Source organism: Rhodanobacteraceae bacterium (assembly GCA_024234055.1).
Taxonomy (GTDB): domain Bacteria; phylum Pseudomonadota; class Gammaproteobacteria; order Xanthomonadales; family SZUA-5; genus JADKFD01.
Genome location: JACKOW010000004.1, coordinates 288,358 through 330,938, shown reverse-complemented (window position 1 = coordinate 330,938; position 42,581 = coordinate 288,358). Strand labels below are relative to the sequence as shown.

Here is a 42,581-nt window from a genome sequence, read left to right as displayed (position 1 = left end):
GAGGGCCGCAAAGCGGGCAGATGCAGCCAAACAATCTGTGACTGGCACGTGCCTCGGAATCGCCTTGTACCACAAGGTAATTGGGGGCATCTGCTCGCGCAGGTGTGAGAAATGCGGGCTAGTTGCTGATCTGCTGTTGCACCCAGTTGGCGACCGCCTTGATCACCGCCGCATCGACGTGGCTGGCCTGCGCGTAGTCGGCTGGGCCCGGCGCCTGCCCCGCAGGCATGAACAGATGGCTGAGTCCCGGAAAACTCTGGCTGCGGAAGTGGGGGTTGCCCTTGAAAGCATCTACCCAGCGACGGTAGTCGTCGGTCATCGTCACTTGATAGTCACTTTCGCCCTGGAGCAGCAGGATCGGCAGCTGGCGTTCCTGCGCAGCAGTGATGGGCTGATAGCCCTCCAGGTCCAGCCAATAGGCGGCCGGCGCTCCGATCAGCAGCTTGGGATCGTCACGATCCCCGGCAGTCAGTGCATCGATTTGGTCGAGCGTGGATTGCATCTGCGCCATCGACGCTTCTTCCTCGGCACTGACGTTGCCATCCAGTTGGGCGATGTACTTCATCTGCTGGGGAATGATCTCGGTCAGCCCGCGCGCTGGCGCGGCCAGCAGGATCATCCCCGCCACCGGCGTGACAGCGGCGATGCGTGGTGCCAGCATTGCGCCGAGGCTGTGGCCGAGCACGAACAGCGGGCGCTCGGACAGTTCGGGCTGCGCCGCCAGCAGCGCCAACGCCGCGACCGCGTCGTCGATGACTTCTTCTTTCACGGTGAAGGGCTTGCCGGCAAAGCTGGCGGCATTGACCTGGCTGCGCTTGTCGTAGCGCAGCACGGCAATCCCTTGCTTGGCCAGGCCGTGTGCCAGATCGCGGAAGGGCTTGTTGGGACCGATGGTCTCGTCGCGATCATGACTGCCGGAACCGTGCACCAGGACCACGCCGGCGATTGGCTGTGCCTTCCTCGGCAAGGTCAGTAGCCCGGGGAGCTGGATGTTGCCGGTGGTCACGGTGATTGCGCGTTCTGTCCAGTGCTCCGATGGCTCGATGGCTGCGGCGGCGGGCGCAGTTCCCGGTCGTATCCACAGTCCGCTGAGCTGGCCCTCGGGGTTGCAGCTGACCGACAGATCCAGCCAGGCCTTGGCGTGTTGCAGTGGCAGCACGACATTCGTGCCCTGAGTTCCGGCACTGATCCGGGCGGGGCCTGTGCTCAGGCGCTCGCCGACCTGTCTGGGCAGGGTTTGCCAGATCTCACCCAGTTGCTCGGCGCTCAGGGCATCGCGCATCTTCGGGTTGAAGTCGGCCCGGGCCTGTTCAAACTCGCCGGCGTCCAGTGCCGCGAGCACAGCCTCGGCACGTCCCAGGCAAGCGTCGTCCTCGGCGCGGACGGACAGTGAACTCAGCAACAGGCCGCAGCCACAGGCTGCGCCGGCCAAGGCGAAGGAGGTATTCATGTGATGCTCCCGGCTGAGCCGGCGACTGCCGGCCTTGATGGATCAGCTTGGTTCGGTGTCAGGGTCGACAGCGGGCGACTTCAGTCGCCCGCTGCGACGCAGCGCATCTCGCAGCACATACTCGATCTGAGCATTCAGGCTGCGCAGCTCGTCATCCGCCCAGCGCTGCGCCGCCTCGAGGATCTCGGCATTGATGCGCAGCGGGTAGGCTTTGCGTTCGGCCATCATCAATCAGCCGTAGAGGCTGCCCGCATTCACCACCGGTTGGGCGTCGTTGTCGCTGCACAGCACCACCAGCAGATTGCTGACCATCGAGGCCTTGCGCTCTTCATCCAGATCGATGACGCCGCGCTTGCTCAGCTGTTCAAGCGCCATCTCGACCATGCTGACCGCGCCCTCGACGATCCGGGTACGGGCCGCGATGACCGCGTCGGCCTGCTGGCGGCGGAGCATGGCGTTGGCGATCTCCGGCGCATAAGCCAGGTGACTGATGCGCGCTTCGATGACCTTGACGCCAGCCTGCGCCAGCCGCTCCTGAATCTCGCCCAGCAGATTCTCGGAGACCTCCTTGGAATGGCTGCGCAGGGCGATCTTGCTCTCGTCATGGGCATCGTAGGGGTAGCTGGTCGCCATCTGCCGCAAGGCCGACTCGGACTGCACGTGCACAAAGTTCTCGAAATCATCGACCAGGAACAGGGCTTCGGCCGAATCCACCACCTGCCAGACCACCACGGCGGCGATCTCGATCGGTGAACCTTCCAGTTCATTGACCTTGAGCTTGCTCGATTCGAAGTTGCGCACCCGCAACGAGACCGCACGCTTGGAATAGAAGGGATTGGCCCAGCGCAAGCCCTCATCACGCACGGTGCCCACATAGCGGCCGAAGAGCTGCAGCACCACGGCATTGTTGGGCTGCACCATGAACAGGCCAAACAGCAGGAAGAACTCGACGAATCCCAGCAGGGCCAGCACTGCGGCCAGCGCAACCGATTGCGCGGCGAGCGAGCTGATGAAGCCGGCGACGGTGGCGATCAGGGTGGCCAGCAGAATCAGCAGCACCGGAATGCCGGCCCAGGTCGATTTGCGGATTTCTTTGGTCATGAGTGTCTCTCCGGGTTGGTGAGTGAAAGATATCATTGTGATATCAGTCTGCAATAGGCCGGATGGCAGGGTGCGTAGGCAAGCCCAGTCGCTGAGGCAGGTCGCGGCCAGAAGCTGAATGCAGGAAAAGCAGAGCAAACACGAAGGAGAGCGCCCAGATCGTTGGGATGCTCTGAATCGCCTGTCATGTGTCTGCCGGGCGCGGCCCGCGAACCTCTCAGTGGCGTCATTGCGAGCCGCGTGTGTCGGCGCGTGCAGACGAGCGATGAACTCCAGCGTCATTGCGAGCCACCTGTGTCGGCCCGACACTGCCCACGGGCCATGAACCCGCCGTCGTAGGTCATGTTGTCCGCGTCAGCGGACTACGTGATATCGAGTTGCGTCACGTAGCTCGCTGCGCGAGCAACGTGACCTACAACAGCAAATCAACAATTTACGATATGGGTTCATGGAGAGCGCAGCGAAGCAATCCAGAAGCGCACCCTCAGAAGCACTGGATTGCTTCGTCACTCCGTTCCTCGCAATGACGCCTCAATAACCTGGGCTACGGCAATCAGCCGGCGAAGCCGCCGGCGGCCAGGAAGGCCTTCTCTTCTGCAGTGGCGACTCGTCCCAAGACCGGATTGCGGTGCGGAAAGCGCCCGAAGCGCTCGATGATCTCGCAGTGCTCGCGGGCATAGCTCAGTGCCGATCCACCCAGTACCTCAAACAGCGCGACACAGCGACGCTGCAGGGCAAGGTCCTCGGCATGCATCAGGCTCATGTAGCAGAAAGGTCGCAGCTCCGGGTCCACCTGCTGATCCATGCCAGCGTCGATGGCGGCCAGTGCGAAGTGGCGCGCCAGGGGATCGGTGGCGTAGGCATGGGCATTGCCGCGATAGACATTGCGCGGTAGTTGATCGAGCAGAATCTGCAAGGCCAGCGCGCCCTCGGCGTTGTCGTTCCAGCGGTCGAGCTGGCGCTCGGCAGCCTGCAGATGGGCCGAGTGGAAGCGTGCGGTCAGAGCGCGATCGAAATTGTTGTCCTTCTTGAACCAACGCGATGGTCCGGCTTCGCGCCAGAACAGCACGATGGCCGCGGCGGTGGGCCCGGCGGTGTTGGCGGTGTACTTGCTCATCGGTGATCCGGATCAGGGGCGGGAATGCAGAGGCCGCATCTTAGCCTTTGCACGACTGTGGCGAGTCGCGGTCGCGGCTGCTGGGGCGTTTGGTCGTGCATCGAACGGGGCGGCAGGGGGGCGGGGGGGCAGCCTCGCGGCAAGGTCAGGCCGTGCGTCGTGATTGTTGCTGTAATCCTGGCAGGGTCCGTGCAAGCTGGCGTAGGCCGGGTCCTCGCGTCGGCATCGCCCGCCCTGGCCTCAGGCTACATACGCGAGGCGCCCGGCGCATTGCGACAGACAGAGCCGCGGCCGCCGGCGCGAATACCCACCTGGTACTCGCCCAAGTCCACGCGCGCCGGAGCCGCGCTACGGCGAGGTGCCTTCGCCCGGGTGCCCGTGTGACCCCGACCTACTCGCCGATATCCTCGTTCCACAATTCCGGCTTGTCGCGCATGAAGCCGCGCATCAGTTCCACGCAGCGGGGATCGTCCACGACCGTGAGCTGCACGCCGCGGCTGGCGAGGTGGGCTTCCTCGCCCATGAAACTGCGATTCTCGCCGATGATCACTCGCGGAATGCCGTACAGGAGGATGGCACCCGAACACATCGGACAGGGCGAGAGCGTGGTGTAGAGGGTGCATTCGCGGTAGATCTTCGCCGGCAATCGACCAGCGTTTTCGAGTGCATCCATTTCGCCGTGGAGCACGGTGCTGCCTTTCTGCACCCGACGGTTGTGGCCGCGACCGATGATGCGGCCCTCATGGACGATCACCGAACCGATCGGAATGCCGCCCTCGGCGAGACCCGCTTCAGCTTCGTCGATGGCGGCTTGCAGAAAGGGATCCATGTGCGGCTCCTGCTCAGCCCTGACGCGAACGGGTGGCGACGGCTGCGCCGATGCCGAGCATCGCCAGCGCCAGCAGCAGCAGGCTGAGACCGCCCGGTCCGGGCACGCCGGTGGGCCGGGTTCCGGCCGACAGCACGCTGGTCTGAGACTGCGCCACGGTGATTTCGATAGGGCCGCCGCTGGTGGTCTCGGTCCAGCCCTTGGTCACTGCCAGGGCGCGCCAGGCGCGCCGATAAAGCAGGCGCGCTTCGACGGTGATCTCGGTGCCCACCGGCAGATCGGCCGGGATGGCGAAGGCATAGTTGCTGAGGTCGGTCGCGCCCGAGGGAATGATGGTGTTCTCGGCCACCGCCTCGGCGTCGATGAACAGCACCGGTCGCACCACCGGGCCCTGATCGTTGATCCGGCCTTCGAGCACCTTGGCGAAACCCTTGCCCGGCTGGCCGGCCAGATCGCCCGGCTGCACGCCCGGAACATTGTCGTCCGCATACCAGGGCACCACTGGTCCACCGGTCTGCGTCAGGGGCAGGCCATTGGCGCGTACGTCCAGCACCAGCAGGGCGTTGCGCACCGACACGCCGGCCGGGAAGCTGTGGCCTGCACCGCGGTTCTCGACTTCGGCGTTGACCAGCAACTGGCCCGCACTTTCGCTGACGCTGGTGCGCAGCAGGATGGCCTGTGACAAGGTGGTCGGCGTGGAACCGATGAAGTCGTGGCGGTGGCGCTGGCTGGCGGGACGATCGAAACCGGCAGTGATGGCGATCGGGCCGGCGTCGGCCTCGTTCGGCATATGGCAGTCCTGACAGCTCTTGAAGTTGGGGCCGGCCACGGCATAGGGCGACGACAGCCATTCCAGATAGGTGTTCTGGCCCGGGGCGCCGTTGTCGGGCCGCACATACTGGTGACAGCCGGCGCAGATCAGCGATTGCCCGAACTGGGTCTGCAGGCTGTTGCGCATGGTGCCGGCTTCAACATCAGGCAGGTTGCCGTAGACGTACAGGCCGGTAACGTAATCCGGATCATCCGGGAAGCGATAGATCACCTTGCCGTTGACGTGGGCGATTCCATTGATGAAAGCGTCGTCCACATGAGATTGCTGGTGGCAACCCAGACAGCTGACACCATCCAGGCCCGGCCCGGTCGAAATCGCGTCATAGGCCAACTGGCCCGGCGTGAACACATCCTCCATCGGCGCATGGCAGGAGGCGCAGAAACCGGATTCACCAGGATCGTGCAGATTCTTGAACACATAACCGGCGCTGCCGCCGGGCGTGCCGGTGCCCGCATACAGATCGAGCACCCAGGTATTGCGGGCGGCGCCGGCATGTCTGGAGGTCGACCACTGCTCATGCTGTTCGGTATGGCAGGCGGCGCAGACGCTGGCGTTGAGCGGCACATAACTGGCATTGCTGGCGCTGGGAATCCGCGCCAGTCGCACTTCGACATTGGTCAGTCCGTCCACCGCAAAGGCGACATTGGTGACGTAATTGACCGGCGCATTGTGCTGATAGGCCACAGCGGCGCCGATATTGACCGGACCCGCGGGCGAGACGTTGAGCGTGAACTCGCCGTTGGCATTGCTGGTGGTGGTCGGCGCGTCGGTAGCCTGCACCCGCACCAGAGCGCCGGCGATCGGCAGACCGGTCGAATCATCGACAACACGGCCGCTGATGGCCGCCAGGCATTGCCCCGAAACGGCGATGAGCAATAGGGCGCCAATGGCAGCGCTGTGCCTACTTCGAATCATGCGTGAGCTATCCGGGTTCGTTTGCCTGGCTGCGGATGTTAGCAAGAGCGGGCATGAAGGTCGCCCGCGGAGCTGTGATCCGCGACGCTCTCTCGTGCCCTCGTGCCCTCGTGCCCTCGTGCCCTCCGGCCTCAGGACGCCACCAGCTTCAAGAAGTCCGGGCTGACCGCGAGCCGGATCGCGTCCAGGCGCACGCGCGCCTGCGGCAGCGCCGCGCGCAAGGCGGTAAGCCGCATCGCCAAGGCTTCGATTTCGGCATCGCGGACGCTGGGATTGACCCGTTTCAGCGCGGTCAGGCGCTCGAACTCGCCGCCGAGTTCGCGTTCCAGGGTCTCGGTGGCAGCGGCGATCAATCCCTGCGCCTCGGCGCTGGCGCGCTCCTCGGCGGCCTTTTTCATCGGCGGTACCAGCGCGCTCAGAATCGGCCTGAACTTGGCCAGGTCGACGGGCTTGTCGTCGGAGCGGGTCATCGCCTGTGGCGCCGGTGCGTAGTCGCGCGGGATCAGCTTGGAGTCGACCGTGACCGTGATCGGCTGTGGTGGCAGATAGCGCTCGACATCGAGTGCGCGATCGGCCACGCATTCGAGCAGGAACACGCCGGTGATCCAGGCCGAGCGCGGTGGCAGGCTGGGATCGACCAGGAAGGCGGCGTTGCCGGTCTCGCTGCTGATCAGCAGTTCGATGGTGGCGCTGACCAGCGGGTGATCCATGCGCAGCAGCGGCAGATCTTCGCGGGAGAGCGCGGTCTCGCGGTCAAACGTCACCGTCATCGGCCCTTCGGCCGGCCACGGGAAGTCTTCGCTCGACAGGTATTCGGGGTCGAGGCGGTGATTGCGACCGCCCATCTCTTCGGTCTCGATGCCGTACTGCTCGAACAGCCGCAGCACGAAATCGTCCTCGTCGCGGCGGGTGTCGCCGGCGGCCAGAGCCATCCGCAGCATCGCACCGCGATCGCCAAAGCGGGTCGCCAGTTCCAGCAGGCGATCGCGGCCCTCGGCAATGGTGCGACTCAGCGTCTCGTGGGCGCTGCGGGTCTCGGCGATCAGCTGACTCAGCGGCGCGCCAGCGGTGTCTTCGCCATCGGCATGGGCCAGCGCCAGTTCGATCACGCGGGCACCGAAGCGTTGGTACAGTTCGCGGCCATCGGCCGGGCTGGTGCGCAGCGCGTCCAGCGCTTCGGCATACCAGCGCGCCAGCGCTTCCTGCGCGGTACCCGGCAGCACCGCGTGGTGCAGTTCCACATCAGCGGTCTGGCCGATGCGGTCGAGGCGACCGATGCGCTGCTCCAGCAGGTCCGGATCGGCCGGGATGTCCCAGAGCACCAGATGATGGGCGAACTGGAAATTACGGCCTTCGGAGCCGATTTCCGAGCACAGCAGCACTCGAGCGCCGTCTTCCTGGGCAAAGTAGGCGGCGTTGCGATCGCGCTGGGCCAGACTCAGGCCTTCGTGGAAGCGGGCGACGCGGGCGCCACTCTTCAGGCGCAGTGCGGCTTCCAGCAGTTCGACCTTGGCCCGGGTACGGCAGATCAGCAGCAGCTTGGCGGGCGCCAGACGCTCGATCAGCTCGGTCAGCCAGTGCAGCCGTGGATCGCGAGTCAGCGCCAGAACTGCCGGCTGAACGGCATCGGCGGCATCACCCTCGGCGGCAGGCTGCAGGGTCAGCGGCACCGGCGGCGCGCGCAGGCCGACGTCGGTTTCGAATTCCTGGCGCAGGCTGGCCAGGTATTCCTCCTGGTCCTCATGCGGCAGATGCAGGGTGTGCAGATGGGCCACGCGATTGGGAAAGCCGCCGACGCTGGCGCGGCGATTGCGATACATCACCCGGCCGGTGCCGTGGCGATCAATCAAGGCGCCGAGCAGTCGCTGCCGGGTCTTGCCATCGGCGTCGGCTTTGACCATGTCGAGCAGGGCTTCCTCGTCGCTGAGCACGCTGCGCAGGTTCTTCAGGGTCTTGGCATCGAGCTTGTCGTCACTGAGCAGGGCCTCGCCCAGTCTGGAGATGGCGTGGTAGCTCTGCGCTTCCTTCTCGAAATGCGCCAGATCGTTGTAACGCGCCGGATCGAGCAGCCGCAGCCGCGCAAAATGGCCGCTGCGGCCCAGTTGCTCCGGCGTAGCGGTCAACAGCACCACGCTGGGACATTGCAGGGCGAGCTGTTCGGCCAGGGCGTACTCGGGCGAGGTGTCTTCCGGCGACCAGGCCAGATGATGGGCTTCGTCAACCACCATCAGATCCCAGCCGGCTTCGACGATCTGCCGTGCGCGCTTGCTGCTGCCGGTCAGGAAGCCGAGATCCGTCAGGATGAACTGGTCATCCTGGAAGGGATTCTTGCTGTCGTCGGACTGCTCGATGGAATCGGCGCGCTCGGCATCGAAGATCGAAAAACGCAGATTGAAACGCCGCAGCAGTTCCACAAACCACTGGTACATCAGCGCTTCAGGCACCAGCACCAGCACCCGCTGGGCGCGGCCGCTGGCGATCATCTTCGACAGGATCAGACCGGCCTCGATGGTCTTGCCCAGGCCCACTTCATCGGCCAGCAGCACCCGCGGTTGCGGTTGAGCAATCGCCGCTTCGACGACCGCCAGCTGATGTGGCAGCAGGGAAATGCGGGCGCTGTTGATGCCCCAGCTCGGTGCCGAGCGTGCCTGCGCGCGTCGCGCCAGGGCTTCACAGCGAATGGCGAAGCGCACGCTGGTGTCGGTGCGGCCGGCGGTCAGGCGCTCATCGGCAGCGCTGGCGGCCTGCACGTCATCCAGCTGAGGCTCCGATATCCAGGATTCGCCGCAGCGATAGAACATCAGTCCCTCGCGGTCCTGGGTGTCCTCCACATCCAGCATCTCGCCTTCGACACTGATCTGGTCGCCGACGCGGAACTCGGCTCGCGACAGGGGTGCCGAGGTCAGGGCATAGCGACGCAACATGCCGGCCTTGGTAAACAACAGCTCCAAAGCGCGGTTGTCGACCTTCTTGATGGTGCCCAACCCGAGTTCGGGTTCGGCGGTGGAATACCAGCGTTGGCCGGGGACTAAGCGAAAGGTCATGGTTTGACTAGCGATATCCAGATGGGCGAGGGGCGTTGCGTTTCAGCGGAACGGGCCTGCGTGATGGGATGACAGCTCGGCCCGGTGCTGAACCTGCGGGGAGCGGGCAAATGAGAGACGCGGGATCATCAGCGGCACCGGCAGTGGGTGGGTTCCTTGCCCTTGCGTGCAGCGAACGGGGCAAGTGCGCACGGAGTGCTCATTATCCCCCTCATTGCGAGCCTGTGGCATCCGCGGCGGCATCTTCCACCCGATCGACCCGCACGATGATGCCGAGTGCCGGATGATCGATGTAATGCAGTTCGCCGTAATTGACAATGCGTTTGCTGTTCAGGCGGAAACGCTGCTCTCCGGTGGCGCGGCCGCCCTTGCGCGACTCCACCCGCAGCAAGGCATCCACATGGACTTCGACACCGCGCCCGAATCGCAGCCTGAGATCGCCATCCAGTTCCGGATTGGCCGTGGCCAGAACACCACGTTCGGGATCGCTGCTACGCACCTCCGCGCGGCCGCGCAGGCGCACAGGCCGGGTGCTGCCGGCATCCTGCTGCCAGCCCACGTGCAGCAGCGCGCGGGTGCGCGCATTTCGGGCCAGGGCGTCATAGGCTCCGCCGAGCTTGAGTGCTTCGCGCGGCAGGGCCGAATACACCGCTCCACCTTCACCCAGCAGCATGCCACTGTAGACCGGATCGGGATCGGCCGGACTCAGCGCCGACCCGCTGTCGGGGTTGTTGTAGGCGAACGCCAGCACTTCGATCTGAATGCGATTGGATTGGGCGCAGGCACTGCCGGCGGCGAACAGCGCCAGTACGAGAAGGAGCAACGAGGGCACGAGGGCAAGAGGGCGCGAGGGCTTGGACGAGGGCACGAAAAAGCGGGCTAGATTGGCGAGGATCGCTTTCAGACGGGCAAATCCCGAATGGCCTTCGCGCCGACGCTCTTGCGTGCCCTCGTGCCCTCGTGCCCTCGCGCCCTCGTGGCCGTGCCCTCGCGCCCTCGTGCCCTCGTGGCCGCACCCTCGCACGCTCGTGCCCTCGTCATAACATCCGTTCATCCCTGTCCTCCCAGCATGCCGATCAGCTCATGTGCGATTTTCAGTCGCTCCGCGCCAGTATCCATCGCCCGCTTCAACTTTAACTTGTCCTGGCCCTCAAAGGCGTACCGCTTGGGCTCGCGTTGCACCAGACGGATCAGATTGGTCGGATCGACCCGGGTCTTGGCGGCAAACAGCACGCGACCACCATTGGGGCCGAGTTCCAGCTTGCGGATGCCCAGCGCCTGGGCGCGCTGCTTCAGTTTGGTGATGATGAACAGGTGGCGCGCCGGCTCGGGCAACATGCCGAAGCGATCGATCATTTCCACCTGCAGTTCGTCGAGATCGGCCTCGTCACGGGCACTGCTGATGCGCTTGTACAGCACCAGTCGCGCGTGCACATCGGGTAGATAGTCGTCCGGAATCAGCGCCGAGATGCCCAGCTGGATCTCCACGCCGCGGTCGATGGCGGCGTCTGGATCATCCGGAATCCGACCTTCCCTGACCGCGCGGACAGCGCGTTCCAGCATTTCGGTGTACAGCGTGAAACCCACCGCCTCGATCTCTCCTGACTGGCCCTCGCCCAGCAATTCGCCGGCGCCGCGGATCTCCAGATCGTGGGTGGACAGGGTAAAGCCGGCGCCCAGCTCCTCCAGCGAGGCGATCGCATCCAGGCGCTTCTGGGCGTCGCCGGTGATCGATTTCTTGTGCGGCACCACCAGATAGGCAAAGGCGCGGTGGTGTGAGCGCCCGACTCGACCGCGCAACTGGTGCAACTGCGACAGGCCGAAACGGTCGGCACGATTGATGATGATGGTATTGGCGGTGGGAACGTCGATGCCGCTCTCGATGATCGTGGTGCATACCAGCACATTGAAACGCTGCCGGTAGAAATCGAGCATGGCCTGTTCCAGCTCGCGCTCGGGCATCTGTCCATGGGCGACGCGGATGCGCGCCTGCGGGATCAGTGCCTCGACCTCGCGCGCGGTCTTCTCGATGCTCTCGACTTCGTTGTGCAGGAAATACACCTGGCCGCCGCGACCGAGCTCGCGCTCGAAAGCCTCGCGCAGCAGTTGCGGATCCCACTGGGCGATGAAGGTCTTCACCGCCAGCCGATGCTGTGGCGGCGTGGCAATGATGCTGAGATCGCGTAGCCCGGTCAGCGCCATGTTCAGCGTGCGCGGAATCGGGGTGGCAGTGAGCGTCAGCAGATCGACCTCGGCCCGCAACTTCTTCAGTTGCTCCTTCTGACGGACGCCGAAGCGCTGTTCCTCATCGACGATGACCAGACCGAGCTGCTTGAACTTCACATCATCCTGAATCAATCGATGGGTGCCGACCATGACGTCGACCTTGCCCTCGGCCAGCTCATTCAAGGCCTGCTTGATTTCCTTGGCGCTCTTGAAGCGCGACAGCACTTCCACCCGGATCGGCCAGTCGGCGAAGCGATCGGCAAAATTGCGATAGTGCTGTTCGGCCAGCAGCGTGGTTGGTACCAGCACGGCAACCTGACGGCCGGCCTGGGCGGCGACAAAAGCTGCGCGCAGCGCCACCTCGGTCTTGCCAAAGCCGACGTCGCCGCAGACCACCCGATCCATGGGCTGCGGCCTGACCAGATCAGCCAGTACCGCCTCGATGGCGGCGGCCTGATCCGGCGTTTCCTCGAAGGGAAAGCCGGCCGCGAACTGCTCGTAAAGCCCGCGTTCGATGACCATGGCCTCGCCCTTGCGGGCGCGGCGCTTGGCGTAGAGTTCCAGCAGTTCGGCGGCCACATCGCGCACCTTTTCGGCGGCGCGTTTCTTGGCCTTGTCCCAGGCATCGCTGCCCAGCGAATGCAGCGGCGCATGTTCGGGGGCGCCGCCGGTGTAGCGACTGATCAGATCCAGTCCCGAGACCGGCACATAGAGCTTGTCGCCGCCGGCGTATTCGATGGTGACGAATTCGCCCGGCAGCCCGCCCACATCCAGCGTGATCAGTCCCACATAGCGGCCGACACCGTGATCGTGGTGCACCACCGGCGCACCCTCGGTAAGTTCGCTCAGATCGCGGATGATCGATTCCGGATCGCGCTCGGATTTGCGGCGGCGACGCTCCTGGCGCGCCCGTTCGCCGTACAGCTGACGTTCGGTCAGAACCGTCAGTGCCGGATCGCTGAGCGCGAAGCCGTCGGACAGGTTGGCGACTGCGATGGCCCAGCGACTGTCACCGGCGCGGAAGGCTTCCCAGCTATCGAGCGTCTGCGGTCGCAGATCACTGGCCGAGAGCAGATCGATCAGTGCTTCACGGCGGCCGGGCGAATCAGCGGCCAGCAGCACCCGGCCGCTGTAGGCTTGCAGGAAGGCCTTGAGTTCACTGGCCGGCTCCTCACCCTTGCGCAACACCGGCAGGCTGGGCGCTGGCTGCGAGCCGGTATCGGCGGCGTTCTCGAAGCCGCCGATCAGCACGCGCTCGCGTTGGTTGAGGCGTTCGCGCAGCTCGTCGGGCGGAAGATAGAGTTCGCCCGGCGGCAGGATCGGCCGTTCCAGATCGTGCCGGCGTTGCTGGTAGCGCTCGCCGGTGGCGGCGAAGAACTGATCGGCGGCGGCCAGTGCGCTGTCTTCCAGCACCAGCAGGCTGTCTTGGGGCAGATAGTCGAACAGCGTCGCGGTCTGCTCGAAAAACAGCGGCAGGTAGTACTCGATGCCCGAGGGCGCGCTGCCGTTCTTCAGATCCTGATACAGCGCCGAGCGCCGCACATCCAGGTCGAAACGCTCGCGAATCGCTTCGCGCACGCGCCTCTGATCGGGCTCGTCGAAGGGGAACTCGCGCGCGGGCAGCAACTGGATGCGATCGACAGCTCCCGCCGAGCGCTGGGTTTCCGGATCGAAGGCGCGCAGGGTGTCGATTTCGTCATCGAGCAACTCGATGCGATAGGGCACGGCCGAGCCCGCTGGATACAGATCGAGCAGGCTGCCGCGAATGGCAAAGTCGCCCGGCTCGATGACCTGTCCCACGCGGCGATAGCCGGCCTGTTCCAGACGGGCCGCCTCGCGCTCCAGATCCAGCCGATCGCCCTGTTTCAACATCAGCACCCGATCGCCGATGTAGCGCGTTGGTGGCAAGCGCTGCATCAGTGTCGAAATGGGCACCACCAGCACGCCGCGAGTGACGCTGGGCAGCCGATACAGCGTGGCGATGCGCTGGGAAACGATGTCGGGGTGCGGCGCGAACAGATCGTAGGGCAGGGTTTCCCAATCCGGGAAATGCAAGACCGGCACGCCGGGCTCGATCAGCGCCGCCAGATCCGCTTCCAGCGCATGGGCGCTGGCGGAGTCGCGAGTGGCGGCCACGATCACCCGTCCGGAAACGCGTGCGGTTTCGGTCAGGGCCAGCGCATGCGCGGCGCCATGCAGCGGGCGCCAGCGTTTCCACAGCATCGGCGCGCGTGGCAGGGGCAGAGACAGCAGGTTCGACATCGACAGCGGCGGCAAAGACATCAGGGCGCGCGAGGATAGCAGGCACGGGGCAGGGGGCACGGGGCACGGGGCGCACGGAGGCGTCGGGGCAGAAGGGTTGAAAGGCAGAAAGGCAGAAAGGCGCGAGGGCAAGAGGGCAAGAGGGCGCGAAAAGCCGGCGTCATTGCGAGCGTAGCGAAGCAATCCAGGGACGTGCGGCGCTACCCTGGATTGCTTCGTCGCTGCGCTCCTCGCAATGACGCCGTTCCCTCGCTCTTGTGGGTCCAGACTTGTCTGGACGCTCTTGGTGCATGGCTGCAGAAGCGTCCAGACAAGTCTGGACCCACAAGAGCCCGAAGCCCTTAGCCTTTTCCTGTGCCCTGTGCCCTGTGCCCTGTGCCCTGTGCCCTGTGCCCTGTGCCCTGTGCCCTGTACCCTGTGCCCTGTGCCCTGTGCCCCGTGCCCCGTGCCCTCGTGCCCCGTGCCCTCGTGCCCCGTGCCCCGTGCCCCGTGCCTAGTCCAGAAACTCACTCAGTGGCGCTGGTCGGCCCACGAAGAAGCCCTGGGCATAGTCAAAGCCGATTTCGCGCACGTGTTCCAGGGTTTCGGCGTCTTCCACGTGCTCGGCCACCGTACGCTTGCCGAGCAGATGGGCGATTTCATTGATCGAGCGGGCCATGGCCCGATCCTCGGCCGAATGGGCGATGTCCTTGATGAAGGCGCCGTCGACCTTGACCACGTCAAAGGGCAGGCGCCGCAGATACTGATACGACGACCAGCCAGAACCGAAATCGTCCAGAACCATGGACAGCCCGCTGTCGGCCAGTCGCTGCATGCCCACGGTGGCTTCGGCCAGTTGCGCGATCGCAGCGGTCTCGGTCAGTTCTATGCACAGCTGCGACATGGGCATCGGTTGCTGTTGCAGCGTTTCCAGAATCTCGTCGATGAAATCGGGGTCCACGATATTGCGAGCGGAGACGTTGAAGGCGATGCGAAAGCCTTGTCGACCCTTGGCATCGCGCAGGCTGCGGGTGAGTTCCTGCAGCACAAAGCGGTCCAGGGTCATGATCTGGCCGTAGCGCTCGGCGGCAACGATGAAATCTCCGGGCAGGGCGACGCCATTCTCGGTGCGCATGCGCAGCAGGATTTCGAGGTAATCCGGATCGGCCTTGGCGCGTTCGCTGAGTGAAACGGCCCGCTGGCCGTAGAGCATCAGCGACTGGGTTTTCAGCGAGCTTTCGACCCTTCCAACCCAGTCCAGACTCTCGCGCATCTGGCTGAGGAGGGTGTCGTCGGCCTGATGCAGATAGAGACGGCCGCGGCCAGAGTCCTTCGCCGCCCTGCAGGCGCGTTCGGCATCGGCGAGTAGGCGTTCGGGCGAGGTGCAGCTGTCCTCGGCCACGACCAGACCCATGCTGACAGTCATGCGGATGCTGGTGCCTTCCAGGCTGAGGTCGAGCGCATTCAACTGATCGAGCAGCGCCTGAGCGTTGCGTCTGGATGCCGTTGGCCCCACACCCTCGAGAACGACTGCAAACTCGTCGCCGGCGATACGGGCGCAGTAGCTCTGTCCGGATAGGGCGCGATCGGAATAGCGTTGCAGGGTATCGGCGACCGCGCGCAGTGCCAGGTCTCCGGCGGCCATGCCGTGCGACTGATTGATCACGCGCAAATGGTCCACGCCCAGCCAGAGGATGGTCAGTGGCGGTCGCTCCGGGGCTGTGGTCCAGGCGATCAGGCGACGATCCAGCTCCTTGCGGTTCAACAGGCCGGTCAGCGCGTCATGAGTCGACTGCTCTGCAAGCTGGTTGTGCATTTCCTCCATCATGCTGCGCCAGGCGCGCTCGATGACGCTGGCATCGCCCTGATCGACCACTCGGGCGCGACCGCCACGCAGGGCGTTAGCCAACTCGTCATGGCGCAGATCTTCGGCGCGGTGTCCCAGTTGGTTGACGAAAACGAAGCGGCTGCGGTCCGGTGCCATCCACGCCAGCTTGAGCAATCGGGCGTTGCTTGGGTCGGCACCGAAGGCCAGCCAGTCTCCCGATTGCAGGCCAGCCAGTTGCTTGTGCGTCGCACCTTGCTCTGCATCTGCCGCGGCTGAAGGACTGCCGTCTGTCAGATTGCCCATCACCGGACTGTGGTAGGGAACCCAGCGGACCGCCTCGCCTCGCAATGAATCTGCGAGTGCAGTCATCTGCCCAGGGAGTGCCGAGGCATCGGCGCCTTCGGCCAGCTGAGACTCGGTCAGCCATGCCAGGTGGGGCGCGGCATCCGCGACAGGTGCGCCTTCGGCCGCCAACCGCAGGGCATGATCCAGCCCCTCGATACGCTTTCTGAGTGACTCCCATTCCTCACTGTCGGCGCCATGGCGGAGCACCGTCAGCAACATCGTCGCAGCCAGTCGTTGTTCGATCACGTCGGCAAGCGCTTCGGGAATCTCGCGCCCGCCGAATCGCACCGCCAGTTCTCGCTGCACCAGCCGTCGGGCCTCCACCAATTTCTGCTGGCCGACGCAGGAATCGACCACACGTTCTTCTATGGCGTGGCCAGCCCGGCGATGTCGTCGCAGCAGTGTCTCCAACTGTTCGCAGGCAGCCCTGAGTTGCTCGGGCGTCAGTCGTTCCGATTGCTGCAGCTGTTCCAGCAATCGGGTGATGCTTTCGCCGATCTGGCGGATGGCCGGATCATTGCGTTCAGTGCAGAGGACGCTGCCGAATTCGAGCAGCGCGAACAGCTCGCGCAGATTCTCGCCGGACTCGGCGAGCCCGTCTGGATGAAGCTGGGTGGCCAGTATTGGCGCCAGCAGCGGACGGCACCAGTTGCGAAAGGTCTGTGGCAGCAGCGGATCTCGCTCGATCGCCTGTTGCAGGCGCGCCATCAGGTCTACCGCTTCCAGCTGCCGCTCGTCGGCACGGGCATCGCCATGCCCGGAGAGCATCGCCGCCTGCTCCTGGAGCTGAACGCTGAAATCAATCGCATTGGCTCCCGACAGGCCTCTGGCGATCATTTCCCGCAAGGCTTCCAGCAATGCCGCATCCGGTAGAGGAGGAGCGGGTGGCAAATCCGGATCTGGCCCGGCTGCATTTTGACCCAGAGACCAGATGGCTCGTGCGGTCGATATGGCGCTGGCCGGCGTCGGCGCAGGCATGGTCGACCGCTGTCGCGGCGCGCGCAGCGGCAAGCTCTGCGCGGCTGCAGCCGGGGCCGCAGGCGAGTTCGTCGTCCCCGGTTGGCTGCGAGTAAGGTTGCTGCTGCCGGTGCCATGGGGCATGGGTCGGCCGGGTGCGGTCGCCTCTGCCGGTGCGCGGACACCGGCGCGCTCCAGTTGCAGCTGCAGGTTCTGGTAAAAGCCGCCGAGATCAAGGACCTCCGGATGGCCGGCCAGACGCAGCAGAAACTGTTGCATGCCCGGCTCAAGTCCTCCGTCACGCGCTGCTGTCGTCAAGGCGTCCAGAATGGATTCCACGCCCAGTGCATCTGCTTCCAACTGACCCGAGGTGGCCGTCACTGCCTGCAACAGCCCTCGTAGCTGGTGCCAAGCACTCTGGGTGACGCGTTCGAGCTTGCGTGCGGATTCACTGCGCTTGAGGAAAGTCTGGGTGGTATCGTCGTCCAGCAGTTGCAGCGAGGCGATGCTGCGGTCGCGCGGTGGCAGCGCCCCGGCCCCGATCTCCCAGCGGCGCAGTAACAGCCCCAGGAACTGATTGGCGACCTCGCTCCGGGCGGCGTGCAGTTGCTCCAGCGCCATCCGTGCCGGGATTCCGGCGATTTCGACCATGGTTCCCAGGGCAATCTGATCCAGGCCGGTCTCGGCTTGCACCAGCAATCGGCGAATTCGAGGGCCTAGCCCCAGGCGAATCTGTTCGCGGATGAGTTCCAGTTGACGGCCGAGCTTTTCACTCGTCTGCAGATCTGCAGGGGCTCCGGCCGTGGCGGTCTGCTCGGCGCGCTTGATCAGGGCCTGAATCTGGGGCACCGCGGCAACGGAGTCGTCATCCAGATGCAGGCGAGTGCCCTGTTCGTCGCTGTCGCGAACGGTGCCGAGCACTTGCAGCACCAGTTGATCCTGACCATCGGTCCAGCGCAGATGCAACCGTTCTCCGGTGTCGAAAACAGGTGCCGACAGGCCCAGTCTCTGCATGTACAGGCCTTGCCCGCCAGCGCCCTTGACCACCCAGTCCGGATAATGATCAGGTCCTCGATGGACTGTCAGCTGCAGCTCCCGGGTGGGGTTCCAGGTTTGGGCAGCCGCCGATGATGGGTCTGGCAAAGTCAATGCGCTTCTCGGGCCATGCAGCGGTGCTCAGGAACAAGGGGCCGGCTGGGTCGGAGACCTGGCGGGTTCAAGGCTGCAAAGATACTGCCGATCACGAACACACGACACCTGCGCGTTGGGCTTCGGGGTCCGATCATGCCAATTTCGGCGCTGACCCACGACTGTTCGATCGTCAGTCTGAGTCCATGCCGCCCCTGACGGTGCGCTTGTTCGCGCATCAAACAGGGGCAGGGGGCGGGGGCAGGGGCCCCATGTCGCGGCACGCTCAGATCATGCGTCGAGCTTGGACCCCTGCCCCCTGCCCCTTGCCCCTTCTTTTTAAGGCTTATGAATCAGTTTGTTAGCGTATGTTTGGTGAGATTCGTGTCCGGCGGTCCTGTACAGGATCGCAGAATGGCCGATTGTCGTTTGGGGCACGGTTGTTCGCCAGGATTCGGCGCCTTGCTCGAAATTTGACCCAACCCGGATTCCGCGTCGCCCTATCATTGGGGATCATCCCGCCTTCGTCTGCGGGCCAGTCATTGTCTTGCTGCGAATGGAATCACATGAACCACGCCTATCGCCAGAATCTTGCCGGAACCGAGCTTAAGTACTTCGATGCCCGCGCTGCGGTGGATGCCATCAAGCCTGGTGCCTATGCCAGCCTGCCGTACACCAGTCGCGTTCTGGCCGAAAATCTGGTGCGCCGTTGTGATCCATCCCTGCTCAACGATGCCCTGACGCAGTTGATCGAGAACCGCCGCGACATGGATTTTCCCTGGTTCCCGGCCCGCGTGATCCTGCAGGACATTCTCGGCGCCACCGCCTTGGTCGACATGGCCGGATTGCGCGATGCGATCGCCGAAAACGGCGGTGATCCCACCCAGATCAATCCGGTGGTGCCCTCGCAGCTGGTGGTCGACCACTCGCTCGCCGTCGAACATGCCGGCTTCGATCCCGAGGCTTTTGCCAAGAATCGAGCCATCGAAGAGCGCCGCAACGCCGACCGCTTCCACTTCATCCAGTGGGCCAAGCAGGCCTTCAGCAATGTCGAGGTGGTGCCGCAGGGCAATGGCATCCTGCACCAGATCAATCTGGAGCGGATGTCGCCGGTGGTGCAGGTCAGCGAGGGCTTCGCATTCCCCGACACTCTGGTCGGCACCGACAGCCACACACCGATGATCGACGCGCTGGGCGTGATTGGCGTCGGTGTCGGCGGTCTGGAGGCCGAGAGCGTGATGCTCGGTCGTGCCGTGTGGATGCGCCTGCCGGAAATCGTCGGCGTGGAACTGCTCGGTCGTCCGGGTCCGGGTATCACCGCAACCGACGTGGTCCTGGCCCTGACCGAGTTCCTGCGTCGCGAGAAAGTGGTCGGCACCTACATCGAGTTCTTCGGTGAGGGCCTGAAGCATCTGACACTGGGCGATCGCGCCACGATCTCCAACATGACCCCGGAATTCGGTGCCAGCGCGGCGCTGTTCCCGATCGACGAGCGCACCATCGACTACCTCAAGCTCACCGATCGCGAACACACGGTGGTCGAGACCTATGCCAGGGCTGCCGGCCTGTGGGCCGATGAGCTGGCCCAGGCACAATACCCGCGACGCTTGAGCTTTGACCTGTCCAGCGTTGCCCGCACCATCGCCGGCCCGGCCAATCCACATCAGAAGATCCTGACTTCGACCCTGAGCGAGCGGGGTCTGGCCAAGGAAAACCAGAGCCGGCCGGGGCAGATGCCCGATGGCGCGGTGATCATTGCCGCGATCACCAGCTGCACCAACACCTCCAATCCGCGCAACATGATCGCGGCGGGTCTGATCGCCCGGAACGCCGCCAGACGCGGCCTGACGCGCAAACCCTGGGTCAAGTCCTCACTGGCGCCGGGCTCCAAGGTGGTCGAACTGTACCTGCGCGAAGCAGGGCTGCTCGACGATCTGGAGAAGCTTGGCTTCGGCGTGGTCGCCTTTGCCTGCACCTCCTGCAACGGCATGTCGGGTGCGCTCGATCCGGTGATCGAGAAGGAAGTGCTGGAGCGCAAGCTCTACACCACGGCCGTGCTCAGCGGCAATCGCAATTTCGAAGGGCGCATCCACCCGCATGCGCGCGAGGCCTATCTGGCCTCGCCGCCGCTGGTGGTCGCCTATGCCATCGCCGGCAGCATCCGCGTCGACATCGAACGCGACGCCCTGGGCATCGATGATCAGGGTGAGCCGATCATGCTCAAGGACATCTGGCCGGACGATGCCGAGATCGATGCGCTGGTGGCGGCGCACGTCAAACCCTCGCAGTTCGACGCTGTCTACCGGCCCATGTTCGCCGCCAGCGCACTGCGCGGGCCCAAGGCCCAGCCGCGTTATGACTGGCGCCCGATGAGCACCTACATTCGCCGCCCGCCCTATTGGGACGCCGATTTCCAGATGGAACGCACCATGAAGGGCATGCGCCCGCTGGCTGTGCTCGGTGACAACATCACGACCGACCATCTGTCGCCTTCGAACGCCATCCTGCCCACCAGTGCCGCCGGCGAATACCTGACCAAGATGGGTCTGACCCAGGAAGACTTCAATTCCTACGCCACTCACCGCGGTGATCACCTGACTGCCCAGCGCGCCACTTTTGCCAATCCGCGGCTGAAGAACGAGATGGTGCGCGATGCGGAAGGCAAGGTCCGCGAAGGCTCGCTGGCACGGCTGGAGCCGGAGGGCGAGGTCATGCGCATGTGGGAGGTGATCCAGACCTACCTGACGCGCAAGCAGCCGCTGATCATCATCGGCGGCGCCGACTATGGTCAGGGCTCCTCCCGCGACTGGGCCGCCAAGGGCGTGCGCCTGGCCGGGGTCGAGGCCATCGTGGCCGAGAGTTTCGAGCGCATCCACCGTACCAACCTGGTCGGCATGGGCGTGCTGCCGCTGCAGTTCCAGCCCGGTACCACGCGCCTGACTCTGGGCCTGGACGGTACCGAGACCTATGACGTCAGCGGCGAACGCACGCCAGGCGCCACGCTGACGCTGAGCGTCCATCGTCGCAGCGGCGAGACCGTCGATGTGCCGGTGATCTGCCGCCTCGACACCGCCGAGGAAGTCTCGATCTACGAAGCCGGCGGCGTACTGCAGCGCTTCGCCCAGGATTTCCTGGCCAGCGCCGCCTGAGACTGGGATCGCCGACTTGCAGTCGGCGCTGTTGCTCTGCGCCGTCGCCATTCCAGACGCCCGGTTCGATGTTTGACCGGGTGCTCATCCGAAGTTCACTGATCCGGAACCCGGTGTTGACTGGTCTGCTGTCAGGCTTCGCAGCCTCTGCTGCTACGGATCCGCCTACATGGTCAATCTCGCCATTTTTCACTCGTCACTGCCCGAATACCTGAAAGCCACCGCCCACGAGGGCGATCAGCGGAACATGCAGATCGTGCTGGCCACTGATCAGCACTCGGCCCTGCTGGCTGCCGCGGGCAAGGTGCAGGTCAATGCGCTGGTGGCGGATCTGGCATTGCTCGGAGATTCACCGGAAAGCGCGATCCTCGAGCTTGAAAGAGCCCTCAAGCCGGAATTGACGGTCATTGTCTACGCCTTCGCCAAATGGGACGTCATCGAGCGTCTTCGTGGCCCGCAAAGGCAGCTGATGCGCGCACCGGTCAGCGCCAGAGCGCTGCGGTCGAACATGCTCGGGTTGATCGTCAAGCATCTGACACAGGCGCCGGCAGCGGCTGCCGCGGCCGTACCCGCGGAGAGCGGCTTGTTGCGGATCGAGCAGCCGGCGCCCATGCGTCGCTTCGATGACATGCAACTGGCCGCCTTGCAGGACATCGTCAGCGCGGTCGATTGCGAGTGTCCCAATCAGGTCGCCGATCTGGTGCTGGCACTGAACGCCTTCGAGACTTACTCCGCCCAGTGCCAGAACAAGAACGAGAAGGATGCCAAGATGCACCGCCTGCTGGCCCGCGTCACTGGCCATGCACGTGCGGTGATGGAGTACGGCCTGAAAGAGCTGTGCGCCTTTGAGGGCATCGACCCCGCGCAATTGGTCAACCGCAACCGACGCGCCGTCGGCTGAGCCGGCATCGGTGCGGCGATCGCCGACTTGCCGTCGGCGCTGTTGCTCTGCGCTCATCCGGGGCCAGAAGCGGCCGAGTACAACTCGGCGATCCCAGCGGCGATCCCGGCGGCGATTCGGGCATGGTCGCGGACTTTTCGGTGGCTGTTGCTGAACAGCCATGTCGGCAGGCTTGCAGCCGTGCCGTGCTTTGCGCAGGCTTGCGCATTACCAAGATCGATTCCGGTGCCTTTCCCTCATGTCAGCTCCTGCCCAGATTCGCATCCCCGCCACATACATGCGCGGCGGTACCAGCAAGGGGGTGTTCTTCCGCCTCGAAGACCTCCCGCCCGCGGCCCAGGTGCCGGGGCCTGCGCGGGATGCGCTGTTGCTGCGCGTGATCGGCAGCCCGGATCCTTATGGCAAGCACACCGATGGCATGGGCGGCGCTACCTCCAGTACCAGCAAGTGCGTGATCATCAGCCGCTCATCGGAACCCGATCACGACATTGACTACCTTTACGGTCAGGTCTCCATCGATCAGCCCTTTGTCGATTGGTCCGGCAATTGCGGCAATCTGAGTTCGGCCGCCGGGCCCTTTGCCATTGCTGCAGGTCTGGTGGATCCGTCGCGCATTCCCGACAACGGCGTCGCCGTACTGCGCATCTGGCAGGCCAATATCGGCAAGACCATCATCGCCCATGTGCCGATCAGCAATGGTCAGGTGCAGGAAACCGGCGATTTCGAACTGGACGGCGTGACCTTTCCGGCCGCCGAGATCGTGTTGGAGTTCATGGATCCGGCCGATGATGACGATGGCGGCGCGCTGTTTCCCAGCGGACATCTGATCGATACGCTGGAGGTGCCCGGCGTGGGCAGTTTTCAGGCCACGATGATCACCGCCGGTATCCCGACCATCTTCCTGCGCGCTGCCGATCTGGGCCTGAAAGGCACCGAGCTGCAGAATGACATCAACAGCGATGCTGCCTTGCTGGCGCGCCTGGAAACCATCCGTGCACACGGCGCCTTGAAGATGGGGCTGATCAAGGATCTGGCCGAAGCGCAGACCCGCCAGCACACACCGAAGCTTGCCTTCGTGGCGCCGCCGGCTGAATACCTGGCTTCCAGCGGCAAGACCATCGCCGCGGCCGATACCGATGTGCTGGTGCGGGCGCTGTCAATGGGCAAGCTGCACCACGCCATGATGGCGACCTGCGCGGTGGCGATCGCCGTTGCCGCCTCGGTGCCGGGCACACTGGTCAATCTGGCTGCCGGTGGTGGCGAGCGCCAGGCCGTGCGCTTCGGGCATCCCTCCGGTACCCTGCGCGTGGGTGCGCAGGCCACCCAGGTCAACGGGCAATGGGCCGTGACCAAGGCCGTGATGAGCCGCAGCGCACGTATCCTCATGGAAGGCTGGGTACGCGTACCAGGCCAATAGACCTTATCCGGAATGTAGGTCACGTTGAGCGCGCAGCGATCTACGTGACAGGGGAGCCCAACCGGGCGTCTTGTTTCGCAGCTGCGCCTGGACCCAGCTACATTGGCTACGGAGACACGCGATGATCAGTTCGACGACTCGTTTCATGTTCGGAATGGCGGTGCTGACGTTGGGCACTCAAGTCCTGGCCGAAGACTCGGCGAAGACGCTCAGCGCCAAACTGCCCGACGGCTGCACGATTGAAGTGGACGTACGCCGCGATGAAACACCGGCCTGCTGGCGTCTGCAGTGCGCCGATGCCGAGCCGCGGAAGCTCGGCTGTGACGTCACCGAACTGCATCAAGTCGCCGAGATCAAGGCCTCGCCCGATGGCCGCTGGCTGGCCCTGATCTCGGTCGGTGAGGGTCACCCCATCCTGGAGATCGCCGACCTGCGCGAGTGGCGCAAACTCGATCGCTACCAGTCGCCCTGCAGCGTCAATCCCTATCCCGGGACCATCAGCATGGGTGACTGGCAGGCCGGCCAGTTAGGCATCGAAAGCGACCTCGATCTCACCGTGACCCAGGACGAACGCAGTCCCGACAGCATCGGCGACACCCGCCGCTACGGGCTGTGGCCGGAAGGCTGTGAGCTGGTGGATTGACACCAGGCAGTCGGCCACCGCACTGGTGCAGCTGTGGAGCGTCCCTACATCCTGGTTTGTGCTCAGATTGCGGCGGCGTTGCCGGCACCTCGGGCCTCTGCAAGGGCCGGTTTACGCACCAGCTCGAGGCTGCGGAATACGCCCTCGATCAATAGCAGAGGCAGCGCCCAGCTCAACAACAGCAGCGTGGCGATCAGGGTCGGCGCGGGGACAAGGCCGATGGCGATGCTTGCCGGCAGCAGCATCCGGAAGCTGATGGGTGAGAGGGTGACCAGGTAGTGACGGCTCATCCAGCGTCGGTGTACGGTGACCTGACCGCGGTAGATTGCCACCAGTGCGATCAGCGCTGTGCTCAGCCATGCCAGTTGCGTCGCAGCGAAGGCCGTGCGGATCTCCATGGGCGCTGGCGAGGTGGCGATCAAGCCGGTGGCGCCGGTCGCCGCAATCAACATGCCGAGCAGGTACACCCGGCCAGCCCAGCGGTGCAAACGCGGGTAGACCCGCGGCCAGCGACTCAGAAATTGCAGTGGCCCCAGAACGATGGTGATCGTTCCGCCCGCCAGATGCGTCCACAGCCAGCCACGGCGTGACAGGAACATGTCGTAGGTTTCCGCCGCCGTCTCGTGGTACTTGGCGTACACCTCCAGCAGGAACTGCACGCTGAGCAGGCCCAGCGCCATCCACGCCACCGTCCAGACGATGCGACGGGCAAGGCGCCCCATGGATGAGCGTTGCACGGTTTGCATGGACTCACCTCAACAACTGAGAGCGCCGTCGCTGGCGCGGTGTGGGGTAGCGAAGACCGAAGCGGGCTAGGGAATGCGCGAGAAATAGTTCTTGCGCGAGACCGGCTGACCGTCCGGGCCGAAGTAAGCCACGGTCTCGATCATCGACTGACCATCCGCAGCCACCGCATAGATGCGCGTTGAGGCCGGTTCGCCGTTCTTGGCCAGTTGCATGATCAGCACATCTGGCGTGGGCATGGTGGTGGCGGATATGTCCGCCTCGAAATTCGACTTGACCGGCGTGGGTGTCCCATCCAGCGGGGTGAGACCCTCTGCCAACAGCGCCGTGCCCGTGGGATCAATGACTTCCACCTGGGTCATCAGGCGCCCCGATTCCTCCTGCGCAAAGCTGATCGTCACGCGCTGGGGCCTGGCCTCGGGTGGCATCGGCAATCGCGCCGTATCCACCGCCCACCTGCCGAACAAGGGTGAATTCTGGGGTGTCTCGGCGAAGCCCCTGCCGTGGAAACAAACGGCAGCCAGAAGAATCAGGAAGATCCCCTTCATGAAATCTCCTCTAGACGTTTGTTGTGAAGATCTTGTCGCCAAGACTGACTCAGTCTCTGGCGCCTTCGCAAGTCAGCGCCGAATGCGTCAATCCTGCAAGTCAGGGCTGCCTAACAAAATCAAGATGCCCATCCAGCGAAGTGAGCGCAGCTCAATGACCCAGCGCCCTGGTTCCAGCCCGGACACCAGGATGCCCGGCGCGCCGTCATGGTAAGCGCGGCGCATCTCGAGTTGAAGGGCTTCTCTGGGGGAGAGGTTCATGGGTAATCTCGAGAGTTTGCCCACGGGTGATCCGCAGCCATGGCTGTTGGGGTGCGCTGGTCCAGCCAGTCGCGGATCTGATTCATCGCCGCCGGGGCGAAGGTCTCTTCGATGGCGGCGTATTCCTCGACGCCTCCGGTAATGCAGGTCTGGAACAGGTGGTTCAAGGCTTTCAGCTCGATGGTCTGGAAGTCTGGATGCTGGCGCTGCGCCAGCAGCGCGTTCATCACGCCCAGGCTGCTTTGGCTGGGTACCTGGGTGTCTTGGCTGCCGCCGAGAGCCAGGAAGGGGCACTGAATGCGGGTCAGGAAATCGGCAGGATCCTGCGCAAGCGCTGATCTGAACCACGGCAGGTTGAAGCGGGCAATCCAGTCCGCCTGCCGCTGAACGGTGGCGGTGCGCTGCGCGCCGGTATGCTGGGCCAGCAACTCGATCTGCGCCGCGGTAATGGGCTCGTCGAACGCCAGGTTCTGCAGATGCGCGTACAGTGCCAGCGTGAAGGCACGGTGCCGGTCGATGACGTCCGGGTTGATACCTGTGGCGCTCAGCGCCTGGCATTCACGCTCCGCAAAGACCGGGCCCAGTGGCTGGGCCGGGCCGGCCAAGGAGATGATGAAAGCCAGATCTGTTCTCCTGGCGGCCAGGCGCATGGCGGTGAGCGCGCCCATGCTGTGGCCGATCAGGCCCAGGGGCAGGCTGGCCAGATCTGCGCGACCGCGCAGATGGTCCAGTGCAATGGACATATCGGCCAATTCATCGTCCATGGTCAGCGCGGAACGATCGCCAGTGGAAGCGCCGACGCCGCGATCGTCAAGGCGCAGCACAGCGTAGCCGGCGCGGCTGAGAAAATCGGCCAACACCCAGAAGGGCTTGTGCTCGAACACGGTCTGATCGCGGTCCATGGCGCCGCTGCCGGTGATCAGCAGGATCACGGCGCGGATCGTGCCAGAGTCTGGCAAGGACAGGGTGCCGGCCAAGGTGCTTGGCGCCGCCGGATGCTCGACGGTCAGCTCTTCGTTCCGATAAGGGTAGGGCGCTTGCGGCGTCTGGGGGCGGCGCGCGCTTGGGTAGCAATTGCTGCCGGGCTGCAGCGTCAGCGGGTGTTGCGATTCGCCCTCACCGAAACCGCCCTCGATACGCTGGCGATCCTCGGTCCAAAGTCCGCGGAAGTCGCCGAAGGATCGTGTGGAGAAACGCAGGTGAGTGTCGTAGTAGTGCAACTCGCGGATGGGCAATCCGAATTGGTGATGGCGCGGATAGTCCAACGTGCCGCTCAGGCCGCCGGCGGCGAGCTGCAGATGCAGCACGATCGGCACCTGACTCTGTCCGTACTGGATGCTTCCGCTCCAGTCACCCAGTGGCAAGGGGTTGGAGCTTGAGGAGTTCTCGGGTGTATCTGCAGCCGGAGCTGAAGTCGTCATGGGTCGGTTTTCGTTGTGGGGCGGGCATGACAAACGCTAGCAGAGGCCGGCCATCGACAAGCGCTGGCACTGTCTTTCGGCTCAGCGGCCGTCGTATGATCTCCTCAAGGATGGCGGGATATCGCATCGCCCCCGCGCGCGAGCTCCAGCACTGCCCGCAGGCCCGGATGGGCGTCTTCCAGCAGGAATCTGCCGCGGTGCAAGCGGGCGATGGCGGCGACCAGACTCAAGCCCAACCCCGATCCAGGCACAACGTCGGCGCCGACCAGGCGCACGAAGCGCTGCTGTACGCGCATGCGCTCGCCCTCGGGGATGCCCGGCCCCTGATCGCTGACCATCACCCGCACCAGATCAACGGTGCGCTCGGTGCGCACGCTGATGCGACTGCCGGTGGGTGAGAACTTGATGGCGTTGTCGATCAGATTGACCAGGGCCTGGGCCAGCAGTTGCGGATGTCCCAGCACTTGCGCGGGGTCGTCTTCGAAAAAGCTCAGGGTCAGGCCGCATTCCTCGGCCACCGGCTCGAACAATTCGACGGCATCGCGCGCCAGATCGGCCAGCGACAGTGCCTGCCATTGCTCGCGCGCTGCGCCGGATTCGGCCTGGGCAATGTGCAGCAGGGCGTTGATCACCTGTTGCAGGGTTTCCAGTTCGCGCCCGACGGTCTGCAGATCCTGCTGCGAATCGGCATTCGCGCTTTCTGCCGCCGATTCCAGTGCCTGGCGCGCGTGCATCAGCGGGATACGCAGATCGTGTGCGATGGAGTCGATCACGGTGCGCAATCCGCCGGTCAGATCCTCGATGCGCTCCAGCATCGCGTTGACGGCGCCGGAAAGTCGGTCGAATTCGTCATCGGCCAGACTGACTGTCAATCGCTGCTGCATCTCGCCAGCGGCGATGCGCGCGGTGGTCGAGGCCACGGCATCGACCCGTTTCAGCAATCGCCGACCGGCCCACCAGGCGCTGCCGACCACCACGGCGGCCACCAGCAGCAGGCTCAGGCTGGCGGTCCAGAGCACGGCGCCGCGGCTGCGCAAGCGTCCCTCGACATCGCGCCCCACCAGCAGCGTCGAATCATCCGCGAGTCGGCTGATCAGGGCGCTGGCGGTGTGTTGTTCCCCGCTGGGCAGTTCCAGATTGAAACTGATCAGTGTCGGTGCCGCGGTGACGCCCGGAAAGGGGATGGCGACATTGCCAGCCAGCAATTGCCCTTGCCCGTTCCACAGCGCGTACAGTGCTTCCGGATCTATCGCCAGCCGGGTGCGTTCGTTGATGGCATCGACGAGCGCGCCGGAGCCGCCATCGGCAAAGACCTCGTTCAAGCCCAGTACCTGTTCGTTCAGCGCCGCATGCGTTTCGCGGTCGGTGACCGTCATCGTCTGCACGTACACCAGACCGATGGCGATGGCCGCGACCGAGCAGAACAGGGCGACGTGAAACAAGGCGGCCCGGGCCGCAGTGGTGGCCAGCGCCTGGCGCACGCTCACGCCGGCAACTCCCGATCGCTGAGCGTGTAGCCGGCGCCGCGCACGGTGCGGATCAACGGCAGCTCGTGTTCGCGGTCGATCTTCTGGCGCAATCGGCTGATGTGCACATCGATGACATTGGTCTGCGGGTCGAAGTGATAGCCCCAGACACTCTCCAGCAGCATGGTGCGCGATACCAGCTGGTGGGCATGGGTCATCAGGTATTGCAGCAGCTGGAACTCGCGCGGCTGCAGGGCGATGGCCCGGCCGCCGCGACGCACCGAGTGCGCCACCAGATCCATTTCCAGATCGGCGACCTGCATGCGCGTGCTGGTCTCGCCGGCGGTCTGGCCACGACGGATCAGGGCTTCGACGCGGGCATGCAGTTCAGAGAAGGCAAAGGGCTTGCACAGGTAGTCATCGCCGCCAGCGCGCAGACCCTTGACGCGGTCGTCCACCTGCGAAAGCGCGCTCAGGATCAGCACCGGAATCTTCGATTCCATGGCGCGCAGTGCCTTGACGATGGCCAGTCCGTCCATGCCCGGCAGCATGCGATCCACGATCAGCAGCTGATAGGGTTCGGTGGAGGCCATCAACCAGCCCTGGCGACCATCGCTCTCCTGGTCCACCACCATGCCCTGCTCGCGCAGGCCCTTGGCGATGTAGTCGGAAATCTGGGCGTCGTCTTCGATCAGCAGCACGCGCATCGGAATTCGGCTTCCCGGGTTCAAAGTGGGGATGAGCGCATTCTGCGCCGTGCGTCCCGGCCTCGGGCAGACCCTTACCAATCTGTAATCCGGCTGCAAGCTCGTGGTTAACCGCCAGCGATCAATCTGCCTCCACCGGCAACGCAGAGGCTCGATGCCGGACCCCGCCCAAACCAGATGAGGAATGATCGATGAACACCAAGACGCTGAGCCTGAGTATCGCGATTGCCAGTCTGGCGATCAGCGGTTTTGCCTCGGCTTCGAACCAGATTCCTGCGCCGGGCAAGGCCCGTTGTGAGCAGCTGATTGCTCAGTTCGACGCGGCCAAGGCAGCTCACGCCAATGACCCGAAGGCCGCGCAAGCCACTGCCGCGCGCAATCGGGGCGCCGAGAACTGCAAGGCAGGCGAGTATGTGATGGGTGAGAATGCGTTGACCGACGCGCTCAAGGACATCGGCGTGACGCCGAGCAGTCCGAAGACCTGAGCCCGGGTCACAGCGGCGGAACCCCGCGCTGCCGCTGGGCGCATCCCCTGAGCAAGCAAACGCGCGCGTCAAGCGCGCGTTTGTCTATGGCAGCAGGCGCCCGCGGGCGATACGCTGATGGCGCTGCAGATATTCGGCGATGGCGGTGCCTGGAGCTTCTGGTGCCTTGCCGCCCAATTCCCGTTGCAGCGAATGCTCCAGCAGATACAGCCAGGCTTCGCGAGGCACGGCACCGTCGGGTTCGTGGCCGGCGCGCCTTTCGATGTAGAGGTCCACATCCTTGCCCAGTTCCAGCAGACGCGCCGCGTAGTGGGTGACGCTGCGGATGGCCACGCGCTGGTCCTGGCCGCCGGCAAAAAGGACCACCGGTCGCGACAGTCTGTCCGCCTGGGACAGGGGTGATCCAGCGCTGAGCCTCGCCATCGCTGGTGCATCGTTCACGTCCAGATCCAGAGCTCGCAAGGTCTGTTCAAAGGGCACGGTCGATTCCAGTTCCAGCACCTGAAACTCCACCGCCCAGCGCAGCGTCCAGGCGAAATCGCTGGGCGGCACGGCGGCGATGGCCAGCTTGAACAACTCGGGTTCATGGGTGACGCCGAGCAGTGCCGCATAGCCGCCAAAGGAGGCGCCGATGATCGCGACCCGTTGCCGGTCGCCGATGCCGTTCGCCAGTAGCCAGCGCGTGCCCTCGACGATGTCCTGCTGCACCCGGCCATGGCCGAAATCGCCCTTGGCGGCCAGCAGATAGTGACGACCGAGGCCCGTGGAACCGCGAAAATTGGGCTCGAACACGGCGTAACCGCGATTGACCAGAAACTGGGTGCTGGCCGAGTAATCGGGATCGGTCAAGGTCCACGGCCCGCCGTGCACCTTCACCACCAGCGGCAGGTTCGCTGTCTCGCTGCCCGGTGGCACCGAGACAAATCCGTGCAACTGCAGGCCGTCACTCGCCGGCCATTGGACCGGAATCTTGCGCGCCGCAGCGGACTCCGGCACGCTCAGGCTGGCTTGCCGAAGATCATCCAGAACGACGTGGACGGCAGGATCGGTGGGCCAGCGCAGAAACCAGCGGGTCAGCGCGGATTGACTGCTGCTGACACCGATCAATGCGGGAGCGCCGGGGTCCGTGCCCATCGAGATTTGCAGACGGGCGTCGGGGAAGGCCTGGATGATCGGCTGCAACCAGGCCTTCGTGGTGGTATCCAGCGCGTGGCTGTGCAGCAGCGTACTGCCGTAGTGGGCGATCAGCGGTTTGAAACTGGCCGGATCCAGCGTGAGTTCGCGCAGATCGGCCTCGCCGCGCGGATCGTGGTGCAGCGTCTGGGTGCGGCCATCCGGATCGATGCGCTGCAGCGAGGCCAGATTGGTGTCGAGGTTTCCGATCAACCAGAGCGACTCGTCGGCATCCGCACTGACCAGCGTACATCGCCGCAGGTCGCTGCAGCGGGCAACTTCCCGTCGGCTTCCCGTGCCATCCAGATGCAGGATGGCGAAGGCGTCGCCGTCGACGCGCTTGAAGTAGCTCAGCCTGCCTTCCGGATTGAAGGCCAGATCCACCAGCGGCCGAGGGTCCTCCAGCAACAGCGTGCGTTCGCCCTGCCGATCCACCCGCCAGACCTGATGTGCCGGGGCTTGGCCCGTGTCGGCTAGCTGCGTCTCTTCGATCAGCAACATGGCTGCAGGGTGTCCGGGATCGGCGCCGTAGACCTGCTGCTTGTTGCCCGGCTTCAGGGTGGCGATCAGGGTAGAGCCCTCGGATCCCGCTGCAGACAGGGCCAACAGCCGTGTCGGCGATTGCGCGAACACCCAGCGACTGTCTCTGGACCAATACAGGCGGGTGGTATCTCCTTGCGTTTGCAGCGCCCGCGCGGGTGCGCCATCGGTGTCCATCACCCAGACGCTGGCGCGCTCTGCGCCGCGTTGCAGCCAGGCAATCTGCAAACCATCGGGCGATTGCAGTACCTGCTGGAGCGCGGGCTCACGAATGAAGGCTGCCCGATCCAGGATTGGCGCCGCCGGGCGAGCACGCTCGATGGCAATGGCCTCGGCCAGTTCGACCGCGTTGTCGGCTGAATTTCGCGTGTCCTCGACCCCGGCGCCAAGAACCGATTGTTGGGCCAGGCACAGCAACAGCAGTCCGCCCGCCAGGCCATGCACCCCCCACCCCTGTGGGAGCGGATTCATCCGCGACTGGCGCTTCGGCAAAGTCAGAGCATCGCGGGCGGAGCCCGCTCCCACAGGCGGGATGTCCCTTGCTGCCATCGCTGACTCGCCGCTGCCACTCACGACGGGCTTCCGCTGATGACTGGGAATTCGATTGGGCGACCGCTGCGGGCATGGCCGGCGACCGGGCGCTCGGCATCGGCATACAGCAGGCGCTGACTCAGCAGAGCGGGCAGGCTGAGCAAGGCGCAAACCGCCACCCAGGCCCAACGCCAGGCGCTGCCCAGGTTCTGACGACGGCCCAGCCAGAACGATCCCAGCGCCGACAGTGCCATCAGCGACAGCGCCAGGGCGTACATGGAATCGGGGGTTTCGGTCTCGCTGCGCAGCGACAGCGGTTCCGCGCTGCTCAAGGCGTTGACCGCCGCTTGGCGCACAGCGCTCAAGGTCGGCGACAACCACCAGGCGTAGTAACGCAGCGCCAATGGAAAGTCCGGCGTAAGCGCGCGTTCGGCCACGGTCTGCGAACCACCCTCGGCGTCGGTGCGGGTCAGGACCTGGTAGGCCTTGCCCGGGCCATCGGTGCTGCCGCGGCCGTAGACCTCGGAGATCAGATAGCCATCGAGCAGTTCGATCAGGTCCACCCGTGTGAGTGAGCCGATGGCATCGTTCAGCGCCACCCGCAAGCGAGGCTTGAGCGGCATGGCGGTCTGGGAAAACTCACGGGCATCGAAGAAATACAGCGCCCGATCGCTGAGCAGCGCCAGAGCTTCGCCGACCGGCACCAGCGCGCCGGCGACCGATTCGTCTGCCGGGAGCTGGATACGCAGATCGATGCGGCGGGTTTCGCTGTCGTAACGATAAAGGGCGTTGCGGGTCAGCAGCAGACCCTCACCGATGGCCAGCGGCGGCTCGCTGAAGGCCGAGTTTTCCGGGCCTGCGCCCAGACTGCCCAGATCGCGGCGATCGACCAGCGAGACGCCCTGCATGCGCATGCTGTCATGACTGAAAGTCCACATCTGGCGCCGTTCGCCATCAACCAGCACGGTCGGGCTGAGATTGGTCAGTTGCTGCCGTAGCGGATAGCCACTGGCGTCAGCAGCCAGGGCGTAGGTGTCGGCCAGTCGGATCTGCTGCCGCCACAGCGAACTCTCGGGGCTCTTGCTGTCGATCAGGGCGGCATCGATCAAGTCGGCGGCGTCGGCGCGGGTGGCCTCCACATAGCCACCGGCTGGCGGCGTGCCATTGAGCGGGTGCGTGCCGACCACAATCCACGCCAGCTGATATCCCAATGCGGCGAACACCAGCAAGACGTAGAGGCCCAGTTGCAGCGGCAGCCCCACCAACAGCGCGCCGCCTGCACTGTCGGGAGGGCGGGTCAGGTCGGGCTTGAAGGCGTCGAGCACCGCCAGCACCAGCCAGATCAGCGCCAGCGCCTGCAGCAACAGCGCGGCGTAGCCGCTGGCGGCGCTGCTGAACAGCAGCAGAGGCAGCATCAACATCGCTGCCGAATAGCGCTTGGGCGCCAGCATGGTGTAGGCAGCCGCCAGGTAGCAGCAGAGCACGATCAGCCAGATCGCCAGCGGCAGCAGGTAGTGCCGGCTGTCGACCACGCGCGCCGTCAGCAGATCCTGTCCCAGCAGCGCCAGCCACAGGGGCACGGCAATCGCGATCCCTGCCAGTGTGGCGCTGGCCAGCATCAGGCCCAGACCGATGCGACGCTGGTGTACTGGTCGGTGCAATAGCTGCAACCACAGATTGGGGCGCCGGTAGCTGCCCATCTGGTACAGACCAAAGAGCAGCCCGAGCAAGCCGTAGGCAGTACCGATCAGCTGATAGAACACGTCGCGTTGCTGCAACGGATCGATCATGCGCAGGCAGAAGGCCAGGGCCGCCAGGTGCAGCAGCATCAGGATCAGCCCGGATCGGCGGAAACGATGCAATTCAGCCAGATAGATCTCACGCATGGTTGGACTCCGCGGGCGCCAACGGCGTGGCATGGTTCTGACTCAGCATGGCGTTGACGGCGCGATCCAGGCTGACCGGCATGCTGTTTACCGAGCGCGCCCCTTCCGCCTTGAGGAAGTCGGAGAAGGTCTCGTCCTGATCCAGCACCAGATAGTGCTGCAGCCCCTCGATCCGCTGCTCATTCAGCAAGCCGGGAATGCGTTCTGGCGATGGTCCGCGAAATGGAATGTCGGCCACCCACAGACTCACGCGGGCACAGAATTCATCGGGTGGCGACATGCACTTCAGCCGCCCCCGCTCCAGGATGATCAGGTTGTCGGCCACGCGTTCGATTTCATCCATCTGGTGCGAGCAATAGACGACGGTGCAGTCCTCGCTGGCGTTGCTGTACAGCAGCGATTCCAGGAAGGCGCGCTTGGCCACTACGTCCAGCCCCAGCGTGGGTTCGTCCAGGATCAGCAGCTCGGGCGACTGTGCCAGCGACAGCGCCAGATTCAGACCGGCGCGTTCGCCTCGCGAGAGCTGACTGATGCGCTGATCCGGCAGCACCTGATAGTGGCCAATGACCGCCAGATAGGCGCGCTCGTTCCAGCGGGCATAGTGGCGTCGTTGCATGGCGGTGACCGCGGCCACGCTGAGCCAGCCGGGCAAGGTGTGCTCCTCGTTGACGAAGCCGATGCGGCCGCGCAGCTCGGGGGTGAGCGCGCGACTGTCCTGCCCGAGGATGCGGGCGCTGCCGGAGGTGGCGGATTGGAATCCCAGCAGCACCCGGAACAGCGTCGACTTGCCGGCTCCGTTGGCGCCGACGATGGCGTGTACACGCCCCCGCGGAATGCAGAGGTTGAGGCGATCCAGCGCCAGCTTGCCGCCGTAGCGCTGCGTCAGCTCATGGGTTTCGATCACCAGATCGGAATCAGGGGACATGGCTTGGGATCCTGAAGGGTGGGGGCTGAGCCGCAGCTCACGCGATCTTTCGTGGGACCAGTTCGCGCAGCTCGGCCTCCAGCCGCTGGCGAATGTCCTCGGCGCTGAAATCCAGCGCGATGACCTCATGCACAAAGCGCTGCACGGCTTCATCCAGCCGGCGCTCGCGTTCGCCCCGACTCAGGCGCTGGCGCGGCGCGGCCACGAACAGGCCCAGGCCCTGGCGCGCATCCAGCCAGCCTTCGCTGCTGAGTTCGCCATAGGCCTTGGCCACGGTGTTCGGATTGACCATGAGTTGCTGGGCCAGACCACGCACGCTGGGTAGCTGATCGCCCGGCAGCAATTCGGCTGTGGCGATCTTCATGCGGATGGCATCGACGATCTGCTTGCCGATGGGGCGTGGATCGCCGGTGGCGATCTGGATCATCAAAGCTTGTGGTCGTGACATGAGGGCTGCTCAACTGTACTAGTACGAATAGTACAGATCGCAGCTTTGAGCGATCAATAGGCCGTAAGTCCCTGGCGCGTCATTGCGAGCCGCGTGTTTCGGCCCGAAACTGCCCATGGGCCATGAATCCCCCCCCCCGGGCGTCATTGCGAGCCACCTGTATCGGCCCGATGCTGCCCACCGGCCATGAACCCGCCGTCGTAGGTCATGTTGTCCGCGTCAGCGGACTACGTGACATCGAGTTGCGTCACGTAGCTCGCTACGCGAGCAACGTGACCTACAACAGCAAATCAACAACTTACGATATGGGTTCATGGAGAGCGTAGCGAAGCAATCCAGGGGCGAGCGGCGCTACCCTGGATTGCTTCGTCGCTGCGCTCCTCGCAATCACGCATCAACAACTTACGATGTGGGTTCATGGAACGCCGATGAGGCGAGCTAGTCCTCGAATCCCTGTGCGAACATCCGATCGTTCAGCTCCAGCAGCTGGAAGCTGACGCTGTTGCTGGCCGACCAGCCACCGGCAGCAGCCGCATCTTCGACGAATACCCGCAGATACAGCGTCTGTCCCTGCAGATCCGGATCACTGGGCAGGGGCAGGTTCACCGATCCACTGCCGTTGCCGTCCAGCGCGAAATCGTGCGTCAACAAAGCGCTCGCTGCCACGCTGACGGGGTTCGCCAATGCCAGAACGGCGCGGGCGTTGGCTGAAGCCCGACCCAGATCCAGGCCAATCGTGAACTCACTGCCCCCCGCCACCGGCGGTTCCACGGCCGTCAAGCGGGGGATCAGTCCGCCGAGGCCAGTACTGCCGCTTCCGGCCGGCTGCGGTGCCAGCGGTGATTCACTGAACAGCATCGGGTGTTCGAAGGGGCCGGTTTCGTCGCGAGCGCGCACGTCCGTGAGCGGTCGGCTGAGGAAGGTGACGATGGCCGCACGCTGCTGCGGGGAAAGTCCCAGCGGGACGATGCGCGGATCCTTGTTGGGGGCGTTGAAATCGCCGCCGCGGTTGTAGAAATCCACCACTTCTTCGAGCGTGCGGAAACGGCCGTCGGCCATGTACGGTGCCGACAGTTGCAGATTGCGCAACGGCGGCGTGCGCATGCGGCCGCGGTCGGCATTGTTGCCGGTGACCGCAAAGCGGCCGGCATCGGCATTCTGCGGGCGCACGCCGATGTAGTGGAACTGGTTGTCGCTGAGCAGCGGTCCACCGTGACAGCGTCCGCAGCCGGCCTGCTGGAAGGTCTGCAGACCCTGCAGCTCGGCCTGCGTCAGCGAGGGCGTGCCCGCAGCCTGCAGATCGTGCGGGGTCTGATTGGCCACCAGCGAGCGCTCGTAGCTGGCGATGGCCAGGGCGATGCGCGCAGGTGTCACCTCGCTGCTGCCGAAGACTTCGTTGAACAGGGCTGGATAGTCGCGGCCGGCAATCCAGCTCTGCAGCGCGGCTGGGATGCTGGGCGAAAAGCGCAAGGGTCTGGCGCTGGCAATGCGTGTGGCCACATCCGTGAGCGAGCGCCCGGCGTGCGCCATTTCGACACTGTTGACCACCGGTCCCAGCGCCTGGTTCTCCAGCGCGCCGCCATTGGCAATCAGCGTGGTCTGCGTGTCCGGATCAACGAAAGTGCCGCCGGCGCGACCATCCCAGAACAGCGTGGTTGGATAGGCCGAGTTCAGCGCCGATTGCGACTGCCGCGTGCCCACCTGCGGCGCCATGCCGAACAGGGTGCTCAACTGATAGACGCCGTTGCTGCCGTGGCTGGCCACGCCGATCGACCCGACGATGTCATCGGCGGTGCCGAACAGCTGGTCTGCTCCCGGATGCACGCTGTCTGGATTGGGGCTCAGCGTGCGCGGCTCGTTGCCACCTGCGCGGGGCATATGGCAGGTGCCGCAGGCGACCGTGTCGGTGGTCGACAGCTGCTCGTCCCAGTACAGCACCTGTCCGAGCGAGATCTTCGCTGGCGTTTGCGGATTGCCGGCGGGAATCGGCGGCGGGCCCAGGGGGGGCAGCGGCGGCGGACCGCCCTGAGCCTGGGCCGCGCCGGGCAGCAGCGCGGCAGCGCCGATCGCGCTGGCAAGGACGAAATTCAGAAACGTGCGCATGGTCCGGGTCCTCGTTCGGGAACTGTTGCCAGATTAGGACCGGAATGTGCAGCAAGAATGGAGGACAACACTGCGCCTGCACAGGATGACAAGGCAATGGGCGAGCGCGCGATGATGGGAATGGCTGGGCCTGCGCCGTGCTGAGTCAAGCACTCGGCGCGCGATCCGACACCTTGTCAATTGTCGACGACCTGCTCTGCGCTTCAGTACACCGGCGCATCAAACACCCGCCACTGCCACAGCAGGTAGCCGCTGAGTGCCAGCACCAGCGCAAAGGCGGTGAAGTTGAGGCGTCGCCACCAGCTCCAGCCAGTCGCTCGCCAGGCCGGAATCAGGGCCAGCAGCATGGCTGCGCCGGCACCAGCAACGGCCCAGCCCGCGTAATGGACATGCCACATGCTCTGGCTGGGATAGTTCCCGGCCAACGTGGAAAGGTCAAAGTCGGCCAGATCCGCGAGCATCATTGCCACCAGCACCGCAAATCCGAGCATGCACAGCGCCGACAGCAACTGGATGGTCGCGGCGAATCCAGCGGCCATTCCCTGACCGTGGGCCGCGCCGCGGCCGAGGCGCCACCAGAAGCCGAGCAGGCAGGTCAATGCCAGCAGGAGGCTGGCGCCGACAGCGATGAACAAAGTGTTGGGTGCGCCCAGCACGCCCACCTTCTCGAACGTGTGTACGCCCGAACTGTCGGCCATCGCCACCACGCGTCCGCCTTCGCGGATGAAGGCAATGCGACCGGCATCGGCCGATTCGAAGACATCACGCTCCTGATCGACGCGCCGGTATTGCGTGGACTTGTCGCCACTCTGCAGCAGCAGCACATCGGCAGTGCGGACGCTGATGCTGGCGCCACCATCCAGGGCCATGATCGCGGCGAAGCTGCTGAATACGCGCCGATTCTGCAGGTATGAGCCGCCGACCTCAGCCAGTGTGCCCGCATCGCCGGGCTCCACCGCCAGCGCCGGTGTGTAGTCGCCACCGCCGTTGATCAGATCAATGATCAACTCGGGGAGTTGGGTGATGGTCGTACGGGTGTAGGTACCGTTCTGCGACAGGAACACCCCGAGCTTCAGTTCGGGAACCAGCACCATCTGGGTCAGGAAGGCAGCGGTACCGCCGCCATGTCCGAGCAGGCGCAGACCATGGTAGGGACGGTCCTGGAATCCGTGCGCAACGTCGGCGGCGGCAGCGCGGTCGTCATAGGCCCGGGTCCACATCGCGGCATGGGTGTCGGCACTCATCAATCGAGTGCCTTCAAGCTCGCCACCGTTCAGATGAAAGCGCATCCAGCGCGCCATGTCGGTGGCGGTGGAAGCGATGCCTCCCGCCGGCCAATAGGCACCGAGCTGCATGTAGCCCTGCACGTCCAGTCCGCCCGAGTCACGCTTGTAGCCGGTGGCCAACGCCTGGCGCTGGATGGCGTTGAGCTTTCCCGGCGCGGTCCAGGTGGTGGCCGTCATGCCCAGCGGATCGAGGATTTCGCCCTGCAGGAATTCGCCATAGGGTTTGCCGCTGACATCCTCCACCACCTGGGCGGCCAGCGCCGCGCCCCAGTTCGAGTAAGAGGTGCGCAAGCCCGGCGGATAGACGCGCTTGGGCTGGTGCTCGCTCAGCAGCTCGGCCAGGCTGCGCGGATCATCGTCGGCCACCGCATACAGACGCATGCTGTCTTCGAAGCCGGCGCGGTGGTGCATCAGTTGGCGCATGGTCACCGGCACTCCAAACGCCTCAGCCACGCGCACATTCTTGAGATAGCTGTTGACGTCGGCATCCAGATCGAGTTGCCCGCGTTCCACCAGCATCATCACGGCGGTCCAGATGAAGGTCTTGGACACCGAGCCGATGCGGAACAGGCTCTGGTCGGCCACCACAGGCCTGGAAGCGGCAAGTCCGGACTGGCCAAAGCCCTGTTCCAGCCACAGGGCATCATCCTTGACTACGGACAGCGTCAGCGCAGCAAGGCTGTGCTCTCGCCGCAGGCTGTTGACCACGCCCTTGACATAGCTCTGCAGCTCGGCACGTTGGCCGCTGCTCAGAATCTCGATCGCAGTCCCGTCACTGGATGTCATCGAATCGGTCAGCGGCGCTATGCTGGCGCTGGTCTCGGTGTCGGTATCCATCGCCGCTGAAGGGGGAGCTCCTGCCACTTCGGGGTCGGGATTCGTGCCCGGATCGGCCTCGGGCGTCGGGCCTGGGGTGACTGGCAGGGCGAATTGCGGCACGGTTGCCTGAACCTGGGGCGGGGAAGCTTCGACCGTGGTCGCTTCGGTGGTGGCCGCCTGTACCGCCGAATCCGGTGCTTCCGCGGGGGATTGCGCCGACGCCGGCAGGGTCAGCAGGATGGACCACAACAGCACCTGCAGGAGTTTGCTCATGGCACGCATGGGGACAGCTCCGACGGATTCGATCACCGTACGTTACACCAGAGCGCGAACGGGTGCTGGGGCGCCGGTTGCTGCCTCAGGCGCGGCCCGGGGCAGTGTGCGTGACCCCAGCGCGGCGATCAGACCCAGCCGGTCAGGTAGTAGGTGGCAATGATCACGAACACCGCCAGGGTCTTGATGATGGTGATCGCGAAGATGTCCTTGTACGACTGACGATGACTCAGACCGGTCACCGCCAGCAACGTGATCACCGCGCCATTGTGCGGCAGCGTGTCCATGCCACCCGAAGCCATGGACGCCACCCGGTGGAAAACCTCCAGCGGAATACCGGCGGCCTGGGCATTGGCGATAAAGGTGTCAGACATGGCTGCCAGGGCAATGCTCATGCCGCCTGAGGCCGATCCGGTGATGCCCGCCAGCGAGGTCACGGTGATGGCTTCATTGATCAGCGGATTGGGAATGGCACCGAGCGCGTTGGCCACCACCAGGAAACCCGGCAGCGCCGCGATGACCGCACCGAAGCCGTACTCGGAGGCCGTGTTCATCGCCGCCAGCATGGCCCCGCCGACGGCCTGCTTCGAACCCTCGGCAAAGCTGCTGAACACGGTTTTCCATGCAAACACCAGCACCGTGGCAATGCCGATCAGCAAGGCGCCCTGCACGGCCCAGATCGCCGCCACCTTGGACACTTCCTGAACCACTGGCGCGGCATTGCCCATCACCGAGGGCATGAATTCGTGACTGCTGCCGTAGGCGGCGGGAATCCACAGGGTGAACAGCTTGTTGCTGACGCCCACCAGCACCAGCGGCAGGATGGCGATCAGCGGATTGGCGAGCTTGCCACCGCTGAAATTGACCGGTTCATTGATCAGATTGCTGCCATAGCCCTCGCCGGCAGCGGCAGCAACCCGGCGCCGCCACTCCAGATAGCTCATCCCGCAGATCAGGATGAAGACTCCGCCGATCACGCCCAGCCACGGCGCCGCCCAGGTGTCGGTTCCGAAGAAGGAGGTCGGAATGATGTTCTGGATCTGCGGCGTGCCCGGCAGCGCATCCATGGTGAAGGTGAAGGCGCCGAGCGCGATCGTGCCGGGAATCAGGCGCTTGGGAATGTCGCTCTGGCGGAACAACTCGGCGGCAAAGGGGTAGACCGCGAACACCACCACAAACAGCGACACGCCACCGTAGGTGAGGATGGCGCAGACCATCACGATCGAGAGCATGGCCCGCTGCGCGCCCACCACCCGGATGGTGGCGGCGACGATGGATTTGCTGAACCCCGAAACCTCGATCAGCTTGCCGAACACCGCGCCGAGCAGAAACACCGGGAAATACAGTTTCAGGAAACCGACCATCTTGTCCATGAACAGGCCGGTGAACATCGGTGCCACCAGCGCCGGGTCGGTCAGCAACACCGCCCCCAGCGCCGCCACCGGCGCGAACAGGATGACGCTGTAGCCGCGATAGGCCACCACCATCAGGAAGGTCAACGCGGCAAGGACGATCAGCAAGGACATGGATGAGGTTTGCCCGGATTCTCAGCCCCGAGTCTGGTTCATCGGGGCCCCTGACCGACAGCGTACAAAAGGGCAGGGTGCCTGAGTAGGAGCGACCTCGTGTCGCGACCGCCGCGCTCGGGTTGGCGGCGAAAACCGGGATCCGTCGAGAGTTGATGTCCAAAGCAGGACGCGAAGATCACGAAGGAGAAGCAGAAAGGACACGAAGAAGAGCTGATCCGGAGTTGGTCTTCCTACCTGGCGTTCTTTCTGCTCTTCCTTCGCGACCTTCGCGTCCCGCCCCTGGCCCCGTTCGCGCCGCAAGGGCGCACCTACCCGAAGCCCGCTGTCGCAGGAGCGACCTCGCGTCGCGACCGGCGAGCTCGGCGAAAACCGGGAATTGCGGCGGGTTGATGCGGAAAGCAGGACGCAGAGGACGCAAAGGAAAAGCAGAAAGAACGCAAAGGAGAGCAAGAGCTATCTTGGATGAGCCTTTCTTCGTGTCCTTGCTGCTTTTCCTTCGCGACCTTCGCGTCCCGCCCCTGGCCCCGCTCGCGCCGCAAGGGCGCTGCTACCCGATGCCCGCTGTCGCAGGATCGACCTCGTGTCGCGACCGGGGTGCCGGCGAATACCGGGAGCTGCGGCGGGTTGATGCGCAAAGCAGGACGCAGAGGACGCAAAGGAAAAGCAGAAAGAACGCAAAGGAGAGCAAGAGCTATCCTGGATGAGCCCTTCTTCGTGTCCTTGCTGCTTTTCCTTCCCGACCTTCGCGACCTGCCCCTGGCCCCGGTCGCGCCGCGAGGGCGCTGCTACCCCGCGACCTTCGCGTCCTCCCCGTGGTCCCGGTCGCGCCACAAGGGTGCTGCTGCAGATGCCCGCTTTCAGGCTATCGTCCGCTCACAGCCACTGGACTTCGGGGGGAGACACCCATGCCGCATCGCGACGTCAGTTGGCGTGATCGATGGCGCTATCGCTTCGAGAACACGCTGTCGCGGGGCGCGCCGGCGATCATTGCCTGGCTGGCACTGGTGTCGGTGGTCATCGTGGTACTGGCGGCGATCACCATTGCCATCACCGGAATGGGCACTGATCCATCCGATGCCGACAATTCCCGACTCGGCTTCCTCGAAGGCGGCTGGCAGAGCCTGATGCACGCCATCGATGCCGGCAATCTCGCCGGCGATGCCGGCTGGGGTCTGCGCTTGCTGATGCTGGTCGTCACCATTGGCGGCATCTTCATCGTCAGCAGCCTGATCGGCACCATCACCGCGGGTCTGGAGGCGCGCCTGACCGAGTTGCGCAAGGGCCGCTCGCGGGTGATCGAGGACAATTTCACG

At 64.7% G+C, this 42,581-nt stretch carries 28 protein-coding genes and 1 pseudogene (1 of these 29 running past the window's edge); 6 read left to right on the top strand and 23 right to left on the bottom strand.

All coding sequences use genetic code 11. From position 1 onward, the window contains the following. Window positions 1-118: 118 nt before the first annotated feature. From H7A19_10610 to H7A19_10565, 10 genes are all read right to left on the bottom strand, one after another. A complete protein-coding gene (locus H7A19_10610; protein ID MCP5475274.1) occupies window positions 119-1,450 on the bottom strand; it encodes an alpha/beta fold hydrolase in 1,332 nt (443 codons plus the stop codon). Window positions 1,451-1,492: 42 nt separating this feature from the next. Then, window positions 1,493-1,675, bottom strand: coding sequence for an Arc family DNA binding domain-containing protein (locus tag H7A19_10605; protein ID MCP5475273.1), 183 nt, complete (start codon window positions 1,673-1,675; stop codon window positions 1,493-1,495). Between the two features lie 6 nt (window positions 1,676-1,681). Beyond that, window positions 1,682-2,551, bottom strand: a complete 870-nt coding sequence (locus tag H7A19_10600) for an SPFH domain-containing protein (GenBank protein MCP5475272.1) — start codon at window positions 2,549-2,551, stop codon at window positions 1,682-1,684. Between the two features lie 553 nt (window positions 2,552-3,104). Continuing rightward, on the bottom strand, window positions 3,105-3,668 hold the full coding sequence (locus tag H7A19_10595; GenBank protein MCP5475271.1) for a DUF924 family protein: 564 nt from the start codon (window positions 3,666-3,668) through the stop codon (window positions 3,105-3,107). A gap of 391 nt (window positions 3,669-4,059) precedes the next feature. Continuing rightward, entirely contained in the window at window positions 4,060-4,497 is a 438-nt protein-coding gene (locus H7A19_10590; protein ID MCP5475270.1) for a nucleoside deaminase, read from the bottom strand. 13 nt (window positions 4,498-4,510) lie between these two features. Continuing rightward, window positions 4,511-6,244 (bottom strand): carboxypeptidase regulatory-like domain-containing protein, encoded by a 1,734-nt coding sequence (locus H7A19_10585; protein ID MCP5475269.1) that lies wholly within the window; start codon window positions 6,242-6,244, stop codon window positions 4,511-4,513. Between the two features lie 131 nt (window positions 6,245-6,375). Then, complete coding sequence (gene rapA / locus H7A19_10580; GenBank protein MCP5475268.1) at window positions 6,376-9,288, bottom strand: RNA polymerase-associated protein RapA; 2,913 nt, start codon at window positions 9,286-9,288, stop codon at window positions 6,376-6,378. 211 nt (window positions 9,289-9,499) lie between these two features. Next, window positions 9,500-10,111 (bottom strand): hypothetical protein, encoded by a 612-nt coding sequence (locus H7A19_10575; protein MCP5475267.1) that lies wholly within the window; start codon window positions 10,109-10,111, stop codon window positions 9,500-9,502. A 227-nt stretch (window positions 10,112-10,338) separates the two neighbouring features. After that, window positions 10,339-13,776: a transcription-repair coupling factor gene (mfd, locus tag H7A19_10570; protein ID MCP5475266.1), complete on the bottom strand. Its 3,438-nt coding sequence runs from the start codon at window positions 13,774-13,776 to the stop codon at window positions 10,339-10,341. Between the two features lie 493 nt (window positions 13,777-14,269). Continuing rightward, window positions 14,270-18,034, bottom strand: coding sequence for a DUF1631 family protein (locus H7A19_10565; GenBank protein ID MCP5475265.1), 3,765 nt, complete (start codon window positions 18,032-18,034; stop codon window positions 14,270-14,272). Between the two features lie 545 nt (window positions 18,035-18,579). On the opposite strand from H7A19_10565, the gene acnD reads away from it, so the two are divergent. From acnD to H7A19_10545, 4 genes are all read left to right on the top strand, one after another. Continuing rightward, window positions 18,580-21,162, top strand: coding sequence for a Fe/S-dependent 2-methylisocitrate dehydratase AcnD (acnD, locus tag H7A19_10560; GenBank protein ID MCP5475264.1), 2,583 nt, complete (start codon window positions 18,580-18,582; stop codon window positions 21,160-21,162). Between the two features lie 169 nt (window positions 21,163-21,331). Beyond that, window positions 21,332-22,063, top strand: coding sequence for a hypothetical protein (locus H7A19_10555; protein MCP5475263.1), 732 nt, complete (start codon window positions 21,332-21,334; stop codon window positions 22,061-22,063). 238 nt (window positions 22,064-22,301) lie between these two features. Continuing rightward, window positions 22,302-23,480 carry a 2-methylaconitate cis-trans isomerase PrpF gene (prpF, locus tag H7A19_10550; GenBank protein MCP5475262.1) on the top strand — a complete coding sequence of 393 codons (1,179 nt, stop codon included), beginning with the start codon at window positions 22,302-22,304 and terminating at the stop codon, window positions 23,478-23,480. A gap of 121 nt (window positions 23,481-23,601) precedes the next feature. Beyond that, window positions 23,602-24,123 carry a hypothetical protein gene (locus H7A19_10545; protein MCP5475261.1) on the top strand — a complete coding sequence of 174 codons (522 nt, stop codon included), beginning with the start codon at window positions 23,602-23,604 and terminating at the stop codon, window positions 24,121-24,123. Here the strand turns inward: H7A19_10545 and H7A19_10540 are convergent. The 6 genes and pseudogenes from H7A19_10540 to H7A19_10515 all read right to left on the bottom strand — a co-directional run bounded on the left by H7A19_10540 (window position 24,032) and on the right by H7A19_10515 (window position 29,270). Further along, window positions 24,032-24,824, bottom strand: a pseudogene (locus H7A19_10540) (DUF2306 domain-containing protein). The gene H7A19_10545 and the pseudogene H7A19_10540 sit on opposite strands and share 92 nt — an antisense overlap. A 111-nt stretch (window positions 24,825-24,935) precedes the next feature. Then, window positions 24,936-25,415 carry a LuxR family transcriptional regulator gene (locus tag H7A19_10535; GenBank protein ID MCP5475260.1) on the bottom strand — a complete coding sequence of 160 codons (480 nt, stop codon included), beginning with the start codon at window positions 25,413-25,415 and terminating at the stop codon, window positions 24,936-24,938. 87 nt (window positions 25,416-25,502) lie between these two features. Next, window positions 25,503-25,676 carry a hypothetical protein gene (locus tag H7A19_10530; protein ID MCP5475259.1) on the bottom strand — a complete coding sequence of 58 codons (174 nt, stop codon included), beginning with the start codon at window positions 25,674-25,676 and terminating at the stop codon, window positions 25,503-25,505. Next, a complete protein-coding gene (locus H7A19_10525; GenBank protein MCP5475258.1) occupies window positions 25,673-27,097 on the bottom strand; it encodes an alpha/beta fold hydrolase in 1,425 nt (474 codons plus the stop codon). Before H7A19_10525 ends, H7A19_10530 begins: the two co-directional genes overlap by 4 nt. Before the next feature lie 104 nt (window positions 27,098-27,201). Further along, entirely contained in the window at window positions 27,202-28,584 is a 1,383-nt protein-coding gene (locus tag H7A19_10520) for a HAMP domain-containing protein (GenBank protein MCP5475257.1), read from the bottom strand. After that, window positions 28,581-29,270, bottom strand: a complete 690-nt coding sequence (locus H7A19_10515; protein ID MCP5475256.1) for a response regulator transcription factor — start codon at window positions 29,268-29,270, stop codon at window positions 28,581-28,583. The genes H7A19_10520 and H7A19_10515 overlap by 4 nt, the downstream gene beginning before the upstream one ends. 191 nt (window positions 29,271-29,461) lie before the next feature. Here H7A19_10515 and H7A19_10510 point away from each other — a divergent pair, with 191 nt between their 5' ends. Next, window positions 29,462-29,755 (top strand): hypothetical protein, encoded by a 294-nt coding sequence (locus tag H7A19_10510; protein MCP5475255.1) that lies wholly within the window; start codon window positions 29,462-29,464, stop codon window positions 29,753-29,755. An 84-nt stretch (window positions 29,756-29,839) separates the two neighbouring features. Here H7A19_10510 and H7A19_10505 read toward each other — a convergent pair whose 3' ends face one another. The 7 genes from H7A19_10505 to H7A19_10475 all read right to left on the bottom strand — a co-directional run bounded on the left by H7A19_10505 (window position 29,840) and on the right by H7A19_10475 (window position 41,265). Then, window positions 29,840-31,939 (bottom strand): S9 family peptidase, encoded by a 2,100-nt coding sequence (locus H7A19_10505; protein MCP5475254.1) that lies wholly within the window; start codon window positions 31,937-31,939, stop codon window positions 29,840-29,842. 98 nt (window positions 31,940-32,037) lie between these two features. Then, the gene (locus H7A19_10500) at window positions 32,038-33,885 is read right to left on the bottom strand and encodes a hypothetical protein (protein ID MCP5475253.1); all 1,848 of its coding nucleotides are present in this window, start codon (window positions 33,883-33,885) and stop codon (window positions 32,038-32,040) included. Further along, window positions 33,878-34,810, bottom strand: a complete 933-nt coding sequence (locus H7A19_10495) for an ATP-binding cassette domain-containing protein (GenBank protein MCP5475252.1) — start codon at window positions 34,808-34,810, stop codon at window positions 33,878-33,880. The genes H7A19_10500 and H7A19_10495 overlap by 8 nt, the downstream gene beginning before the upstream one ends. 37 nt (window positions 34,811-34,847) lie before the next feature. Continuing rightward, the gene (locus H7A19_10490) at window positions 34,848-35,258 is read right to left on the bottom strand and encodes a GntR family transcriptional regulator (GenBank protein MCP5475251.1); all 411 of its coding nucleotides are present in this window, start codon (window positions 35,256-35,258) and stop codon (window positions 34,848-34,850) included. 438 nt (window positions 35,259-35,696) lie between these two features. Continuing rightward, complete coding sequence (locus H7A19_10485; GenBank protein MCP5475250.1) at window positions 35,697-37,361, bottom strand: c-type cytochrome; 1,665 nt, start codon at window positions 37,359-37,361, stop codon at window positions 35,697-35,699. A 203-nt stretch (window positions 37,362-37,564) separates the two neighbouring features. Then, window positions 37,565-39,739 (bottom strand): serine hydrolase, encoded by a 2,175-nt coding sequence (locus H7A19_10480; protein MCP5475249.1) that lies wholly within the window; start codon window positions 39,737-39,739, stop codon window positions 37,565-37,567. A gap of 128 nt (window positions 39,740-39,867) precedes the next feature. Then, a complete protein-coding gene (locus tag H7A19_10475; protein MCP5475248.1) occupies window positions 39,868-41,265 on the bottom strand; it encodes a GntP family permease in 1,398 nt (465 codons plus the stop codon). A 908-nt stretch (window positions 41,266-42,173) separates the two neighbouring features. On the opposite strand from H7A19_10475, the gene H7A19_10470 reads away from it, so the two are divergent. Next, window positions 42,174-42,581: the beginning of a potassium transporter TrkA gene (locus H7A19_10470; GenBank protein ID MCP5475247.1), read on the top strand. Its footprint extends 1,509 nt past the window's final position; 408 of the gene's 1,917 nt are visible here — the first part of the coding sequence; its start codon is at window positions 42,174-42,176; its stop codon lies beyond the right edge, outside the window.

What these genes read in the sequence shown, in the direction of transcription:
- H7A19_10610 (MCP5475274.1), bottom strand. Translation starts at nt 1,450, where the DNA reads ATGAATACCTCCTTCGCCTTGGCCGGCGCAGCCTGTGGCTGCGGCCTG.
- H7A19_10475 (MCP5475248.1), bottom strand. Translation starts at nt 41,265, where the DNA reads ATGTCCTTGCTGATCGTCCTTGCCGCGTTGACCTTCCTGATGGTGGTG.
- H7A19_10510 (MCP5475255.1), top strand. Translation starts at nt 29,462, where the DNA reads ATGAACACCAAGACGCTGAGCCTGAGTATCGCGATTGCCAGTCTGGCG.
- rapA (MCP5475268.1), bottom strand. Translation starts at nt 9,288, where the DNA reads ATGACCTTTCGCTTAGTCCCCGGCCAACGCTGGTATTCCACCGCCGAA.
- H7A19_10545 (MCP5475261.1), top strand. Translation starts at nt 23,602, where the DNA reads ATGATCAGTTCGACGACTCGTTTCATGTTCGGAATGGCGGTGCTGACG.
- H7A19_10555 (MCP5475263.1), top strand. Translation starts at nt 21,332, where the DNA reads ATGGTCAATCTCGCCATTTTTCACTCGTCACTGCCCGAATACCTGAAA.
- mfd (MCP5475266.1), bottom strand. Translation starts at nt 13,776, where the DNA reads ATGTCGAACCTGCTGTCTCTGCCCCTGCCACGCGCGCCGATGCTGTGG.
- prpF (MCP5475262.1), top strand. Translation starts at nt 22,302, where the DNA reads ATGTCAGCTCCTGCCCAGATTCGCATCCCCGCCACATACATGCGCGGC.
- H7A19_10480 (MCP5475249.1), bottom strand. Translation starts at nt 39,739, where the DNA reads ATGAGCAAACTCCTGCAGGTGCTGTTGTGGTCCATCCTGCTGACCCTG.
- H7A19_10500 (MCP5475253.1), bottom strand. Translation starts at nt 33,885, where the DNA reads ATGCGTGAGATCTATCTGGCTGAATTGCATCGTTTCCGCCGATCCGGG.
- acnD (MCP5475264.1), top strand. Translation starts at nt 18,580, where the DNA reads ATGAACCACGCCTATCGCCAGAATCTTGCCGGAACCGAGCTTAAGTAC.
- H7A19_10595 (MCP5475271.1), bottom strand. Translation starts at nt 3,668, where the DNA reads ATGAGCAAGTACACCGCCAACACCGCCGGGCCCACCGCCGCGGCCATC.
- H7A19_10505 (MCP5475254.1), bottom strand. Translation starts at nt 31,939, where the DNA reads ATGAATCCGCTCCCACAGGGGTGGGGGGTGCATGGCCTGGCGGGCGGA.
- H7A19_10485 (MCP5475250.1), bottom strand. Translation starts at nt 37,361, where the DNA reads ATGCGCACGTTTCTGAATTTCGTCCTTGCCAGCGCGATCGGCGCTGCC.
- H7A19_10490 (MCP5475251.1), bottom strand. Translation starts at nt 35,258, where the DNA reads ATGTCACGACCACAAGCTTTGATGATCCAGATCGCCACCGGCGATCCA.
- H7A19_10530 (MCP5475259.1), bottom strand. Translation starts at nt 25,676, where the DNA reads ATGAACCTCTCCCCCAGAGAAGCCCTTCAACTCGAGATGCGCCGCGCT.
- H7A19_10515 (MCP5475256.1), bottom strand. Translation starts at nt 29,270, where the DNA reads ATGCGCGTGCTGCTGATCGAAGACGACGCCCAGATTTCCGACTACATC.
- H7A19_10525 (MCP5475258.1), bottom strand. Translation starts at nt 27,097, where the DNA reads ATGACGACTTCAGCTCCGGCTGCAGATACACCCGAGAACTCCTCAAGC.
- H7A19_10600 (MCP5475272.1), bottom strand. Translation starts at nt 2,551, where the DNA reads ATGACCAAAGAAATCCGCAAATCGACCTGGGCCGGCATTCCGGTGCTG.
- H7A19_10605 (MCP5475273.1), bottom strand. Translation starts at nt 1,675, where the DNA reads ATGGCCGAACGCAAAGCCTACCCGCTGCGCATCAATGCCGAGATCCTC.
- H7A19_10585 (MCP5475269.1), bottom strand. Translation starts at nt 6,244, where the DNA reads ATGATTCGAAGTAGGCACAGCGCTGCCATTGGCGCCCTATTGCTCATC.
- H7A19_10495 (MCP5475252.1), bottom strand. Translation starts at nt 34,810, where the DNA reads ATGTCCCCTGATTCCGATCTGGTGATCGAAACCCATGAGCTGACGCAG.
- H7A19_10590 (MCP5475270.1), bottom strand. Translation starts at nt 4,497, where the DNA reads ATGGATCCCTTTCTGCAAGCCGCCATCGACGAAGCTGAAGCGGGTCTC.
- H7A19_10535 (MCP5475260.1), bottom strand. Translation starts at nt 25,415, where the DNA reads ATGAAGGGGATCTTCCTGATTCTTCTGGCTGCCGTTTGTTTCCACGGC.